The organism is Sphingomonas sp. UYP23 (genome assembly GCF_054059235.1).
Window position 1 is genome coordinate 228,808 of the sequence record NZ_JBSSBX010000002.1, and the last position, 46,488, is coordinate 275,295.

The following is a 46,488-nucleotide window of genomic DNA, read 5'->3' on the forward strand; positions in this document are numbered from 1 at the left end:
CCTTTTACCTTTATTTCCAGGATAAGGCGGACATCGTTGCAGCAGTCTGTCAAGCGGTCACGCGAGCAATGCATGACGACATGAGCAGTGCTCGACTTCTGCTGGAGGATGGCGCGGCGCGGGTCGCTTTTGGAACTCAGCAATTTATCGAAGTGGCCGCAGCCGAGCCGGTGTGGGGGCGATTGCTGGTATCCGCTTTTACCGAGTTCGAAGCCTTCAAAGAGGACGTCGCGCATTACATGCGCCTCGACGTGGCCCTGGGGATCGAGCAGGGCCGCTTCAGCGAGCCGCTTGACGAGTTCGTGATCGACGCTCACCTCGCCATCCTTCGTGCTGGCGTCATCGCCCGTTTGGACGGAGCAGGTAGTGACGTCTCGGCGCGGGCCGCGGAGTACCAGCTCAGAATTCTGGGAATGAGTGTTGCGGAGGCGCGGCGCGTGCGTTGCGCGAACGAGCGCAAGACCGACGCCGCCTCGCGCTAAGGAAGAGTGCGGCTTTTATAGTACTTATTCCATCGGCGAGCGGAGACAGGCAATGAACTTCTCGATCGCAAGGCTCCTGTCACGGCGCGCGGCGACTTGGATCGCGCGAATAGCGCTGACCTTCCCGTTTTGGAGTAGCGGTTTTGACAAGCTGATAAACTTTTCCGGCGGTATGGCGGAGATGACCCACTTTGGATTTGAGCCTGCGGTCGCCTTCAACATCGCGACCATCGTCGTCCAGATTGGAGGCTCATTGCTTATCGTTGCCAACCGGCTAGCCTGGTTGGGCGCGGGGGCTCTGGCCATCTTCACGGGTCTCACTATCCTCCTCGTGCACCGCTTCTGGGCAATTCCGATCGAGCCGTTTCGAACGATCGCATTCTACACGGCCACCGAGCACATTGGCATGGTCGGCGGTCTGCTCGCGATTGCAGTTCTGTCGACTCGGAATCGGACTGTCCCAGTACCGCAATCAATTAGGAGAACATGAATCGGGCATGTGGACCGGCGCCGAAAACGGGACCCCGCCTTGAACAACGCAACTACCTGTATTTCTTCGGAAAGTACGTGATGAAGGAGTCCCGATAGGCGCCGGTCGGGACCCTAGGTTTGCAAAACCTCGACGCATATTTAATAACTTGACGGAGCCCTGCCGGGGTCCCGTTTTCGGCGTCGATCCACACCCAAGATTGCCGATACGATCGATAGGCTGTGCTACGATGGAGCAAATCGGCAGCCAAAGTTCATTGTGCCGACGATACAAGACGCGCTTGACCTGGGTCTGCCCGTTCAAGGCCTAGCGCTGGCGTCGGCTTTGTGGTGCCGTTACTGCACGGGAACACGCGATGATGGCAGCGACATCGTACCCAATGATCCTCAGTGGGGAGCGCTGAACGAAGCCGCGCTCGCTGCCCGTTTCGAGCCGAATCGGTGGCTTGACCAACGAAGCATATACGGCAACGTCATAGGCAATACCCGATTCCAAACGGCGTTCGCCGATGCTCTCGATCGTATATACCAGCAAGGTGTAGCAGAAACTCTTAGGGCGTTTACAGAATCTTCCTGAGAAATATGTTTAACAATTTGGGGGGATCAAAAACCCCGAGCGAGTGTAAGAGACCCCTTTGGGCGGGGTACGCCGGACTTTGGTCGAACAGAAGCTTGATGGATATGAGCCGAGGTCGCGGCTTGGACGCGCTATCGTGCTCCACCAACTTCGTATCATGACTTGCTGAATCTAATATTGGCGATGGGGTCACTCTAGGTAACCCCATCGCCAGCGAGCGCGTACATTTTGGATACAGCCGCCGGGTGTCAAATATCACATGCCGTCCAGCTTGGTCATCGCCTCGTGCGGCAGCTCGATTTCGGCCGCCGCCAAGTTTTCGCCCAGGTGCTCGACCGAAGATGTGCCAGGGATCAGCAGGATGTTTGGTGACCGGCGTAGCAGCCACGCCAGCGCAACCTGTAATGGTGAAGCGTCCAGTGACGCCGCCACCTGCGAAAGGGTCTCGGATTGCAGCGGAGAAAACCCGCCGAGCGGAAAGAACGGCACGTAGGCGATGCCATCTTTCGCCAATGCGTTGATCAGCGCATCGTCGTCGCGGTGCGCCAAATTATACTGGTTCTGCACGCAGACGATTTCGGAAATGCCGCGACCTTCCTCAACCTGTGTCGGGGTCACATTGCTCAAACCGATATGCCGGACGAGGCCCTGCTGCTGAAGGTCCGTTACCACACGTAGCGGCGTCTCAAGCGATCCCTCGGCAGGCCCGTGTCCGGCACCGCCGCCCATCAGGCGAAGGTTCACCACATCGATAGCATCCAGACCAAGATTGGTAAGATTGTCTTCCACCGCACGGGTCAGATCATCGGCCGACATGGCCGGGTTCCAGGATCCATCTTCACCGCGTTTTGCACCGATCTTGGTAACTAAGGTCAGATCGTCGGCATAGGGGTGGAGCGCCTCGCGGATGATCTCGTTCGTGACATGGGGACCGTAGAAATCGCTGGTATCGATGTGATTTACACCAGCCTCAACGGCTGTGCGCAGAACGGCAATGGCTGCATCTCGGTCCTTGGGCGGTCCGAACACGCCCTTTCCGGCCAACTGCATAGCGCCATAGCCCATGCGCTTGACCATCTTACCGCCAAGGGCGAATGTCCCAGCTTTCGTGATGTCGACCATGCCAATCTCCTCGATTTGTTTTACGGTTTGCGTCCGAATGCCGCCGGCATACGGTTGCTGCGTCAAATCGATATAGGGCTGACATGCGAAGCGCGCTGTCTCCGAGACGAATTTTCCACGCGAGCAGTCCCGGCCGCTGTGGCACCAATGCGCTTTTATGCGCTGCGTATCGCCAATAATCCCACGATCATCACTCCGGAAAGGTGCGGAATGAAACCAGCGGTTACAATCAGGGCGGAGAGGCCCGATGACGGCCCACCAATTTCGGATGTGGTGCTTCGCGCCTAAGCGAAAGCATCATCGGCAAGGGTGCCGTCACGGCTTTCCACGATCAAAGATACATAGTCTGTGGTGTCGCGCGAATTGAATACGCGCCCGACCACGGTCCAGATTTCCCGACTGCGATCATCGCGCTTCTTCCCGACCGGCACGCCCGGATAGAGGTGGCTCCGCTTGTCTGAACAGGCTCGCGGTCTGGATAAGTGGACTACCGCGGGTTGATCATGCCGCTGCGAGAAGCGGCTGGTCGAAGTATACCTGGTCCGGTGTTCTGGCGCCAAGGGCTGAATGTGGCCGGACGCCGTTATAAAATGCGAGATATCGACCGATGCCGGCGCGGGCTTCGGGAACCGAGGCGTAGGCATTGAGGTACACCTCTTCGTATTTCACCGAGCGCCACAGGCGCTCAACAAACACGTTGTCCCGCCAGCACCCTTTGCCATCCATGCTTATTGCTATCTCTTCGCGGTGCAGGACGGCGGTGAAGGCCACACTGGTGAATTGCGAGCCTTGGTCGCTATTGAAAATGGAAGGCTTGCCGTACCGTGCGAGCGCTTCCTCCAACGCAGCGACGCAGAACGCGACATCCATCGAAATCGACACTCGCCAGGCCAGCACCCGTCGGGTGAACCAATCGACGATAGCCACCAGATAGACGAAACCGCGAGCCATTGGGATGTACGTGATATCCGTCGCCCAGACCTGGTTCGGCCGGATCACTGCCAGCTTGCGCAGCAGGTACGGATAGATCTTGTGCCCCGTCGCCGGTTTCGACGTGTTCGGACGGCGGTAGATCGCCTCGAGCCCCATTCGCTTCATCAGCGTCGCGACATGCCGTCGCCCGATGACCACGCCTTCCTGCCGGAGCAGATCGCGCAGCATCCGGCTGCCGGCGAACGGATAGAGCAGATGAAGCTCATCGATCCGCCGCATGATCAACAGGTCGGCCGGCGAGACAGGCCGCGGGAGATAGTAGATGCTGCCGCGGCTGATCTTGAGCTGCTGCGCTTGACGGGCCAGCGGCAGCTCATGGTCACGGTCGATCATCGCTTTGCGCTCGGCAACAGACCGGCCTTCCCGAGCGCACCGGCCAAAAAATCGTTCGCCAGCGTCAGCTCGCCAATCTTTGCGTGCAGCACCGTTATATCGACCGCTGGTTCGCTCGCTGCCGGCACCGCTCCGAACACGTCTGACGCCCCCTCCAGCAGCTTGGACCGCCACTGATTAATGAGGTTCGGGTGCACCTCATACTCCTGCGCCAGTTCGGCCAGCGTCTTCTCGCCTCCCACGGCAGCCAGCGCCACCTTGGCCTTGAATGCCGGGCTGTGGTTCCGGCGGGGTCGCTTGCTCATCTTGCCTCCTCTTCGCGGCCAGCATGGCCGCTCTCAGATCGGCAATCCACTTATCCCCGCTGTTCAGATTCCTAGAACCACCTCTGGATTGAGGATCATGTCGCCGATGCCGGGCACCTGGCCCGCGAAATCCTCGGGGCTGAAATCCACGCCTCCGTCGAACACCTTGCCGGCCATATCGGCCCCCGTACATTATTCGGACATGGATTCACGGTTGGCGGCAAGCACCTAATTTACCGGCGATAATTTCAGAAATGTTCGGTTTTGGAGGTAGCAAAGTAACGACGAAAACATGCGGCTTTCGACCTTTCATAAACCGATTGCGTAGGAAAAGCGTATGGCAACTGGTTTCTGGAAGGCTACCGAAATCTGTGTCCCCATAATGCATAGGGGCCTATTGCTTTGAGGACGCCGCTCCCCTGCTACGGCGAGCGAAGCAGGGCGTTACGCGAGAATTCGACCTCAGAGTGCTCTTGCAAATTCCAAACTTCGTTTATCACACGAGGCATTCCCCAGAGTACGAGGGATGTACACTGCAGCGGCTAGCTCAGGAGGAATGCGATATCATCCTCAGTTAGATGCGCTGGTGTCGCGGCGTCTTCGCTCCAGAGCGCTTCTGCCAATGCCGACTTTCGCTGCTGAAGCGCCAGAATTTTCTCCTCGATCGTTCCGGTCGCGATCATACGGTAGACGAAGACGGGCTTTTGCTGACCGATGCGATGCGCGCGGTCGATCGCCTGCGCCTCGAGGGCCGGGTTCCACCACGGGTCGTAGAGAATGACAGTGTCCGCCGCCGTGAGGTTGAGCCCGGTACCGCCCGCTTTGAGACTGACCAGTATCAATGGCACCTCCCCCGACTGGAAGCGAGCGACGGGCGTCTTGCGGTCCTTGGTCTTACCCGTGAGCTCGACCCACTCGTGTTGACGCCGGTCGAGTTCCGGCTTGATCAGATCAAGCATCGATGTGAACTGGCTGAACAGAATTATCCGGCGCCCTTCGGCGATCATCTCATCGACAAGGTCGAGCAGGCGTTCGAGCTTTGCGGACCCGGGCGACTTCGTTTCCTGGCCCGGGAGCAGCCGGGGATCGCAGCAGACCTGCCGCAATCGGGTCAACGCGGTAAGCACCATGATGTGAGACCGCATCAGCCCAACGCGCGCGATCTCTTCGCGGACGCGCTCCTGCATCAGGATACGCTGGCTCTCATGCAATGCCATCTGCGCTGCGCCAAGCGTGATGGAAAGCGGGACGACCGACTTTGCCGGTAAATCGGAAGCAACCTCGTCCTTTGTCCGTCGCAGCATGAACGGCCTGAGCTTACGTGCCAGCCGCACCTTGGCAGCCGTGTCGCCATGCTTCTCGATCGGATTGCGATAGTCGCGCACGAAATCGCGCTTGCTGCCGAGCAACCCCGGCACGACCAGTTCGAACAGCGCCCACGCATCCGTCAGCCGGTTCTCCACTGGCGTACCCGTGAGCGCGATCTTGCGGTCGGCAATCAACCCCTTGGCGGCTGCGTGGCTCGCGGTTTGTGAGTTCTTCAACATATGCGCTTCGTCGAAGACAACGAGACCGAAGCTTTCTTTTGCGAACATCGCGGCATCGCGCACCAGCAGGGGATAGCTGGTCAACACGATATCGTGCCCAGCAATGGTCTCATGGTGATCATGGCGATCGGGACCGTGGGAGAGAAGCGACGAAAGCACCGGCGCAAAGCGCTCGATCTCAGCCTGCCAGTTGGGCAACACCGATGTTGGCGCCACGATCAGGACCGGCTTCTCGAGTGAACCGCCTGCTCTTTGCGCTGCGATGTGCGCCAGCGTTTGCACGGTCTTGCCGAGACCCATATCGTCGGCGAGCAGACCGCCAAGCCCGGCGCGCGCGAGCGCCTCGAGCCAGTCGAGCCCGGTTTGCTGATAGGGCCATAGCGTCGCCTCGAAACCGTCCGGAAGCTGCGTCTCAGCAAGCCGAAGCTGTGTTAGTTCCCGTGCGAGGCGCCGCAGCTGGTCACCCCCAGCCCACCGCAAGTTTGGGGTCGTGGCCTCGATCTCGCCGAGCAAACCAAGGTCCAACGGGGAGAAGCCCGGCCGCCCCTTCGAAGCCCCCGATCCATCGTTAGCCGCGAGCATGAGCAAGGCACGCAGCAATGGCAGCACACGAGCTGCCTCGACCGTCACGACTTTGCCATTACCGAGAGCAACCGGAAACAGCCGGTCCATACCGGCCATTTCCTGTTCGATCGTTTCAAGATCGTTCACATCGATCGTTGTGAGCAACCGGCGGAGCGCCGGCACGAGATCGATCCGTGCTCCGTCGATTGTCGCACCGAGTTCGATGTCGAACCAGTCGATGCCCGACGGGACGACATCGACGGAAAGGCTGTCCGGCTCGGCGGCAACGATACGAAGCGGGAAATCGGGTGCAACCTCGATACGCCAGCCTTCGGTTCGCAACATCTCCGCGTCGTCGAGCAGGAACGATGTGAAGTCTTGGGCTGTCGCTGGCAATTCGGGCGCATAATCCCAATCCTGCCGAGGAGCGGGATCGAGATCATCGAACTCGACCAGCGGGATCAGGCCCGTGTGAAGCAAGCGCGCCAGCCCCGCAAACTCGGCCTCAGGATCGCGAGTGAAGCGGACAAGCCCCTGCTCGCCTCGGACCATCAGAGAGCCTTCGGCGGTCGCGGCGTCGATGATCGTTCCGGCATAGTCGAAACCGAGCCGAGCGACTGCGCACGCGACGCGCATCTTGCTCGCATAGCGATGGCGCCGGTTATAGTGATCCTCCAGCTCGACCTGGTCCATGCGTAGCGACAAAATCGGTGTCGGCGTGAGTATGCCGAGATCGCGAACCTCCGGCACTGTGGGAGCGGGTACGCTGGGCGGAGCGAATTCGTGCCAGCGTTCCGCCAGCGCCGCCACGGCGCCAGCGTCAATCGGGGGCAGCCGTAGCAATTGCTCGGCCATCGCGGGTGAGACGCTGAGGTCGAGCGGTGCGACGGCACCAGTTACGGTGTCGATGCAAACCGGCGGACTGAGCAGCACCACAGCGCAGTGCGGCAAGATGCCTTCGACCACCAGTCTGGTCCTGCCGAGATCGTCATCCGCCCAGCCAAGCTTAGCCTCTATCGGGAGCAGCCGATGGAGGGCTGGACCATGCACCGATGCCCATCGCGCGCGGCCGGTCACGAGGAGCCGGTCGAACAGGTCAGCGCCACCGACACCTGTCAGGCAACCCTCAAAATCACAGTCTCCTACGCGCATCTGCAAGCGCCGGACGAGGAGCAGATCCTCGTCGGTCATGTGCTCCGACCTGTGAGGCGTTCCGTGCCATCCTGCGGCCTGTACCTTTTTCCCGGTCCCGGCGGGTTTGCCGCCTGCGTCCACGGCGACCTCGACGGCTTCGGCGATCAAGCGCACCGGGCCTCCGGGTGGCGCCAGAGACGCGAGGGTCCGCTTCTTTGAGAGCCGCATTCCTCCAACGGCCGCCTGAGCCCGGAGGACATAGAGGATTTCCGCCGAGGGGATTGCTTGCCGACCTCCCGATCGCTCGGCCAACGGCCGCATCGCTGCCGCCCACTGCGTCAATGCCGGTGGAAGCGGCATGACGGTCGGGGACGTTCGCTCTAATATTGTTGGGAGGTGGGTCGCTGCACGACTCGGCGGCGTGTCAGCTGTCGTGCCTTTGAGGCTCTGCTTTGCGGCGAACATCGCGGCCGCCGCATGTTTGCAGCCCATTCCGACTGGGCAACTGCATGTGGTTGCGATTGCGGTTCCTGATCCGAACTGCATTTCGACCTTATACGGCGTTCGCGACGTTCCGTTCACTGTGGCCCGGATTATACCGGCCCCTTGATCCAACTCCAATCGAGTGACCATCCCCCTTTGCCAATAGTCGCGCCCCGCGCTGACCATGCGCAACGTCTGAACGGCGCGGTTGAGGACGGCATTGGTGATCTCCGGTATCATATCTTAATTGCTAGATTAAAAGACGCCCCGCTGCCATCCTCTGGGCAATCACCGTGCCGCTATCGCCACGCATTTTGCGAGAGTAAGCGCCGCAGGCCCCGGCCGTGTTCGACACAAGAACACGTTGCAGCGACCGACAGCGCGACCTTGAGTCTCAGATCCACCCCTGCATCGTCGGTAGCCATACCGTTCAAGCGAGCAATGGCGGCCACATACATCTCCATGGCCATTCTCCATCGGCCAGATTGGCCATCTGAAGAACGTTTGCCCGACTGAGAAGCGGAGGCCCTTTGACGCCTGCCGACCAAACCCGGTTCCACCACCACTGCCTGTTAAAGGCCTACTCGTACAGAAGCAGTCATTCCTTTAGCGCCTGTCATGCGGTCTGCCTCGACCCTTTGAGGGGATGCGTTTCCCCATTATATTCATTTCAGGCCCGCTAAGGCGGTACCACGCGTTGGGAAGCCGTTGTCCATTACGAATTTGAGCCCGTTCAGCACCATCTGCAAATCCGGACGGGCAAACGCCGCGTTGGAGATGTCGATCAGATGCGCCTCGCCCGCAGGATTGATTCCGAACATTCCCGGCTCGGAGAACGCCCGGTCGGTTTCCTCCGGCGAACGTGGGCTGGACACGTAAAGGCCGAGCGTGCGCATCTGGTCTGGCTGAAGGTTGTAGCCGACCGGGAACGACCAACCTTCCTCCGTCGCTTCGGCTTCCGCCTTCTCACGTGGATCAGCAGATGTCGCATAGACCTTGATGCCGGCGTCTGCGAAGTCACCAAGCATGCCGTTCAGCGTTTTCAGATATTGGCGGCAAATTGGACAATGCTTACCCCGATACACGATCAGGAGACGCCATCCCCCATCAGCCATGGGGTCGATTCGGCCTCCCCCGAGCGCGTCCCAGGACAAGGCAGGAAAAGGTGAGGCGGCAGTCAGTTTTTCGGACATGATCGTGTTTCCTCAAGCGTCAGCAAGGCGGGCGTTTTGCGGGAACATGACCTTGCGCGACTCTTCATCCATCTCTTGTTTGAATGCATATTTGGAGGCGAGCGCGGCGGCGCGTTCGGCGGCGGGACGAGCGCTGATCTCGTCGACAAGGCGCTTGACGTTGGGATAGCGGTCCCACGCTCCTTCACCAAAGATGAAAGGGATTGCCCGCGCCCAGCCCCAGACCGACATGTCGACGATCGAATAGGTGTCACCGACCATATAGCGGCCCTTGCCGAGCTGCGCCTCGATCAGGCCCCAATGGCGCTCCGCCTCGTACATATAGCGGTTGACTGCATAGTCCTTAGGCTCGGGGGCGAAGTGCTTAAAATGGACCGCTTGACCGCCATAAGGGCCGATACCGGTGGCGATCAGCATCAGCCACGACAGCATCTGCGCTTTGTCCGCCGGTGTCTTGTCGACGAGGAACTTGCCGGTCTTGTCCGCCAGATAGAGCAGGATCGCGGTCGAATCGAACAGGCTCGCGTCGCCGTCGGTCATTGCCGGCGTCTTGCCGTTTGGGTTGATCGCGAGGAAGGCAGGATCGAATTGATCGCCTTTCCGCGTGTCGATCGGCACGATCTCGTAATCTAGCCCCGCTTCCTCGAGGAAGAGCGCAACCTTCGCCGGATTGGGCGAGGGGTGGTAATAGAATTTGATCATGGTTGCGCTCCTATAATGTGGGTTCGGGTTGTCAGAATTTCTCGGTCCACGGCCGCACCTCGAGCTTGTGCGTCCATGCGCTGCGCGACTGGCCGGCAACGTGTAGATAGGTGTCCGCGATTGCGTCCGGTTCGAGATGGCTACCGGGCTTGTCGGCAGGATCGGGGTTGGACGCGCTGCGGATCGCGCCGTCGATGACGATATGCGCGACATGTACGCCGCGCGGTCCAAGCTCGCGTGCCATGCTTTTCGCCAGACCGCGCAGCGCGAATTTGCCCATCGCAAACGGCGCTGACTGGGCATAACCCTTCACACTCGCCGAGGCACCGGTGAACAGGATCACGCCCGACCCGCGCTCGACCATTGCCCGTGCCGCCTGCTGCCCAACCAGAAAGCCGCCGAAGGCGGTGACGGCTAGCGCGCGTTCGACCGCTGCCGGGTCGAGCTCGAACAGCGGGCCACGTACGCGACCGCTCGCGTTGTAGATCACCAGTTCGGGCACACCAATCGAGGAGCCGACTTCTTCGAACAGGCGCGCAACGTCAGCCGCATCGGACGCGTCGCAGGTAAATGACTTTGCGCCGGTTTCGCTCGTCAAGCCGGAGAGTTTACCGGTATCGCGCGCAGCGAGCGCGACCTGCAGCCCCGCGCCAGCCAGCTTGCGCGTCAGTGAGGCGCTTAGGCCTTCTCCCGCGCCGACGATGAGAGCCGTCTTCATCTCCTCAAGCGGCATAAACCTCTCCCACGACCGGAACGGGCGGCACGACCCTTAGTGGCTCATTCTGTAACGATCGGTCAAGCATGTTCACTGTCGTCTCATCGTGATAAGGAACCGGCATGACAGGCGTGAGGCAGTTCGACAGAGAAGATGTGCTCGACCGCGCCGCACGGCTATTCTGGCGCGACGGCTTCGAGGCGACGTCGATTCAAGACCTTGAGGCCGCCACCGGGCTCGGTCGTGGTAGTCTCTACAATGCGTTCGGCGACAAGGCGTCGTTGTTCCGCGCTGTGCTGGCGCATTATGCCGAGACGGAAGGTGCCCCGCCGCTGGGTCATCTCGCAGACGCCAATGTGTTCGCCGGCCTGTCGCGGATGCTCTACGAAATCGCCGCCCGGATGGACTTGCCGGGGCGGCCGCGAGGCTGCCTGATTACCAACACCTGCGTCAATGGCGGCGGTGGCGCACCGACCGACGCGCAGATCGAAGCGGGCGTCCGCGCGATGGAAGCCGCGTTCGAAACGGCGTTCATCCGCGCTCAAGAAAATGGTCAGCTCACTGGAGAGGCAGAGCCGCGCTGGCTGGCGCGCTTCTATTGCGCGGTCGTCCAAAGCCTAGGTGTCATGCACCGCGCAATTGGTGACCAAGCTCGGCTCGGCGATATCGTCGCGGTCGCTCTCACTGCCTGGCCGGGAGATGAGTAACATAGTGACGAAGCGTCAGCTGTTCCACTTCGCGTAGATCCAAGCCTGATAGACCGCTCTCGACCAGAGCCGGTCATTCAAATCACCTTTGGTGAACGTCCGCTGCTGACGGAAGCTGCCGATCAGGCGGCGCGGAGCGGCCGGTCGGCATTGCCCCCAGTATCGCCGCTCCCATAACGTATTTGCGGTCCAAGAAGCTGTCGTCATCAGCGGGCTCTCGATACTAACGGAGCTTCCGCTCAATCAGCTTTGGTCTCCCAGGCCATCGGTCTAAGGGTGTCACGAGGGATACGCATTTGAGAATTGCGATTGTCGATGAAAGTGCTGCGCGCGCGGCCGTGATCGAGGAAGGCCTGCGCGATGCGGGCCTGAGCGACGTCACGGTCTTTATCGATCGTCGCGGTATCGCCGTGTGGCTAGAGGCGTTGTCGCCGGATGTAGTGTTGATCAACCTCGCCAATCCGCACCGCGACGAGCTCGAAGAACTGTTCGCCCTATCTAAAGCTATGGCGCGGCCTGTCGCGATGTTCGTCGACCAGAGCGACGTCGCCGGGATCGAGGCAGCGATTGATGCGGGCGTCTCGGCCTATGTCGTGGACGGGCTCAAAAAGGAGCGGATCCGCCCCATCCTCGAACTCGCGATCCGCCGCTTTCGCGCTTACTCGCGGTTGCGGACTGAACTCGACGAAGCGCGCAGCGCGCTTGCCGAGCGCAAGGCGATCGACGAGGCCAAGGCGCTGCTGATGAAGAAGCGCGGGATCGACGAGCCCGCAGCGTACGCCGCGCTGCGCAAGGCGGCGATGGATAGCGGGCGGCGGATCGGCGACGTCGCCGATGCGATCGTCACTGCGAACCGGCTGATGGGGGACCTATGACGACCACGCCGTTCCGCATCGGCTTCCTGCCGCTGGTCGACGCCGCCTTGCCGATCCTCGCGCGCGAACTGGGCTTCGCCGAGGCCGAGGGGATTGCGCTCGATTTGGTGCGCGACATGAGCTGGGCGACGGTCAACGACCGGTTGCTCTATGGCCATAGCGATGCCGCGCATCTGCTCGCGCCGCTGGCGATCGCGACGACCCTGGGGCTCGGGCGACCGGCGACGCCACTGTCGGTGCCGTTCGTGCTCGGGCTCAACGGCAATGCTATCACGCTGCGGCCCGATCTCGCGGCGCAGGTCACGACGGTCGGCGCCCCGGGGGACATTGCGGCGATCGGCGCGCAGCTGGCCGAAGTGGCGCGCGCGGCGCGCGATGCGGGCAACCCGCTGCGCTTCGGCGTGGTGCATCGCTATTCGAGCCACAATTACATGCTGCGATACTGGCTGATCGGCTGCGGGATCGATCCCGATCGGGATGTCGCGATCGTCACCGTCGCGCCGCCTTTCGCCGCCGACGCGCTCGCCGCAGGCGAGATTGAAGGGATCTGCGTCGGCGAGCCGTGGAACAGCGTTGCGGTCGATCGCGGCGTCGGGGTAATTGTCGCGGTGACCTCGCAAATCTGGCTGCGCGGCGTCGAGAAGGTGCTGGCGATGCGCACCGCGCGGATGGACGAGGATCCCGACCTCACGCATCGCCTGCTGCGCGCGCTGTATCGTGCGGGCGTCGCTTTCGTGGATCCGGCGCGGCGAGAGGAGATTGCCACGATCCTGGCCAGCCCCGACTATCTCGACGGATCGGCCACGCTGATCGGCCACGCCATTTCGGACCGCATCGTCTTTGCGCAGGGCGCCGAGCCGATCGAGGTACCCGATTTCATGTTTCAGCATCGCGAGGCGGCCAATTTTCCGTGGGTCAGCCAGGCGGCCTGGCTCTATGCGCAAATGGGCATCGCTGGCCAGGCGACCCCGAACCCGGCCGATTATGAAGCAGCGCAACGCGTCTTCCGGCCCGACGTCTACCGCGCCGCGCTGCGACCGCTCGGCGTGCCGCTTCCGGGGGCGAGCTCGAAGCTTGAGGGCGGGATCGCCGGGTCGCTCGGCGTTGGCACCACGCAGGGGCGCTTGATCCTCGGCGCGGACCGATTCTTCGATGCGCGCAGCTTCGATCCTGCCGACCTCACGGGTTATCTGGGCGGATTCGAAGTATAATCGGCCGCCCCGCAGAAAAATTGTTGCGTTGCGGCGCGAATCGCGGCAGTTTTAGGGCATCGTCGAGTCGCTGCAACGGAGTAGCGTCTTCGGCATCACCAACAATTTGGCAAAGTCGCCGTCGCGTCTCTAATGATCGAGCGCCGCGGCGGCTTTTTTGCGTTTGCTCGAGGGGAATCGGGACGATGACGCAGCTGCAGACAGAGTTCGACGCGGGGCTGGTGGGGACCAGCGCGCGACCCAAGGCGAAGCCGAGCGCAGCGGGCGCAAAGGGATTCTGGCAGAGCGGGCATCGCCCGACGCTGATCGCCGCCTTCCTCTATTTCGATCTCGCCTTCATGGTGTGGGTGCTGCTCGGGCCGCTGGCGCCGATCATCGCGAAGGAGCTGGCGCTGTCGCCGGCCGAGAAGGGGCTGATGGTCGCCGTGCCGACGCTTGCCGGCGCGGTGCTGCGGCTCGTCAACGGTCTGCTGGTCGACAAGATCGGGCCAAAGAAGACCGGCGCGATCGGTCAGATCGTCGTCATCGCCGGTCTGTCGATCGGCTGGCTGTTCGGGGTCAACAGCTTTGCGGGCACGCTCGCGCTCGGCGTCGTGCTCGGTTTTGCGGGCGCGAGCTTCGCGGTCGCGCTGCCGCTCGCGTCGCGTTGGTATCCGGCCGAGCATCAGGGCAAGGCGATGGGGATCGCCGGCATGGGCAATTCGGGCACCGTGCTCGCCTCGCTGTTCGCGCCGATGCTCGCCAAGGCGTTCGGGTGGAACGCGGTGCTGGGGCTCGCGGTGATCCCGCTGGCGATCGTGTTCGCGCTCTACATGGCGATGGCGAAGGATTCGCCGAGCCAGCCCGCACCCAAGCCGTTCGCCGCCTATCTGTCGGTGCTCAGGGAAGCCGACACTTGGTGGTTCATGCTGTTCTACGGCGTGACCTTCGGCGGGTTCGTCGGGCTGGCCGCCAGCCTTCCGGTCTATTTCACCGACCGCTTCGCGCTGACCCCGGTGACGGCGGGCTATTGCACCGCGGCGTGCGTCTTCGCCGGGTCGCTGGTGCGGCCGATCGGCGGCGCGGTGGCGGACAGGGTCGGCGGGATCAGCACGCTGACTGCGGTCTATCTGCTGGCGGCGCTCGTCCTGGTGGCGATCAGCACCGCGCCTGCCTCGCTGGTCGTCTCGCTCGGCCTGTTCCTGCTGGTGATGGCGACGCTCGGCTTCGGCAACGGCGCGGTGTTCCAGCTCGTGCCGCAGCGCTTCCGCAGCGAGATCGGCGTGATGACGGGCCTGGTCGGCTTCGGCGGTGGGATCGGCGGCTTCTACCTTGCCTCCTCGCTCGGCTTCGCCAGGCAATGGACCGGCAGCACTTCGCCCGGCTTCCTGATCTTCGCCGGGCTCGCGGTCGTCGCCTTGCTCGGGATTCTCAAGGTCAAGCGCCACTGGCGCGGCAGCTGGACCGCGGCGAACGGAGCGCGGATCTGATGCGCGCGCTGTCGCTCCTAGCGCTGGGAGGGCTGGTGGCCACACCGGCCCTAGCCGACCCGCTCACCTTCACCCCGTTGATCGATGCGCGGCTGCGCTACGAACATGTCGAGCAGGCGCCGCTTGCGAAGGACGCCGACGCCGTCACGCTCAGGCTCCGCAGCGGGTTCGAAGCGAAGCTCAGCGATTTCAGCTTCCTCGCCGAATCCGAGGCGACGCTCGCGATCAACCCGGCGTACAATAGCGGGGTCAACGGCAAGACGGCTTACCCGATCGTCTCCGATCCGCAGAATATCGAACTCAACCGGCTGCAGCTGCAATATCGCGGGCTCAAGCAGACGGTCGTCACCGTCGGGCGGCAGGCGATCAACCTCGACGACCAGCGCTTCGTCGGCGCGGTCGCGTGGCGCGACAATGAGCAGACCTTCGATGCTGTGCGCGTCGAATGGTCGGCGATCAAGAACCTCAAGGCCGACGTCACCTATGCGAACAATGTCCGCACGATCTGGGGGATCGACGGCGGCAATCGCTTCGGTCCGGCGCGGTTGGGCGAGATCGGCGGCGACAATGTCTTCGCCAATCTCGCTTACAAGACCAGTTTCGGCACGCTGACGGGCTTCGCCTATCTGGTCGACCAGGACCAGCGGCAGGTGTTCGTCAATTCCAGCCAGAGCTATGGCGGACGCTTCGCCGGGGCCTATCCGCTCAGCAAGACGCTCAGACTGAGCTACCTTGGGACCTTCGCGTCGCAGAGCGACTATCACCGCAACCCCAACCGCTATCACGCCGACTATTATGCCGGCGAGATCGGCATCGCCGCGAAGGCGCTGATGCTGACCGGCGGGTATGAAGTGCTCGGCGCGGACCAGGGTGTCGCGGTCACCAGCTTCCAGACCCCGCTCGCTACACTTCATAAGTTTAACGGCTGGGCCGACAAGTTCCTCGTCACCCCGCCCAATGGTTTGCGCGATGCCTATGGCTCGGTCGGCTACGGCTGGAAGAAGGTGGCCGGGCTAGACGCGATCGGCCTCGTCGGGACGTATCATCGTTTCGACAGTGATCGGCTCGGCCAACATTATGGCCACGAAATCGATGCTCAGGCGAGCGTAAAGAAGGGCCAATACACCGCGGCGCTCAAATATGCCGATTACCGCGCCGACGGATTCGCCACCGACACCAAGAAAATCTGGCTCTCGCTCGATTGGGCTCTCTCATGACCAAGCCACATCTCATCGTCATCGGCAACGGCATGGCCGGCTGCCGCGCAGTCGAGGAAATCCTCGCGCGCGATGCGGACCGTTATCGCATCACGATCTTCGGCGCCGAACCGCATGTGAACTACAACCGCATCATGCTCTCGCCGCTGCTCGCCGGCGACAAGGCGTTCGACGACATCGTGATCAACGATCTCGCTTGGTATGCCGACAATGCGATCGAACTGGTGGCGAGCGACCCCGTCGTTGCGATCGACCGCAAGATCCAGACCGTTACGGCGCGCTCGGGCCGCGTCGAGAATTATGACAAGCTGATCCTCGCGACGGGCTCGGACCCTTTCATCATCCCGGTGCCAGGCCACGATTTGCAGGGGGTCGTGACCTTCCGCGACATGGACGATGTCGGCGCGATGCTGCGCGCGGCCGACGCCGGCGGGGACGCGGTGGTGATCGGCGGTGGGCTGCTCGGGCTCGAGGCGGCGCATGGCCTTTCGCTGCGCGGCATGAAAGTGACCGTGCTCCACATCATGCCGACGCTGATGGAGCGTCAACTCGACGAGGCGGCGGGCTGGTTGCTCAAGGAAGCGCTCGAGGCGCGCGGCCAGACGATCCTGACCGGCGCCGACACTGCCGAAATCTACGGTCAGGGCAAGGTCGAGGGCGTCCGCCTAAAGAGCGGGCACGAAATCCCGGCGTCGCTGGTGGTGATGGCGGTCGGCATCCGCCCCAACGTCAAGCTCGCGCGCGCCGCTGGCTTGGCAATCGGTCGCGGTATCCATGTCGACGACCATCTCGTGACGTCGGACGCGAACATTCTCGCGGTCGGCGAATGCGTCGAGCATAACGGCCTGGTCTATGGCCTCGTCGCGCCGCTGTGGGACATGTGCCGCAGCCTTGCCGACGGCCTCGTCGCGACGCCCTCGGGTTACACCGGATCGTTCACCTCGACCAAGCTGAAGGTCTCGGGGATCGACGTCTTCTCCGCAGGCGATTTCTCGGGCGGCGAAGGCTGCGAGGACATCGTCATGCGTGATGCGGCGCGCGGCATCTACAAGCGCGTCGTGGTCAAGGATGACCGCGTCATCGGCGCGGTCCTTTACGGCGATACACAGGACGGAAACTGGTATTTTGACCTGCTCAAGAAGCAGCAGGACGTCACCGAAATCCGCGATGCGCTGATCTTCGGCCAGGCGTTTGCGGCCGGAGGAGTGGCATCGGCAAACCCTAATGCGGCAGTCGAGGCCTTGGCGGACGACGCCGAGATCTGCGGCTGCAACGGCGTCAACAAGGGCAGGGTGGTCGGCGCCATCGCAGGCGGCGCGTGCACGCTCGACGCGGTACGCGCTTGCACCAAGGCGTCGGCCTCGTGCGGGTCGTGCACCCCGCTGGTCGAGGGATTGCTCGCGATTACGCTGGGCGAGGCGTTCGACGGCGAGCGCAGTGCGCCGACGGCGTGCAAATGCACCAGCTTCACGCATGAGGACGTCCGTCGGCTGATACTCGAAAAGGATCTCAAGGCGATTCCGCAGGTGATGCAGGCGCTGCACTGGACCACGCCCGACGGCTGTTCGTCGTGCCGCCCAGCGCTCAATTATTATCTGCTGTGCGCGTGGCCGGGGGAGTTCGTCGACGACAACCAGTCGCGCTTCGTCAACGAGCGGATGCACGCCAACATCCAGAAGGACGGCACCTATTCGGTCGTGCCGCGGATGTGGGGCGGCGTCACCAATCCCAAGGAACTTCGTGCGATCGCCGATGTCGCGGAGAAGTACGAAGCACGCATGGTCAAGGTGACCGGTGGCCAGCGGCTCGACATTTTCGGGATCAAGAAGGAGGATCTGCCCGCGGTATGGGCCGATCTCAATGCAGCCGGCATGGTCAGCGGCCATGCCTATGCCAAGGCACTGCGCACGGTGAAGACGTGCGTCGGCTCGGAATGGTGTCGCTTCGGCACGCAGGATTCGACGGGCTTGGGCATCCAGACCGAGCAGATGACCTGGGGCAGCTTCATGCCACACAAATTCAAGATCGCGGTGTCGGGCTGCCCGCGCAATTGCGCCGAGGCGACGATCAAGGATTTCGGCGTGATCTGCGTCGACAGCGGGTACGAACTGTCGATCGGCGGCAATGGCGGGATCAAGCTGCGCGGCACCGATTTTCTGTGCAAGGTCGCCACCGAGCAGGAGGCGCTCGATCATTGCGCGGCGTTCATTCAGCTCTATCGCGAGGAAGCACGCTATCTGGACCGCACCGCGCCGTGGGTCGAGCGGGTCGGGCTCGACTATATCAAGCAGCGGATCGTCGAGGATGCGGAAGGCCGCGTGGCACTGACTGCACGCTTCCATTTTTCGCAGCGCTTCATGCAGGACGATCCGTGGGCGAAGCGCGCGGCGGGGGAGGATTATAAGCTCCACCAACACCTCGCCGAAATCCGCCCTCTCGCGACGCCTTCGCTGGTGGCCTCGTGAGCGCGGTCGGCGAATGGCTGGACATCGGTCCGGTCGACCAGCTTCCCGCGCTCGGTGCGCGGACGTTGCCGGTGCGGGGTGGGCGCGAGATCGTGATCTTCCACACCGCCAATGGCGAGGTCTACGCGCTCGCCAACCAATGCCCGCACAAGCAGGGACCGCTCAGCCAGGGGATCGTGCACGACACGACGGTGACGTGCCCGCTGCACAATTGGCGGATCTCGCTGGTGACGGGCGAGGCGCTGGGCGAAGACAAGGGGTGCGTGCCGGTGATCCCGGTCAAGATCGATGGCGGTCGCATCCTGATCGGCCGCGCGGCGGCGCTGGAAGGCGTGGCTTGACCACGGTCAAGACCACTTGCGCCTATTGCGGCGTCGGTTGCGGCGTGCTCGCCACGCCTACCGGCGCACGCACTGCGACGATCGCGGGCGACCCGGCCCATCCGGCGAATTTCGGCAAGCTGTGCTCCAAAGGCACGCATCTCGGCGAGACGATCGGCCTCGAAGGCCGCTTGCTCCACCCGATGATCGGCACCCGCGAGGCCAGCTGGGACGATGCGATGGACCACGTCGCGCAGCGCTTCGCGGCGACGATCGCCGAATATGGCCCCGATAGCGTCGCGTTCTACGCCTCTGGCCAGATGCTGACCGAGGATTATTACGTCGCCAACAAGCTGATGAAGGGCTTCATCGGTACCGCCAATATCGACACCAATTCGCGCCTGTGCATGGCGAGCGCGGTGGCGGCGCATGTCCGTGCGTTCGGCGAGGATGTCGTGCCGTGCAGCTATGACGATCTCGATGCCGCCGACCTGATCGTGCTGGTCGGATCGAACACCGCCTGGTGCCATCCGGTGATTTGGCAGCGGATCGAGGCGGCGCGGGCGGCGCGCGGCACCAAACTCGTGGTGATCGACCCGCGCCGCACCGAGACCGCCGAGCGCGCCGACCTCCATCTCGCGATCGCGCCCGACAGCGACGTCGCACTGTTCACCGGACTGCTCGCGCATATGCGGTCGAGCTGGCGGCTCGACGGCGAGGCGCTGGCCGAGCGGGTCAGTGTCCCAGACGGCTTCTGGAAGTCCTTGCCGAACCCGGATGTCGCGCGGGTCTGCGACATCGCGTCCGCCGACCTGCAGGCATTCTACGATCTGTTCGCGGATCACCCGCGCACGATCACGTTGTTCAGCCAAGGCGTGAACCAGTCGACCAGCGGCACCGATAAGGCGAACGCGATCATCAACCTCCACCTTGTCACCGGCAGGATCGCTAAGCCCGGGGCGGGGCCGTTCAGCATCACCGGCCAGCCCAATGCAATGGGCGGTCGCGAGGTCGGCGGGCTCGCTTCGACGCTCGCCGCGCATATGGGGTTCTCGGATGCCGAGCGTGACTGCGTGCAGCGCTTCTGGCAGTCGCCGAGGATCTGTCCGGGGCCGGGGCTCAAGGCGGTCGACATGTTCGACGCAATGGCCAGGGGCAAGATCAAGGCGGTGTGGATCATGGCGACCAACCCCGCCGTCTCGATGCCCGATGCGCGGATGGCGCGCGTTGCGCTCGCCAACTGCCCATTCGTCGTAGTGTCCGACTGCATCGCCGAGACCGATACGCTGCGTCTTGCGCAGGTGAAGCTGCCCGCGCTCGGCTGGGGCGAGAAGGACGGCACGGTCACCAACTCCGAACGTCGCGTGTCGCGCCAGCGCGGGTTCCTGCCCGCTCCGAGCGAAGCGCGCGCCGACTGGCGGCAGATCGCCGAGGTCGCGCGGCGCATGGGCTTTGCTGGCTTCGACTTTCCGACTGCCGCGAGCATCTTTCGCGAATTCGCCGCGCAGACCGGCTTCGAGAATGCCGGTATGCGCCTGCTCGATATCTCCGATCGCGCGACGATTACCGATGACGCCTATGCGTCGATGGAGCCATTCCAATGGGGCGGCGCCTCGCCTTTCGCCGATCGCGCCTTCCCGACGCCTGACGGCAAGGCGCGGCTCGTTCCCGTCCGTCACGTGCCGCGCGACGACGCCAGCCGCGCCCACCCGCTGCGGCTTAACACCGGCCGCTACCGCGATCAGTGGCACACGATGACGCGAACCGGCCTGTCGCCCAAGCTGTCGCAGCACCGCCGCGAACCTTTGGTCGAGGTTCATCCTGACACCGCACAGCGCCTTGGCCTCGTCGATGGCGGCCTCGCGCGGGTCGAGACCCCGCACGGTTCGAGCATTTTTCGCGTTTCCGTCACCCCCGACCAGCGCCGCCGTGACCTGTTCGTGCCGATCCACTGGAGCGACCAGACTAGCGCGGGCGGCCGCGCGGGGCTGTTGCCGGGGCAGGATCGTGATCCGATCTCGGGCCAGCCCGGCTTCAAGAACACCCCCGCGCGCGCCGGATCATACAAGCCCGATTGGACCGGCTTCCTCGTCGCGCGCGCGCGGCCGGGCATCCCGGATTGCGCCTATTGGACACGAATCCGCACCGCGCATGGCTGGCTGGTCGAACTGGCTGGCGAAGGCGATCCCGCGGCGATGACCGCGCTGATGCCCAAGGGCGAGCGCGCCGAGATGATCGACGCACGCCGCGGCGTAGTGCGCTCGGCAATACTGGCAGAGGGGCAGTTGCAGGCGGCGTTGTTCGTCTCCCGCAGCGCCGGCCTGCCGCCGCGTGACTGGCTGATCGGGCAGCTCGGCACGGAAGAAGCCTCGTCGTTCGAGGTGCTTGCCGGGCGCTCGGCTACTCCTGCCCCTGATCGCGGCGCGATCGTTTGCGTCTGCTTCGACGTCGGCCTCAATACCCTGTTAGCCGCGATCACCGACCAGCGGCTCGTCACAGTGGAGGCGATCGGCGCCGCGCTCAACGCCGGTACGAATTGCGGCTCGTGCCGCCCCGCCATTGCCAAACTGCTGCCCGTCCAGGAGAGTGTCCATGTCTGAGCTGATCGCACCGGGCGAGGTCTGGCTGGTCGGCGCCGGGCCGGGCGACCCCGATCTGCTCACGCGCAAGGCCGAGCGGCTGATCGGCGCGGCCAGCATTGTCTTCTACGATGCGTTGGTTGGCCCTGGCGTACTCGATTTGATCCCCGCGCATGTCACGCGCGTCTCGGTCGGCAAGCGCTCGGGACGCCATTCCAAGACGCAGGGCGTGATCGACGCGCTGTTGGTCGAGGCTGCGCTCGCCGGGGAGCGGGTGGTGCGGCTGAAGGGCGGTGATCCCTCGATTTTCGGCCGCTCGACCGAGGAAATCGACGCGCTTGCCCGCCACGGCCTTCGCGTGCGGATCTGCCCGGGCATCACCGCGGCGAGCGCCGCAGCGGCCAGTGCTGGCGTGTCGCTGACTCAGCGCGGATCGGCGCGTCAATTGCGTTTCGTAACTGCCCACGCGCGCGCTGGCGAGCCGCTGGATCTTGACTGGGCGGCGCTTTCAGATCCCTCGGCGACCCTCGCCTTTTACATGGGGCGCGGCGCGGCGGTTGATATTGCCAGCCAGCTTATCGCAAATGGCCTAGCACCCGTTACCCCGGTGCTGATCGCGAGCGATGTCAGCCTTCCGTCGGAACGTCTCGTCTATACCCGACTCGATTTGCTGGCGCTGGTGATCGATCGCGCCTCGGGTGCTGGCCCATCGTTGATCTTGGTTGGAGAGGCAATGCGTGTCCAACACGGGCCGAAACTTGACTGCGTTGCGTCCGTGGCGATTGGCAGCGGCACTCTCGCCGTCGGCATGCTCGCAATTCCGTGAGGAACGGTTGCATCGCCTTCCGGCTCGCGGCGAGTCATTTTCATGCCGTGGGTTCCATGCAGCTTTGATGTCCGGTGTTGTTTAAAGCTGCCGTTCGCAGGGCAAGCAGCGAATGGCGGCAAAGTCCCAAGAGGCGCCGGCGGCTCTCGACCACTTCCCGTCGCTCCCGGGGAGCGATGAGGACGTCCGCTTCTGACAGGAGCGGTCATTCGCGGGCATCAGAGCGGACGATTGGGAATCCGCCCATTTCCGACGTTGCAGAAAGGGTGTTTTTAGAAAAAACCAGTTCAGCGAAACGTAGCCATCCGGCGGAGGCCGCCTTGCTGATTGTGGGCTGGAGCTAGAGGACGTCCTTACAGTCGCACGTAAGGACGTCGGTTTCGATCATGGCGCAGGTAACGATACTGGCGGGACCGGAGCGTCGCCGTCGCTGGAGCGATGAGCAGCGCGAGCAGATTGTCGCAGAGGCGTTTCAGTCGGGCGCGCGGGTCTGCGACGTGGCGCGGCGCCATGACGTTGCCCGCAGCCAGATCTACGAGTGGCGGCAAGTGATGCGGCGCCAGGCGGACCCGGCCTTCGTGCCGGCGGTGCTGGTGGATGAGCGACCCCAGCAAGTGTGCGAGCCCGTTGTCGCTGCCGTTTTCGATCTGCCCGATGGCGGGCGGCTGAAGATCTTTGCTTCAGCGTCACCGGCTCTGGCGGCGGCGGCCTTGAAGGCGATGCGATGATCCCGTCGGATGCACGGGTGTGGATCGCGATGGGCCACACCGATATGCGCAAGGGGATGCAGGGTCTGGCGCTGCTCGTGCAGCAAGGTCTGGGCCGCGATCCGCATGGCGGCGACCTGTACGTGTTCCGAGGCCGTGCCGGATCGTTGGTGAAGATCATCTGGCACGACGGGATCGGCGCATCGCTCTACTCCAAGCGGATCGAGCGCGGCCGCTTCATCTGGCCCTCGGCGAAGGATGGCGTGGTGTCCTTGACGCGCTCGCAGCTGGCCTGCCTGCTCGACGGGATAGACTGGCGTAATCCGCAGCATAGCTGGCGCCCGGCGAGCGCGGGATAGCGCATTTTGCGGCTTGCATGAGGGCGTGGAGGATGATTCACTCTCCGTCGTGGAAGCCGTCATTTCGCCTCTTCCGGATGATATCGCAGCGCTCAAGGCGCTGCTTGCTGCAACGATCCAGCGCGCCGACGAGGCCGAGGCGCGCCTTGCCACCGCCGCGGCGCGCGAGAGCGCGACCCAGGCGATGATCGCGCACCTCAAGCTGCAGATCGCCAGGCTCAGGCGTGAACAGTACGGCCCAAGCGCCGAGCGCAGCCGCCGTCTGCTCGAGCAGATGGAGCTGCAACTCGAGGACCTTGAAGCGGACGCCGGCACGGACGGCCTCGTCGCCGAAGTCGCCGCCGCCAAGGCGACCAGCGTCGCCTCGTTCGAGCGCAAGCGACCGGCGCGCCAGCCATTCCCCTCCCATCTGCCGCGCGAGCGCGTGGTCATCGCAGCGCCGTGCGCGTGCGCGGCCTGCGGTGGCACGCGCCTGTCGAAGCTCGGCGAAGATGTGACCGAGACGCTCGAGGTGATCCCGCGCGCGTGGAAGGTCATTCAGACCGTGCGCGAGAAGGTCGCCTGTCGGGACTGTGAGAAGATCACCCAACCGCCGGCACCGTTCCATGTCGTGCCGCGCGGGTGGGCCGGACCCAGCTTTCTCGCGATGCTCTTGTTCGAGAAGTACGGGCAGCACCAGCCGCTGAACCGCCAGGCCGAACGGTTCGCCCGCGAAGGCGTGCCGCTCAGCGTCTCCACGCTCGCCGATCAGGTCGGCGCGGCCGCCTTTGCGCTCACGCCGCTTTACAAGCGGATCGAGGCGCATGTCCTCGCCGCCGAGCGGCTGCACGGCGACGATACGACCGTGCCGGTCATGGCCAAGGTCAAGACCGATGTCGGTCGATTGTGGGTGTACGTCCGCGATGATCGGCCGTTCGCCGGTGCCGATCCGCCGGCAGCACTGTTCCATTACTCACGCGACCGACGCGGCGAACATCCCCAGGCGCATCTCGCGACCTGGTCCGGGATCCTGCAAGCCGACGCTTATGGTGGCTATGGTGCGCTGTATCGAGACGGGCGCTTGCCCGGTTCAGTGCGCGAGGCTGGTTGCTTCGCGCACGCCCGGCGCAAGTTCTTCGAGCTCGCCGATGTCGCGGGTGCCGCTCGCAAGAAGAGCCGCGGCGAACACGCCGGCATGATCTACCCGATCGCGCTTGAGGCGGTGCGACGGCTCGATACCCTGTTCGACATCGAGCGTGAGATCAACGGCAAGCCTCCCGCCGATCGCCTGGCCGCGCGGCAGCAGCGCAGCGCGCCGGTAATGAACGAGCTTCAGGCCTGGCTCACCGCCCAACACGCGACGTTGTCGCGCAACCACGACCTCGCCAAGGCGATCAACTACATGCTGCGGCGCTGGGGTGCGTTCACCCGGTTCCTCGACGATGGCCGGGTCTGCCTCTCCAACAACGCTGCCGAGCGTGCGCTTCGCTGCATCCCGCTCGGCCGCAAGGCGTGGCTGTTCTGCGGTTCCGATCGTGGCGGGCAGCGTGCCGCGATCCTCTACACCCTCATCCAGACCGCGCGGCTCAGCAACGTCGATCCGCAGGCCTGGCTTGCTGACGTCCTCGCCCGTATCGCCGATCATCCCGCCGCCCGGCTCGACGAACTCCTTCCCTGGAACTGGTCACCCTCGAACCAGGTCGCAAAAGCCGCCTGATGGCCGCCCCGTCCATGGTGTTCACCAGTCGCTACGCCGCACTCCGACTCTGTGTTGATCTCGATCTCATTGAGGAACTGGCCGAACAAATGTCACCCGAGGACGGCTGCCTCAGCATCATCGACAGCCTCGACGAAACAGCCGAGTCCGTCACCGCGTTCACTCGTTGGGGCCTCGATCGCCTCAACGAAATGCTCGATGAACGACGCTCGCAGCTTATGTAAGATAGCTTGGCTGCGCGGCCTTCGCCGGATGGATACAGCGAAACGGCGAATGCCGGCGCGCAGCTTGTAGTGCCGGCTGGCTGACGGATAGATATCCCGAAGCCGTACAGCCGCATTCGCAAATCGCTGGAGAGCTTTATCGGTGATGTGGGGCTTTTGTCTGCCCGCCCTTGAAGGGGATCATATCAGTAGTTCGGTGGGGCGACGTGGCCCCACCTAATAGGAACAACGCCATCAATGGGTCGAACACGTGAAGCAAGCTGCCGAATTAACATCCCCTTTTCCTGCATAGCGCGGCCAAGTCGGATACTCACAGAGAGGACGAGTACGCCCAGGAACACCTGAAATATCAGCCGCCACCGGGTTCAAGGGTGGTTGACCGATCTCTACCCATTTTTCCAGCGCGGTAAGTGAATCCCAACTTGCATTAAAGACCGTACTAACAACGTGCGCATACCCCGGAACTTCGTAGTAGCGTAGGAAACTGCGCGTACGTTCGTCTCCCATCTTTTTACGGACCCCGTCAACATAGCTTTCAGTTGCGCGCGGGCTGACCAGCTGATCGGCTGTTCCGTGAACGATCAGAATCTTTCCGCCGTGTTTCTGAAAAACCGATAGATCGGTAGCGGTCAGATCCTGTTCTTTCTTCAGTATGGCAACGCGACGACCGTAAATGCCTGGATTCGATGGATCAAAGGACAGCGAGTCGAACTTGGAATCGCGCGTCACAAAGTATTTTACCCATTGATCCCAAAAACCGGCTGAGTAGGGCACGCCGCCACCTGCGAACGTCGGCGTCCCGATCGGAGCGACAGGCGCTTTCGTTCCGAGGCCCAGGAAAGTAACCAAATGCTCAAGCCCCGCGCCTGAATTCCCGAAATCGGCTCCCCAAGCATTGAAACCCGGATAACCGCTTTCAGTACCGGCGATGCGGTGGGGGAATGAGATCGCCGAATTGATAACGCGCATGGACGCGATTTGCGGATCCGAAAGACAATCCTCTCCAGTGTCTGCTCCTCCCGGACACCGCAGAGGCTTGTGTCCCACCAGTGCGACGCCGGGATCGAACTGCGCGTTACAGGCACGCTGGTTGCTGATCACACCGTCCTCAACACCGTCAAGCCTGTCGCAGGTTTCCAGGGCGGCTTTGAATAGCGCTTGGCGCTTGGTTGGCGTAAGATAGCCGTTTGGGGCTGCAAGCGCGCGCGTTATGCGGCCGAACGCCAGATCGAGGCTCGCCGCTGCGCTGGCAGGGTAATACACGATCAGACCATCGAAATCGGTAGGCCATCGCTGCGCGAAAGCCAGGGCCTCGCGGCCACCCGACGACCCCCCCGCCATATATGCCTTGTCAGGCTTACGGGCATAGCGTGCCTTTATATAAAATAACGCTGCGTCATGTACCTTTTTGAGCGCCTCGAACGAGAAGTTGCGCCGTGCCTCGTCATTCAGGGCGAATGCTCCGGGCTCGTCCGGATTGCTACTAAGTTGATGCCCTGAGTCACTTGCGAACATAGCGTAACCACGACCAAGCGGAGTTGGTTTGTCTAGGGTTCCCGCTGGCACGTCTGCCGTAGTGTCAGGGATCGTACCGTCAAAGCCCCCACCACCAAACATCATAGCCTTGCCGTTCCAAGCCGCGGGCAGGTCCAGTTCCATTTTAATGGAAGGCGCTTTCTGATCTATCGGCAAGATATCGGCTTCTAGCTTACAATATGGTCCAAACGACTTGGATCCTTTTCCCCCCGCGGCAACGTTGGTTATTCTCGTTACTATCCCTCCTCGAGTTCGGAGCCCTATCACGTTCGCTGGTACTTTCATCCCAAGCAGTTCCTTACAATCGAAAGGTGCAGCCGTAGCTTGACCGGCTAGGATACCTGAGAAGGAAATAGCCCCTAAGGTGATTATTTTAAGGCCGGATAACCCATTCTGCACAGTGAACATTAGTTGGAGTGAGCGAATAACCATTGGCCAATCCTTGGTACGTAGGTGAGGGGTTTGACGTTCATTTTATAATTATGTGAATCTGAGGTATTAGACGAGTCCCGTAAGATAATAGGCTCCGATGACTACAAAGACCGCGATTGTCTTGATGCCCGTGACCGCTAAGATGTCGCGATAGGACTGCTTGTGGGTCAGTCCAGTGACCGCCAACAACGTAATAACCGCACCGTTATGCGGCAGGGTGTCCATCCCGCCGCTCGCCATTGCGGCGACACGATGTAAGACTTGTGGAGAGATGTGGGCCGCATTTGCTGCTGCGAGAAACCGTTCGGACATCGCGCCTAGTGCGATGCTCAGTCCTCCAGATGCGGAGCCGGTGACGCCAGCAAGTGCTGAGACCGTGATCGCCTCATTTATCAGTGGATCCGGAATTGCTTCCAGGCTCGTTCGGATAATTGCAAAGCCGGGCAACGCGGCGATCACCGCGCCAAAGCCATATTCGGAAGCGGTATTCAGCGACGCCAGCAATGCGCCTGACACGGCGGCTTTCGACTGATTTGTAAAAGCGGGCGCGATCTTGGCGAACGCCAGTGCCACGGCGACCAGAATGCCAACGATTAGTGCACCCTCGACTGCCCAAACCGCTGTCACTGCGCTGAGCTTGGTAACGAGCGGCTGCTTGAGACCTGCGAGATTAGTTTCAACGACGGCCGGAAAGATAAGGGGGATGGCGCGCGTCAGCAGAAAGTTGACGATGGCGACGGCAAGGAGAGGCATGATCGCCACCAGCGGATGGACCAACGTCGTTGCGGCTACTGCGGCAGGCTCGTTTATATGGCCTTCGCCGTATCCTTCTCCTGCGACTACTGCACGGCGACGTGCCCATTCTAAATACGCCAGTCCGGTTATCAGAATGAACGTGCCACCTATCAGCCCCAAAACGGGCGCTGCCCACGTAGTCGTCCCGAAAAACGTGGTTGGAATTATATTTTGAATTTGTGGGGTGCCCGGCAGGCTGTCCATCGTAAACGTAAATGCGCCGAGCGCGATCGTACCAGGGATTAGCCGCTTGGGGATGTCAGCGCGACGGAACATCTCCGCCGCGAACGGGTAAGCCGCGAAAACGACCACGAACAGAGATACGCCGCCGTAGGTCAACAATGCACAGACCAGGACGATGGCAGGCATAGCTCGCTTCGGCCCCATCACCCGCATCACCGAGGCAACTAGAGCCGATGAAAATCCCGAAGCCTCGATCACTTTTCCAAAAAGTGCGCCCAGCAGAAAAACAGGAAAGTACAACTTTAGAAAATCGGCCATCTTTTCCATGAATAAACCGGAAAAGGCAGGGGGAACCGCTGATGCGTCGGTCAGCAGTAAAGCCAAGATCGCTGCGATGGGAGCGAACAGAATGACGCTATAGCCACGGTAAGCTGCGGTAATAAGGAATATCAGCGCGCCCAGCGCAATGATTACATTTAACACGGCTTACCCCCAGTCGACAACCTACCCCGCCGAAACATCGGCGACTCGAGCCGTGTGCATCGGTGATGCGATCTGGCTGAGTTCGATCGTTCTCATTTCAGGCCCTCACCACCCGCATCAGACAGGTAGAAGGGGCTCGAACCACCTAAGGCAAAAGCCTCCAAGCGCAGACGATGCGCAGGGTTTCAAGATCCTCTTCCCGCCGTTATTCGGCGTATGCCGTATTTCATGAAGGGTAGCCGGGGGTCAACCGAAACATTTTTTCCGAATGTGCTGAATTTCCTGTTGGACGGTTCCGCTAGTGGACCATTAATGAAGTCCATGGCAGATAATTTCAAACCGGCGTCGTCTCTCGACGAGAATCAATCCAAGCGTCCCCGAGGCCGACCGCGCAAGAGCGTGCAAGTGGGGAACGCATCGGATGATCTTCTTAGAGCCGCAGAAACACTGTTCGCTGAACGCGGTTTTTACGGTGTCACTACGCGACAGGTGGCAGCGGCGGCAGGAGCGGACGATGCGCTGATCTACTACCATTTCGGCAGCAAAAGAGAGTTGTTCGATGCCGTCTTTGCACGTCGTGCAGGAACATTGAATGAAGTGAGGCGAAGTTCCCTACAAGCTTATGTCAACTCTTCGGGCAAAATGACCGTGGAAGGGGCGATCGCGGCCTTCATTAATCCGATGATCGATTTGTCACAGTCGGCCGATATCGGTTGGAAGTCCTATTTCACGCTCGTCGCGCAGATCGACAACACTCCGTGGGGCGGTGAAACCATCCACCGCTTTTTCGACCCCGTCGTCCATGACCTGATCGACGTGCTGAAAACCATTCTTCCTGAATGCGAAGCCACAGAGATATTCTGGGCCTATAATTTCCTTGCCGGCTCCATGATGCTCGCATTGTCGGAAACGGAGCGCGTGGATCGTCTTTCCGATGGGTTATGCCATGCTCGCGATCTGGATGCCGTGCGGCATCGTTTGGTTCGGTATTGCGCCGGGGGCGTGTTGGCGATGCTGGGATCAACGGCTGACGGTGCTCGACAGGCGGCTTGACAGCACCCAAGGGCATTGGATATTCAGCCACAGCCGAATAAATAAGAAAGCAGGCGGTTTGTATGAAAGAGGATGGGAGCAACCGTTATGGAGCAGGACGTCTCTTCATCACGGCAATCACCGTGGCGCTAGGTGCCATCCCTGCAACTGCGCAACAAACCGATGAAGCAAAAACCTTTGTGAGCAAGGACGCTGAGCGGCTGGGCTTTAAGCCCGAGGCATTGGCTGCGATCGGTCAAGCTTACGAGGCAGGCGTAATGTCCCACGAGATTCCCGGTGCCGTGGTCATGATCGCGCGGGATAACAAGCTCGTCTATTCGATGACCGCTGGCTACCGGAACGCCTCCGCCAAAAAGCGGATGGCGGCCGACACCCGATTCTACCTCGCCTCTATGACAAAGCCCATCACAAGCGTAGCCGCGATGATTCTTGTCGAGCGTTGCAAGCTGCAACTTGATGATCCCGTAAGCAAGTACATCCCGGAATTCGCAAACCTTCGGGTGGGCCGTGAAATAACGGATTCCCACAGCAAGTTGAGCCTAGCGCTTGACCCGGCTGACCACCCGGCCACTGTCCGCGACTTATTTCGTCATACGGCTGGGTTCACATACGGACCATTCGGATCGTCACTGGTGCAGCAGGCGTATATGCACGCTAATCTTGCAGACTTCGGACAAACCAACGCCGAACTCATGACCAAACTGGCTGCGTTGCCCTTGGCTTATCAGCCAGGCGAGGTGTTCGAATACAGTATGGCGACAGATGTGCTAGGCCGGGTTATCGAAATCGTATCGAAGCAGTCGCTGGCTGATTTCGTTCAGAAGGAAATCACCGGCCCATTGGGTATGAAAGATACGAGCTTTGGCGTTCCGGATGCTGAACGTGTGGCCGTACCCCTTAGCATGCCCGTATCCTACCCCGCTGGAGTGCCGCGATGGTTTTCAGGCGGCGGTGGTCTCATAAGTACTGCTGCCGATTATCTGAAGTTTGCGCAGATGTTATTGAATGGCGGCGAATACAACGGCGTCAAGATACTCTCGCCCCAAACGATCATGAAAATGACGCGCAATGAACTTCCGGTCAATATCACTTACAGTCCGCTCGACCTAGGAATATTGGAGCCGTCTCCGGCCAATGGGCAAGGTTTTGGTTACGGGTTCGCTGTTCGCGTTAGTGACAAAGGCAACAAGGCACCGGGCACTATCGGCGATTACCATTGGGCAGGTATCAGTGGTACGTATTTTTGGATCGATCCCAAAAAGAAGATGGTTGTTGTCGCGATGATTGCAGCTCCCGAGGCCCGAGATGGTTACAGAATCAAAGCACGTAACTTAGTATATAGCGCTATTAGTAAGTAATAAAATTGAAAAGTAACGCTTTTCCAAAATACGCGCTCAGGTCCAGTGTGTTAAATACTTGCCGACCTTCGCGCGTGTTCTGCAGTGCTGCCTTAAAACATCGTTACGAATACGCTTTAATCCGATTCGGGTATCCGCATTATGCCCAGAAATGCGCAGTTGTCTTAGCCACAATATGTTCGGTGGTGACGCCCGGCGCGAGTTCGAGCAACTGGAATGGAGATTGGTGGTTGGGCCGTCGGAACACGGCCAGATCGGTGACGATCATGTCAACGACGTTTTTTCCGGTCAGCGGCAGTGTGCAGGACGGGATGAACTTGGGGGTGCCGTCCTTGGCATTGTGATCCATCACCACGATGATTTGCTTGACCCCCGCAACGAGGTCCATTGCGCCGCCCATCCCCTTTATCATTTTGCCGGGGATCATCCAGTTGGCGATGTCGCCGCCCTCGCTGACCTCCATTGCGCCTAACACCGTCAGGTCGATATGGCCGCCACGGATCATCGCAAAGCTTTGGTCGCTGCCGAAATAGGCGCTTTGCGGAAGCTCGCTGATCGTCTGCTTTCCGGCGTTGATCAGGTCCGGATCCTCCTCACCGGCATAAGGGAATGGGCCGATCCCGAGCATGCCGTTTTCGGACTGGAGCGTAACCGTCATGCCCACCGGGATGTTGTTGGCGACCAGGGTCGGAATGCCGATCCCCAGATTGACGTAATAGCCGTCACGAAGCTCCTGCGCTGCCCGCGCGGCCATCTGGTTGCGGTCCCACGCCATCAGGCTACCTCCCTTTCACGCACCGTGCGGAACTCGATCTTCTTGTCGTAAGGCGCACCCAGAATTAGGCGATTGATGTATATGCCCGGCAAATGGATCATGTCGGGATCCAGCGAGCCTACTGGAACGATCTCCTCGACCTCGGCGACGCACACGCGGCCGGCGGTCGCCATTGGCTGGTTGAAGTTCCGTGCGGTTTTGCGGAAGATGAGATTGCCGCTTTCGTCGGCTTTCCAGCCTTTGATGATAGCCAAGTCGGCGCGGATGCCCCGTTCGAGGATATACTCCTCGCCATCGAACTCCTTTAGCTCCTTGCCCTCGGCAACCTGGGTGCCGACACCAGTCTTGGTGTAAAAGCCGGGTATTCCCGCCCCGCCTGCCCGGCAGCGTTCGGCTAGCGTCCCCTGTGGGCAGAACTCCACCTCCAGCTCGCCTGACAGATATTGCCGCTCGAACTCCTTGTTCTCCCCGACATAGCTGGAGATCATCTTCTTTACCTGATGGCTGCGGAGAAGCTTGCCGAGCCCCTCATTGTCGATCCCCGCGTTGTTGCTGGCGATAGTGAGGTCGCGCGTGCCTGCCGCCTGGATCGCATCGATCAATCGTTCAGGAATGCCGCAAAGCCCGAAACCGCCTGCGCAAATCGTCATCCCCTCTCGGAGAACACCGTTTAAAGCCGAGGCGGCATCTGGGTAAACCTTGTTCATTATAATCCGCCCCGTTGGCTAAATACTGGTCTGAGAGGCCTGATCTCGAATTGCGAAAATTCGGTCCGACCTACGTGGTGCTCGATTGACGAGCGGATATCGCCAGAATGGCCTTAAGTCGGGTGTCGCGATCCGCTGCCAAAGCTTCTGGTGTCCGACCATTGGAGCCGTCGCGCACGGCTGCGATCATCGAGCGCTTGAGTTCTTCCGTTACCACGGGACGTTGGGCGTCATCCCAAAGCGCCTCGAAGGGTGCACCGAGATGTTCTAGAAAATGGGCTAACCCGCCGGCTCCACCTCCCAGGTTGAAGGTGGCAAATGGCCCTAGTAGCGCCCAGCGCGGGCCGAGCGCCAAGGTGACTGCGGCGTCAACGTCTTCGACTGTGGCTTGGCCGCTCGCCACCGCATCGACGGCCTCACGCCACAAGGCTGCTTGCAGCCTGTTGGCAAGGTGTCCTGGCCGTTCGCGATGGAGACGGATCGGACGCTTGCCGAGACTGAGATAGAATTCCATTGCCGCGTCGACCGCCCATTCGGCTGTGAGCGATCCTGCGACAACCTCGACAAGAGGTACGATGTGGGGCGGATTGAACGGATGGCCGATCAGCAGACGATCGGCGAATGTCAGATTTGCTTGAAGGGCTGAGGGTTGAAGGGTCGATGTCGAAGAGGCAACTACGGTGTGCGGGCCGACAGCTTCACTGATCTGATCAAAAAGCTTTTGTTTCGCTGCTACGTCCTCAGGACCGTTCTCCTGGACAAAGCCGGCACCCGATACGGCAGCCTCCGGCGTTGGGGCGACAACGATCGAGTCCCCATGCCGCTTGAGGGCGGCTGAAAGCGCACTTGGAGATGGATCCCAAACACTTACCTCCAACCCGCCGGCCAAGAAAGCTTCTATCCAGCTCGACCCTATAACGCCGCATCCTAAGACCGCTGCACGCACCACACTACTCCGTTTTTCTAAATCGCGAACAGTCGACGTGTCCACGGGCCAACTTCCGTCAACAGGGTACACTGCGGCCTCGACCAAATCTTGCGGGATCAATATCTGAACTTAGCGACGATACCGATCGTGCGGGGTTGTACGAGAAGGACAGGAACCGGCGACGCCGGGTTGTAGAGCAAGGGCACAGTGTATGCACCGACACGGCCATACGAATTGTTCAGGTTGCGCGCATAGAGATCCAGCTCGATGTTGTGTGGCGTAAGGAGTGCCAGATTAAGATCGACGATATCGTATCGTGGCAAATCGAAATTTTTGCTCTGAGCTGTGCCGAAGCCCGCAAACCGCTCACCCTGATATCGGTTTGTGGCAGTAAGTACGGCGGAATAGCCGTTACTCAAATCGGCTCGATAGGAGGCAGTCAAGGCCCCACTGAACTTAGCGGAAAACGGCAGACGCGCGCCGCCCGATGTAATGCCAAGTGCCGGGGCGGCGGTTGTCAATTTGGCGTCGGTGTAAGTCGCGGACCCGCCCAAGGTCAAAGCGGGCACCGGCCTGAAGCTAAACGCCCCTTCCGCGCCCCGAACGCGCGCGTCCCCGCCATTTACGAGCTGATTTACCCCGCCAACGTTGACGGTGAGCTGGATCGAGGACCACTCAATATCGAACACGTCAAAATTAAGGGTCGCCTTCCGGTCCAGGAACGTCGTTTTCACACCGACTTCATAGTTCCAGAGCTTGTCCGGATTGAAGCTGGTGTTGCCAAGGCCAGGACTCAACTGGAAATTCGGACCGCCTGGACGAAAGCCGCTAGCCGCACGTGCGTACAGCAATACGTCTGGCGTAACTTGGAAACGCGGATTGATCGAGTATGTGGTGACGCTCTGGTTCGTGATCGCAACCGGGGACGTCGAAGGGATCGCGTTGCCGGTTGCGAGCAACCCGGAAATCGTCTGGAAATAGGTTTGATGCTGATGGCTGTAACGGATGCCCAGGCCTAAGCTGAGACGTGACGTAAAGTTAAACGTTCCGTTGGCATAGCCGGCGATCTCTTTGTACGTGCTCGGCAGTGTGTCAAGGAACGGGGGTATTCCAAAAAATAGGCCACTTGCGTTCTTGCGGTCGTACAAGTTTACCACTTCGTGCGTCTGTTCGGAATCGAAGTAGACTCCTGCAATATAGTCAAAGAATCCGCCGCTGTTGGAGGCGAGCCGTACTTCCTGATTGAACTTGTTCGTTCGGCTTTTGACGTAAAGATCCCAAGGATCTGCCCCGCCGCCGAATTTAGCTAGGACAGCTTGGTAAACGAGGCTCTGATCCGTGTCGCTCCGACCGTAGATCGACTGATATGAAGTTATCGAAGACAGTTTGGCGAACGAGAGTTGAAGGTCGACCACCGCAGAACCCAGCGCGAGCGAACTCACGGCCGGCTGAGCGAGCGGATAAGACTGGTCGTACTTACCCTGAAGCGGCTTGCCAGAAACGGGATCGAGAAAAGCGCTCGCGGTGCCTTGGCTGGGAACACGCTGCCAAAAGCCCTCAAGCCGGATGTCTAGGTTATTGGTCGGCTTAAGAAGCAACGATCCGCGCAAGCTGTGCGTTCGAAACCATCCCTGATTACTGCGATTATGGCTTGGGTCGTCGACATAGCCAGAGGTATATTCCTCCAGGCCAGTCAGGCGGAACGCCGCCCAGCTCGCGAGCGGTGCATTGATCATGGCACGAAAGCCGTAGTTTGTTCCGCCGTGATCAGTCGTCGATAGCTCGGTTTCACCCGCTGCGTGAAACCCGCTGAGGTCGGGAGCGGCAGTGATGTATCGCAAGGTGCCGCCGAGCGAGTTGGCCCCGAAAAGCGTACCCTGAGGCCCGTTCAGTACCTCAACGCGGTCGAGATCGAACACGTTGGTGTTGAAACTGAACCCGCCGAGCCCAAACGGCGTGCTAGCGCCGATAGGAACTTCGTCGACGTACAACCCCACCGTGCTGCTAAGTTGAGAGCCGGTAGTGACGCCCCGGATAGCGATGAGGCTTGTCGGGCCGCTGGAAACCGTAGAAAGTCCCGGCACGAACCCGGCAAAGTCGCCGAGCGTGTGGGCATTGATCTGACCCAAATCTTTGCCGGTCAGTGCGGTCACCTGTTGCGGTACTTTTTGAATTGATTGGGCGCGCCGGGTCGCCGTGACCACGATGTCTCCCACGCCTGTTTCCGGCGCAGCGGTTTGGCTGCTCGCTACCGGAACGCTCGTGGCGTCCTGTTGCGGGCTCGTCGCTTCGCTCGGGCTCTGTTGCGGAGCTGACGGCGACGTTTGAGCTGAAGCCGAGTGGGCGCAGAAAAGAAGGCTACAGCCGCTCAGCAGCACGTACTTGCTCAGAAAACGCATGGTAATCCTCTCCCCAACGGCACCATTCCGGTGCTCGATTATTGATCCTGATAGCTCTGACGAATCAGATAATCCGGCGTATGCCGAATTAAATGTTCTGATCGTCGTTGCATGTCAATAGATCAATTCGTCCAAGGGCCGGGACGATCCGCTTCTAAGCTCGGCTTTGTACGATTAGGTGGCGAAGCATAGTGCGTTTGCCATGCGGACGAGGCGCGACGGGGGGATTATCTGTGGTTCTCGGTGCGGCGGGGAATGCGAATTAATGTCGCCGACCCAGAGCTGAAGCCGGACAGCACCAAGGGCGTCGCTGAATGTGAGGCTGCTTTTTCGATACCACGCGGCGGCGTAAGGCGCGCTCGTGCTGGTGAGAAGATCACAAGCCCACAGCGATATGAGGCTATAGAATCCAAGAAGTGCCGGCGTGGTTCGAGCGATAGCCTTGTCGGTCCATTGGCGCTGGGTCTCGACGCCCAGATGCGCGCGCGTTTCCGCGAACGTGACCTCGATCTGCCATCGACGGACGTACAGGGCGATGATGTCGGCGGGCTCGATGGCGATGTCGGTACTGAAGAAGGCTTGCGGATCGCGCTTCGCTTCGGGGTCGCGAACCAGCACCCACCGGACCGGCAACACCGGGGTGCCCGGCCTGTACCACAAGGCGATTCCGGATGTGATCTCGAGCGCCATGCCGCCGACATGGCCATACCAGGCGGAGACGAGGACCCTTGTCCAACGTGTCGCCCGGTTGGACAGCAGGGTCTTGAGCTTCGGCAGTGGCGCGCCTTTTTGCGCCGGCCGCCCGAGCGAAGAGGCGGTTCTTTCCGGGGGCGATGCGAACAGGTTCGCGTCCAGCCTCAGGCGGCTGATGAGTGTTGCCCGTCGTACAATGGCGTGGGCCAGTTCATGGACGGCGAAGCTGCTGTCGCCGATGAAGATGATCTGACGACCTGGCAGCCAACGAGACAGCTGCAGTGCGCCTTGCCGCGCCCAGTCCGTCAGCAATTTGTGACGACAGCCGCGCCCTCGGTTCGATCGCTCAGAAGGCGCGAGCAGCGTCAGGACCGGCAACGCCTTGATCAGGCTGGTCCATGACACCGGAGTGAGCACCATGAAGCTCAGCCAGCGCAGTCCGCTGGCTTTGACGAAATGGCCATGGCTGGAGCGTACCGGGTCCCGATATATTCCGCGTGCGCTGATGCGGCGTCCCCATCGGCGCTCAATAGTGTCGTCCATGCCGATGACCACAGGGCCGTCCGGCACAAGGCGATCGACCACAATGCCCAGCAGTTGTCTGGCAACCGCACGCGAGCTCCAGCGGGAGAGGTTGAGGACCTAATGATAGCTTGCAAAGTTGGAGGCCCCAGCCCGGCCAGTCACGCGCAGGCAGGAAATAACGGTCCGCTTGCCCGTTGCCAGCACGGCACCCATCACCAGAACGAGCACATGCTCCCAGCTGGGAGCCGTGAAGCAGGGGCGCCAAGTCTGCAACCAATGGCGCAGTATCAGGGGAACGGGGTCGCCAATAATGGCCTTGTCAGGATCCAGCATCCCATGCTTCGAATCCCGACTGACGCTGGTTGCAACGCCATCGCTGTTGCCATGCGGCGAGCTGAATCGGATACGCTCTGACCCGAAGGCCGCCAAGGTTACGTGATGAAAGACGACGAAATCGCACTGCGGATCGAAGCGTTCGACGCAGCCAATGGCGGCGGTGTGGGCTGGTACGAGGACAAAGGTGCCTACCACCTCTACCTGCTCGAGACCGAGGCGCCGATCGCTCGTCTCAAGCCCGCCGGCACGAGTGGCGAAGTCAGCCTCGGCTACTGGTCACATCGTCGGAGATGGGAAGATATCGACGACATGGGCGGATGCGTCTTGCCCCTCGATCAAGCCCTCGACCACATCGCAAACAACAGCATCTTCTGGACTTGGACCTGACGCAAAACGTACAAAGCCGAGCTAAGGACTTTTCCCATTTCGTGATCCGTTCGTAAAAACGGCGTCGCCGCTCCGGACGACAGATAGTGTGATCAAATCTCCGCCACATACCGTGCGCGTTTACAGACCTGTCAGCGCGCAAGATCGACTTCCGCTCGCTAACGGATGGGTTCGACACGTCCACCGCCTCGGGGCGTCTGCTGTTCATATCCTCGCCTCGGTTGCGGAAATGGAACGTGAATTAGTGAAGGAGCGGACGATCGCTGGGCTGGCGGCAGCACGCGCGAAGGGTGGCACGCAGGCTCGCAATGACGCCTGACAAGATCGACACGGCACGCAAACTGCTCGCCGCGGGCGACAAGCCAACACGGGTGGCGAAGCTGCTGGGTGTCGGCCTCTCGACCTTCTACCGGCAATTTCCGGCGAACGAACGTGCTGCTGCTACGGACGCCAAAGCCTGATTTCCGTTGAAAAGCACGTGTCAAAACCGACCGGTTGTGACACCAACGCAGCCACGCTTTACGGCTGCTCTGACCTGATGACTACAAGGCGGTGTAGCCCCCATCGGCCATAACAAGGGTGCCGGTGATGAAGCTCGACGCAGGCGCGGCAAGAAACGCGATCACCTCCGCAATTTCACGAGGCTGCGCGACACGACCGATCGGGTGGGCATCTCCGTAGCTCGCCAGCGTCGCGCGGCTGTCATCAACGATACCTTCGAGAATATCCGTTTCGACCACGCCCACTCCAACAGCATTGGCGCGAATATTGTCTCGTCCGTGCTCAACTGCGATCACCTTGGTGAGCTGTGCGATGGCACCCTTGGATGAGGCGTAGGCCGTCATCTCCTTCATCGCGATCGTCGCCACGACCGACGCGACGTTGACGATCGCCCCGCCACCGCGGACCATCATCGCCCGAACCGCCTCGCGTGCGTGGAGAAAGTCGCCGCGCGCGTTCACCGCCATGATCGCGTTCCAGTCGTCGACGCTGGTGTCGAGCAGCGCCTTGTTGAGCGTGCGGCCCGCATTGTTGACGAGAATGTCGAGACCGCCGAACCGCTCAACTGCCAACGCTACCGTGCGCTTGGCCGTATCCTCGACCGATACGTCGCCGGTCAGCGTCGCGATGCGGTCGCCAGCAAGTTCGTGGACGGCTTCGCTTAAATCGGTCGCAACGATGATCGCGCCGCGCTCGGCAAGCAGGAGGGCGGTCGCGTGCCCGATGCCGCGCGCGGCTCCGGTCACGATGGCGACCTTTCCCGCCAGACTCCACGAAACAGGCATGTTCGTTTCCATGTTAGGCTCGGTCGGGAAAGTCGGTGCCGAGCGTGACTGCTTCCCAATCGTCTATCTCGCGCGCGACGGTCGTCAGCTTCTCACGGGTGCGGCGAAGTGCATCCGACCCAAGCAAAAGGTGAAGCGGTGGTTGGTCCGCATCGACAGCTGCGATGATCGCAGCGGCACCGCGGGCGGGGTCGCCGATCTGATGGCCCGCGATCTCGCCTAAGTGCGCAAGCGCCGCGCCTACCGTTTCGGCGTAGGCGTCGGACGAATCCCCGCTGCTGCGCCGGATCGAATGATCGGACAGAAAGTCAGTGCGGAATCCGCCGGGCGCGACGGCCGTCACCTTGATCCCGAATGGCGCGACCTCCTGCGCCAGGCTCTGCGACAGGCCCTCCATTGCCGATTTGGCGGCGGCATAGACGCCGGACGACGCAATCGGCGCGCGCCCCGCAATCGAAGTGATATTGATGATATGCCCGGATGCCTGCGCCCGAAGGTGCGGCAACGCCGCCTGAATCAGCCGGAGCGGCCCGAACACGTTCACGTCAAACAGGTGTGCGGTGTCATTCTCCGTCGCGTCCTCGATCGCTCCAAGCAAGCCGTAGCCCGCATTGGTGACCAGCACGTCGATAGGGCCGTGCTTGGCAAAGGCTTCGTCGATCGCGGCCTTCACGGCTACGGCGTCGGTGATCTCAAGTGGGATGACGTGAAACGTCCCGCCGTCTGTAGCAAGGGCAGGCGTGCCTTCGCGAACGGTGCCGAGCACGGTATCGCCGCGTGCGAGGGCTGCTTCCGCAAGCGCCTTGCCTAGTCCTCGCGATACTCCGGTGATGAACCATGTCTTCATGAGCCTTCTCCTTGGCGTCCGATATGGGTAGTGAGCCAGCCAAGGATAATCGGCTCTCTCCTTCGCGGGCTTGTAAGCCGGGCTAATCAATGCAGGATGGGAATGTGGTTTCCGTTTCCGATCTCGCCAGCCTTCGTGCTTTCGTCGTCGTCGCCGATGCACTGAGCTTCAGCCGCGCGGCCAAAACGCTCGGCGTCTCGTCGTCGGCGCTAAGTCAGGCAATCCGGGGGCTGGAAGAGCGAACGGGTGCGCGCCTGCTCAATCGGACTACCCGGAGCGTATCGCTGACCGACGCGGGCGCGGCGCTGCTCGCCGGGGTCGGCCCGGCGTTCGGCGAAATCGGTGTTGCGTTGGATCGGGCGCGAAGCGCCGGGGAACAGCCTACCGGCAGGGTTCGCGTCCATGCTTTCCGCATCGCTGCCGAACTGTTTATCCACCCGCTGCTGGCGCGATTCCAACGCGAGCATCCTGGCATCATCCTCGATCTCACGATCGACGACGCCGTGGTCGATATGGTCGCAAGCGGTTTCGACGCGGCTATCCGGGTCGGAGAAGTGATCGAACGCGACCTGGTGGCGGTGCGGCTCGGCGGGGAGCTGCGACAGATGGCGGTGGCCTCTCCCGACTATCTGGCACGCCGTGGGATGCCGGACACGCCAGCGGACCTGCTCGTCCATGATTGCCTGTGCTGGCGCTGGCCGGGTCACGCCGCTCCTTACCGATGGGAGTTCTGCGAGGAAGGGCGCTGGTTCGAGGTCGCGGTCACCGGGCCGCTCATCGCGACCGATCGCGCCACATGCGTTCGCGCCGCATTGGACGGTGCTGGTATAGCATTCGCTGTCGAGCAGGCGGTCGCGCCGCTGGTTGATACCGGTAGGCTCGTGCCTCTGTTGGAACGCTGGTCGGCACCGTTCCCCGGTTTCTTTCTCTGCTACCCGCAACAGAGGCAAATGGCTCCCGCGCTTCGCGCCTTCATCAACACCATTCGGGAAACTGTGAATTAAACGAAGGTTGCCCGCCGGTGTCAGAACCGAGCGAGACTGTTGAAAAAGTAAGGGCTCGCAATTTCGTTGCGCAGCTAGTGGTTATCGCCTGACAGTTGAGTCCGATTAGGGATTCCCGTCGCCGTTTTGCCGTGCGAGTCATCGGGGATGCGAAGTGGTATAATCATCGACCTTGCGTCGGCGGACCGAGAGCGTCTCGAGCGGATCTGCAAGGATCGTAACGCGCCCCAAAAGCACGTCTGGCGCGCCAAGATCGTGCTTTTGAGCGCCGAGGGGATCGGCACCAGCGAGATCATGCGGCGGACGGCCACATCGAAGACATGCGTGTGGCGCTGGCAGGAGCGGTTCATGCAGGAAGGGGTGGAGGGGCTGCTGCGCGACAAGACCCGTCCGTCGCGCATCCCTCCCCTAACCGCGGAGGTTGTCGCATGGGTAGCGAGCCGGACGCATGAGGCGCCGCCGGGTGAGACGACCCATTGGACAGCCTCGCTGATGGCCCGCGAAGCCGACATCAGCGCCAGTTCGGTTCACCGGATCTGGCGCGCCCACGGCCTCCAGCCTCACCGCGTTCGGCAGTTCAAGCTGTCCAATGATCCCGAGTTTATCGACAAGCTTCGCGATGTCGTGGGCCTTTATGTCGCGCCGCCCGCCCACGCGATCGTCCTGTCGTTCGACGAGAAGAGCCAGATCCAGGCCCTCGACCGATCCCAGCCCGGCCTGCCGCTGAAAAAGGGGCGGGCCGGCACCATGACCCATGATTACAAGCGCAACGGCACCACTACGCTCTTTGCCGCGCTCAACATCCTCGACGGGACCGTGATCGGCCGCAACATGCAACGGCACCGCCACCAGGAATTCATCCGCTTTCTCAATCTGATCGAAGCGCGCGTGCCCGCCGGCAAGGCGATCCATGTGATCCTCGACAATTACGCCGCTCACAAGCACCCCAAGGTTCGCGAGTGGCTCGACCGCCACCCGCGCTTCACCTTCCACTTTACGCCTACGTCCTGTTCCTGGCTCAATGCCGTCGAGGGCTTCTTCGCCAGGCTGACCAACCGTCGACTCAAACGCGGCGTGTTTCATTCGCTCGTCGACCTTCAGGCCGCCATCAACCGCTTCCTGGTCGAGCACAACGAAAGCTCAAAGCCCTTCGTCTGGACCGCCGACCCCGATAAAATCATCGCCGCCGTCAGACGCGGGCACCAAGTGTTAGATTCGGACCACTAGGGAGCTTAAGAATCAACCCTGATCGCTGGTTGAATCGATATTTCGTCGATCGAGCGGTGTGGGTACGAATGTTTCCTACGGTTTCGGCACGCCGACTTTTTCAACAGTCTCGAACGGTTTTGACACCGGTAAAGGGGTCTCTCCCTACCCAGGCTGGCCCGAAACCCGACGGTCAGCAATCGGCTAGCCCTGCTGAGTCGCGGCCACCGTACCGGCGATCAGCGGATGGACTGCTCTTGTCGAAAGCTGTCTTTCGCCCTCACCATCGGGAATGGCAGCAAAGTCCCACCTCTCGACATTCTGCGCGGCGAGTGACCTGCTTGGATGTCTTGCGGTTGCCAGTTCAATAATCTGCGGAATTCCTTTATTCTTGGATAAGACCGCGTCGGCGCCCGACGCTGACAGCTTCCATTCGGCTGATCACATCAAGCTTCGTAAACATGCTGCTCAGATGAGATTTTACGGTCGCTTCGCTGATGTTCAGTACTTCGCCTATCGCTTTATTCCGATCACCGCGAGCGAGAAGGGAAAGGACTTCCCGTTCGCGCTGCGTGAGCGCTTCCCCGCTGAGGTTCTGGGCGAGCTTGGCGACCAATGCGGGAGGAATACTGGTCTCGCCCGCATGTACTTTGCGGATGCTGGCCAGCAGATCTTCCAATGGAGCGTCCTTGAGGAGATATCCTCTGGCGCCTGCTTTTACCGCACGTGTGACGTCTACATCGGTATCGAACGTTGTCAGGATGATAATGCGTGCCGACGCATCTTCTCGCCGGATCTGATCGATCGCTTCAACGCCGTCGAGTTGCGGCATCCGCAAGTCGAGAAGGATCACATCCGCATCGACTTCGCGCCACAGGGTGACGACCTCTTCGCCGTTGGTCGCCTGACCGACGATCGTCATGTCTCCTTGGCGGTCGATCATTGCCGACAAACCTTCACGAACGGTGACATGGTCATCGGCAATGAGCACCCGGATACAGTCTTGCTCTTTTGCGTTGACTCGATCCGTCATCGCGGGAGATCCGTCTCGCCGATTGGCAGCAACTTGATGCGAAGCGTGGTGCCCTGTCCAACGGTGCTGCGCAGGGTCAGGCGACCACCCATGGCCTCCACGCGCTCGGTCATGCCGAGCAGACCAAAGCCGTCGTTTCGCGTCCGCGTGTCGAAACCGCAGCCATTGTCGTTCAACTGCAAATCGAGACCTTCTTTGCAAAAGCTGATGTGCGCCTCGAACGAAGTCGCCTGCGCGTGGCGTAGAACATTGGTCAGCGCCTCTTGCACGACGCGCAGGAGATTGTCTTCCCAAGCGGCAGGCAAATGCTCGGCCGCCCCTGATACGATCAGCTCGGCCCGAACGCCTGTCCCGGTGGTCATCGTCTCGAACAGCCCGGCGAGGGCCGAACGCAGGTCGGTTCCGTCGAGTGCTTGCGGGCGCAAGGCCCGAACCGATCGGCGCGCCTCCTGCAAGCCGTAACGCGCGCTATCTGCAGCGCGGACGAGATGGGCATCGGCTTCGGCAGTCAGGCCATGCTTGCGGGCATCATCTGCCGCCTGCAATTGCACGATCACGCCGGTAAAGCCCTGCGCTAGAGTGTCGTGGATCTCGCGAGCGAGGCGGTTGCGCTCGGCGATAACCGCCGCCTCTCGCGTCTGCGCCGACAAGCGCGTCGCCTCTTCGGCATCCTTGCGTTCGGTAATGTCCATGACGATGCCGAGCATGCGGGTCGCCCGGCCGGCAACCGTGGAATAGATGCTCCCGCGCGCTGCCAGCCAATGAAGGCTGCCGTCAGGCCAGATGATCCGAAACTCCGCGCCCCAATCGCTTAGCCTGATCTATTCACCGGCAGCGTTTCTCAGCCGATGGGTTAGCGCAGGCGTCGTATAGCCGCAGGCAGGGCGCATGGGTCCGAAGCGCCTGTCTCATCGCGGTTTCACAGGTTGGGGCGGAGTTGATGGGCGGGGTTCGTTAGGCGGCCACTGCCGCATCGATCATGGGCCCGCGGTGCGCAGATTGAGCGCGATGGATCGGAACAGTGCGGCATCGGGGTATGCGCTGGCGAAGGCGATGCGGATGCGGCTGGCGGTTTCGACGACGCGCGCGGCGACCTTGAGCAGCCGCAGGCGGATGGTCGCGAACTCGGCGGTGCGGAGCGTGGCGGTTGCGGGCATAGCGTGCCGCACGGCCCACATCAGCCAGTAGGCGGCGGTGTGAAGGATGAGCCGCATCTGATTGGCGTTGGCCGAGCAGCAGGAGGTTCGGTCGCTCTTCAGCTGCGTTTTATGCAGCTTGATCAGGTTTTCCGCCTGGCCGCGAGCGCAGTAGAGCGTGTCATAGATCCGTTCAGCGCTGCCCTCGGCAAGCGAGGTGACAACGAGGCGGATGTCGAGGCCGAGGCTGCTCGCCTCGATGCGAGCAACGACGCGACGTTCGGTATTCCCCCAGGTTTTCGCAGCGTAGCGCGTCTCTGCGTAACGCCGTAGTTCGACCAGTCCCTGCAATGCCCGGTCGGTCGCGCAGGCATCGCCTTCCCGGACGATGACGGGATCGGCGTGGAGCGTGCGGTTGCCGGGCAGCCCGAAGATGTAGTCGATGCCGTTCGCCTCGCACCAGGCCATCGGCTCTGGCCGACCGTAATGACCATCGCCGCGCAGCGTGATCCGGGTATCGGGCCAGTGGCGACGGATACGTCGCACGAGCCGGCGAACATGGCCGGCGACTTCCTTGCCCGACGGCGTTTTGCCGGTGCGCAGCAGCATCGCAACCGGCCGCCCGGTAGCGGTGTCGTAGACATGGATCGGCAGGAAGCAACGCTCGCCGTAGTGCCCGTTCCAGAAGGAGAGCTGCTGCGCGCCGTGTACGACGTCGACGGTATCGTCGATGTCGAGCGTCACCGCCGCAGGCGGCACGGGGTAGCTCGCGCAATAGAGGTCGACCAGCGTGCCGGTCAGACGGATCAACTCGCGCGTAGTCGGCGCGTTCTCCCACCGGCTCATCGTCGGCTGGCTGGCCAGCCCGAACGGATCACCCGGCAGTTTGCCGAGCGCCAGCTTGAACCCTGGATCATGCCGCAGGGTGTCGAGATCGTCGGCGTCTTCATACCCACACGAGATCGCCAGCATGCGGGCGCGCAAGATGTCGGCGACCCGGTGGATCACCCGACCCTGATCGCGCGGATCAGCGATGCAGGCGGCGAGCCGATCCGCGATCCCCAACCGCCGCTCGGCCTGTGCGAGCAGTAGCACGCCGCCGTCCGACGTCAGCCGACCGCCGTCGAACGCGGCGGTGATTTTTCGACCACGAATGGCTGGGAAGGTAAAGGAGAACCCGCTATCGTCAGCCATGGCGGTCGTGGCACTTTCTGTCTGGAGCAGAGGGATGGCGTAAGCACCCTTTCTCTACTCCAAACCAGAGACTTAGACCACGATCGCCACCACCGATTTGGGCTCCCGATGAATAATCCGGGTTAGTGCGGCGATCGCTTCGCCCATGCTCGTTTCGACGCGATGTCGATCATCTGGGTGGATATGCCGGATGAACGCGTCGATCCCCCAAGTGGCGTCATCGACAGCCTCGGTATAACCAAAGCACTGGTCGTGGCGGAGTGACCGACGCGAGCGATTCAGCTCCAGATCGAGATCCCAGTCACCGACCTCGGTCGATTGCAGCGCGAAATCGAGCGCTGCCTTGGTTGCGCGGAGTGCTTCCTCGGTGCGCCGGCGATCGGTGACGTCCATCACAATGCCGAGCATGCGGGCATCATCGCCGGCATCGCGGTACATCCTGCCTCGCGCGATGAGCCAATGCACGCTTTCGTTCGGCCAGATCACCCGGAACTCACTATGCCAGTCGGATTCATCAGCGACGGCCTGCGTCATTCCCATTTCGACGGCTGGGCGGTCCTGAGGATGAACGTGCTGAAGGAATTGCGCCTTGCCCCAAGCCTTTTCGGGGATCGGATCATCATAGCCAAAGCATTGATCATGGCGCAGCGACCGGCGCGACGTGTCGGCGAGCAGATCGAGATCCCAGTCGCCGACCTGTCCGGACTCCAGCGAGAACTCCAGTGCCGCTTTGGCCTGTTCGGTTACGACACGATCTGTGACGTCGAGAAGCATGGTTCGCATTGATGTACCGCCCGGCGTTGGCCGAGAGAGCCATTGAACCCAGAGCGGCCCGCCACCGTCCCGGCGCTGGAGTTCAAGCACCGCAGAGGCTTCGCGTCCGTTTAAAAGGGAGGCG

41 protein-coding genes and 1 pseudogene (1 of these 42 only partly in view) are annotated in these 46,488 nt (G+C 61.6%); 23 read left to right on the top strand and 19 right to left on the bottom strand.

Annotated elements, in window-relative coordinates; genetic code table 11:
- The 3 genes from ACVWYO_RS24070 to ACVWYO_RS24080 all read left to right on the top strand — a co-directional run.
- A protein-coding gene (locus ACVWYO_RS24070) for a TetR/AcrR family transcriptional regulator (RefSeq protein ID WP_457355518.1) crosses the window boundary here: on the top strand, window positions 1-482 show its 3' portion. The gene continues 157 nt to the left of window position 1, outside the view; the window shows 482 of its 639 coding nt (coding positions 158-639); the start codon falls outside the window, past its left edge; the stop codon is at window positions 480-482.
- A 52-nt stretch (window positions 483-534) separates the two neighbouring features.
- Entirely contained in the window at window positions 535-972 is a 438-nt protein-coding gene (locus tag ACVWYO_RS24075) for a DoxX family protein (protein ID WP_457355520.1), read from the top strand.
- A 159-nt stretch (window positions 973-1,131) separates the two neighbouring features.
- The gene (locus ACVWYO_RS24080) at window positions 1,132-1,548 is read left to right on the top strand and encodes a mannitol dehydrogenase family protein (RefSeq protein WP_457355595.1); all 417 of its coding nucleotides are present in this window, start codon (window positions 1,132-1,134) and stop codon (window positions 1,546-1,548) included.
- 255 nt (window positions 1,549-1,803) lie between these two features.
- Here ACVWYO_RS24080 and ACVWYO_RS24085 read toward each other — a convergent pair whose 3' ends face one another.
- From ACVWYO_RS24085 to ACVWYO_RS24110, 6 genes are all read right to left on the bottom strand, one after another.
- Window positions 1,804-2,670 carry an aldo/keto reductase family oxidoreductase gene (locus ACVWYO_RS24085; protein WP_457355522.1) on the bottom strand — a complete coding sequence of 289 codons (867 nt, stop codon included), beginning with the start codon at window positions 2,668-2,670 and terminating at the stop codon, window positions 1,804-1,806.
- Between the two features lie 501 nt (window positions 2,671-3,171).
- Window positions 3,172-4,301, bottom strand: a protein-coding gene (locus tag ACVWYO_RS24090; RefSeq protein ID WP_457349017.1) for an IS3 family transposase whose coding sequence is annotated in 2 segments (ribosomal slippage) — window positions 3,172-4,040 and window positions 4,040-4,301 — 1,131 coding nt in all. Because the reading frame shifts where the segments join, the coding sequence is not laid out codon by codon here.
- A gap of 542 nt (window positions 4,302-4,843) precedes the next feature.
- Complete coding sequence (locus ACVWYO_RS24095; RefSeq protein ID WP_457355524.1) at window positions 4,844-7,603, bottom strand: DEAD/DEAH box helicase; 2,760 nt, start codon at window positions 7,601-7,603, stop codon at window positions 4,844-4,846.
- A gap of 1,091 nt (window positions 7,604-8,694) precedes the next feature.
- Window positions 8,695-9,222, bottom strand: coding sequence for a redoxin domain-containing protein (locus tag ACVWYO_RS24100; protein ID WP_457355526.1), 528 nt, complete (start codon window positions 9,220-9,222; stop codon window positions 8,695-8,697).
- 12 nt (window positions 9,223-9,234) lie between these two features.
- On the bottom strand, window positions 9,235-9,924 hold the full coding sequence (locus tag ACVWYO_RS24105; RefSeq protein ID WP_457355528.1) for a glutathione S-transferase family protein: 690 nt from the start codon (window positions 9,922-9,924) through the stop codon (window positions 9,235-9,237).
- Between the two features lie 31 nt (window positions 9,925-9,955).
- Complete coding sequence (locus tag ACVWYO_RS24110) at window positions 9,956-10,642, bottom strand: SDR family NAD(P)-dependent oxidoreductase (RefSeq protein ID WP_457355530.1); 687 nt, start codon at window positions 10,640-10,642, stop codon at window positions 9,956-9,958.
- A 119-nt stretch (window positions 10,643-10,761) separates the two neighbouring features.
- Between ACVWYO_RS24110 and ACVWYO_RS24115 the strand changes: the two genes are divergently transcribed.
- The 13 genes from ACVWYO_RS24115 (at window position 10,762) to ACVWYO_RS24175 (ending at window position 25,294) form a co-directional block, all read left to right on the top strand.
- Window positions 10,762-11,346, top strand: a complete 585-nt coding sequence (locus ACVWYO_RS24115; protein WP_457355532.1) for a TetR/AcrR family transcriptional regulator — start codon at window positions 10,762-10,764, stop codon at window positions 11,344-11,346.
- 296 nt (window positions 11,347-11,642) lie between these two features.
- A complete protein-coding gene (locus ACVWYO_RS24120) occupies window positions 11,643-12,221 on the top strand; it encodes an ANTAR domain-containing response regulator (protein WP_457355534.1) in 579 nt (192 codons plus the stop codon).
- Window positions 12,218-13,432, top strand: a complete 1,215-nt coding sequence (locus tag ACVWYO_RS24125) for a CmpA/NrtA family ABC transporter substrate-binding protein (RefSeq protein ID WP_457355536.1) — start codon at window positions 12,218-12,220, stop codon at window positions 13,430-13,432. The genes ACVWYO_RS24120 and ACVWYO_RS24125 overlap by 4 nt, the downstream gene beginning before the upstream one ends.
- A 185-nt stretch (window positions 13,433-13,617) precedes the next feature.
- A complete protein-coding gene (locus ACVWYO_RS24130) occupies window positions 13,618-14,901 on the top strand; it encodes a nitrate/nitrite transporter (protein ID WP_457349043.1) in 1,284 nt (427 codons plus the stop codon).
- Entirely contained in the window at window positions 14,901-16,118 is a 1,218-nt protein-coding gene (locus ACVWYO_RS24135; protein ID WP_457355538.1) for an alginate export family protein, read from the top strand. Before ACVWYO_RS24130 ends, ACVWYO_RS24135 begins: the two co-directional genes overlap by 1 nt.
- A complete protein-coding gene (gene nirB / locus ACVWYO_RS24140; protein WP_457355540.1) occupies window positions 16,115-18,583 on the top strand; it encodes a nitrite reductase large subunit NirB in 2,469 nt (822 codons plus the stop codon). Before ACVWYO_RS24135 ends, nirB begins: the two co-directional genes overlap by 4 nt.
- The gene (gene nirD, locus ACVWYO_RS24145; RefSeq protein ID WP_457355542.1) at window positions 18,580-18,924 is read left to right on the top strand and encodes a nitrite reductase small subunit NirD; all 345 of its coding nucleotides are present in this window, start codon (window positions 18,580-18,582) and stop codon (window positions 18,922-18,924) included. The genes nirB and nirD overlap by 4 nt, the downstream gene beginning before the upstream one ends.
- Entirely contained in the window at window positions 18,921-21,503 is a 2,583-nt protein-coding gene (locus tag ACVWYO_RS24150; protein ID WP_457355544.1) for a molybdopterin-dependent oxidoreductase, read from the top strand. The genes nirD and ACVWYO_RS24150 overlap by 4 nt, the downstream gene beginning before the upstream one ends.
- Window positions 21,496-22,308: a uroporphyrinogen-III C-methyltransferase gene (gene cobA, locus ACVWYO_RS24155; RefSeq protein WP_457355546.1), complete on the top strand. Its 813-nt coding sequence runs from the start codon at window positions 21,496-21,498 to the stop codon at window positions 22,306-22,308. Before ACVWYO_RS24150 ends, cobA begins: the two co-directional genes overlap by 8 nt.
- Window positions 22,309-22,694: 386 nt before the next feature.
- Entirely contained in the window at window positions 22,695-23,036 is a 342-nt protein-coding gene (gene tnpA / locus ACVWYO_RS24160) for an IS66-like element accessory protein TnpA (protein WP_457349021.1), read from the top strand.
- Window positions 23,033-23,374 (top strand): IS66 family insertion sequence element accessory protein TnpB, encoded by a 342-nt coding sequence (tnpB, locus tag ACVWYO_RS24165; RefSeq protein WP_457349022.1) that lies wholly within the window; start codon window positions 23,033-23,035, stop codon window positions 23,372-23,374. Before tnpA ends, tnpB begins: the two co-directional genes overlap by 4 nt.
- Window positions 23,375-23,423: 49 nt before the next feature.
- Window positions 23,424-25,070 carry an IS66 family transposase gene (gene tnpC / locus ACVWYO_RS24170; protein WP_457355587.1) on the top strand — a complete coding sequence of 549 codons (1,647 nt, stop codon included), beginning with the start codon at window positions 23,424-23,426 and terminating at the stop codon, window positions 25,068-25,070.
- The gene (locus tag ACVWYO_RS24175; protein ID WP_457349023.1) at window positions 25,070-25,294 is read left to right on the top strand and encodes a hypothetical protein; all 225 of its coding nucleotides are present in this window, start codon (window positions 25,070-25,072) and stop codon (window positions 25,292-25,294) included. The genes tnpC and ACVWYO_RS24175 overlap by 1 nt, the downstream gene beginning before the upstream one ends.
- Window positions 25,295-25,528: 234 nt before the next feature.
- Here the strand turns inward: ACVWYO_RS24175 and ACVWYO_RS24180 are convergent, their stop codons facing one another.
- Complete coding sequence (locus ACVWYO_RS24180; RefSeq protein ID WP_457355548.1) at window positions 25,529-26,986, bottom strand: tannase/feruloyl esterase family alpha/beta hydrolase; 1,458 nt, start codon at window positions 26,984-26,986, stop codon at window positions 25,529-25,531.
- 342 nt (window positions 26,987-27,328) lie between these two features.
- A complete protein-coding gene (locus ACVWYO_RS24185) occupies window positions 27,329-28,723 on the bottom strand; it encodes a GntP family permease (protein ID WP_457355550.1) in 1,395 nt (464 codons plus the stop codon).
- A gap of 321 nt (window positions 28,724-29,044) precedes the next feature.
- Here ACVWYO_RS24185 and ACVWYO_RS24190 point away from each other — a divergent pair, with 321 nt between their 5' ends.
- Together ACVWYO_RS24190 and ACVWYO_RS24195 are read left to right on the top strand one after the other, a co-directional pair.
- Window positions 29,045-29,776 carry a TetR/AcrR family transcriptional regulator gene (locus tag ACVWYO_RS24190; protein ID WP_457355552.1) on the top strand — a complete coding sequence of 244 codons (732 nt, stop codon included), beginning with the start codon at window positions 29,045-29,047 and terminating at the stop codon, window positions 29,774-29,776.
- Window positions 29,777-29,838: 62 nt separating this feature from the next.
- Window positions 29,839-31,134 (top strand): serine hydrolase domain-containing protein, encoded by a 1,296-nt coding sequence (locus ACVWYO_RS24195; protein WP_457355554.1) that lies wholly within the window; start codon window positions 29,839-29,841, stop codon window positions 31,132-31,134.
- Between the two features lie 139 nt (window positions 31,135-31,273).
- On the opposite strand, the gene ACVWYO_RS24200 is transcribed toward ACVWYO_RS24195, so the two are convergent.
- The 5 genes and pseudogenes from ACVWYO_RS24200 to ACVWYO_RS24220 form a co-directional block, all read right to left on the bottom strand.
- Window positions 31,274-31,909, bottom strand: coding sequence for a CoA transferase subunit B (locus ACVWYO_RS24200; RefSeq protein ID WP_457355556.1), 636 nt, complete (start codon window positions 31,907-31,909; stop codon window positions 31,274-31,276).
- Complete coding sequence (locus ACVWYO_RS24205) at window positions 31,909-32,616, bottom strand: CoA transferase subunit A (RefSeq protein WP_457355558.1); 708 nt, start codon at window positions 32,614-32,616, stop codon at window positions 31,909-31,911. The genes ACVWYO_RS24200 and ACVWYO_RS24205 overlap by 1 nt, the downstream gene beginning before the upstream one ends.
- 70 nt (window positions 32,617-32,686) lie before the next feature.
- Window positions 32,687-33,634, bottom strand: a complete 948-nt coding sequence (locus ACVWYO_RS24210) for a 3-hydroxyacyl-CoA dehydrogenase NAD-binding domain-containing protein (protein WP_457355597.1) — start codon at window positions 33,632-33,634, stop codon at window positions 32,687-32,689.
- A 26-nt stretch (window positions 33,635-33,660) separates the two neighbouring features.
- On the bottom strand, window positions 33,661-35,943 hold the full coding sequence (locus ACVWYO_RS24215; protein WP_457355560.1) for a TonB-dependent receptor: 2,283 nt from the start codon (window positions 35,941-35,943) through the stop codon (window positions 33,661-33,663).
- A 174-nt stretch (window positions 35,944-36,117) separates the two neighbouring features.
- Window positions 36,118-37,263 (bottom strand): annotated as a pseudogene (locus ACVWYO_RS24220) (IS701 family transposase); the annotation flags it as partial.
- Between the two features lie 336 nt (window positions 37,264-37,599).
- Between ACVWYO_RS24220 and ACVWYO_RS24225 the strand changes: the two are divergent.
- The 3 genes from ACVWYO_RS24225 (at window position 37,600) to ACVWYO_RS24235 (ending at window position 38,345) form a co-directional block, all read left to right on the top strand.
- Window positions 37,600-37,884 carry a hypothetical protein gene (locus ACVWYO_RS24225; RefSeq protein ID WP_457355562.1) on the top strand — a complete coding sequence of 95 codons (285 nt, stop codon included), beginning with the start codon at window positions 37,600-37,602 and terminating at the stop codon, window positions 37,882-37,884.
- A 229-nt stretch (window positions 37,885-38,113) separates the two neighbouring features.
- On the top strand, window positions 38,114-38,203 hold the full coding sequence (locus tag ACVWYO_RS24230) for a hypothetical protein (RefSeq protein ID WP_457355564.1): 90 nt from the start codon (window positions 38,114-38,116) through the stop codon (window positions 38,201-38,203).
- Window positions 38,193-38,345: a helix-turn-helix domain-containing protein gene (locus ACVWYO_RS24235; protein ID WP_457355566.1), complete on the top strand. Its 153-nt coding sequence runs from the start codon at window positions 38,193-38,195 to the stop codon at window positions 38,343-38,345. Before ACVWYO_RS24230 ends, ACVWYO_RS24235 begins: the two co-directional genes overlap by 11 nt.
- An 81-nt stretch (window positions 38,346-38,426) precedes the next feature.
- Here ACVWYO_RS24235 and ACVWYO_RS24240 read toward each other — a convergent pair whose 3' ends face one another.
- Both ACVWYO_RS24240 and ACVWYO_RS24245 read right to left on the bottom strand, forming a co-directional pair.
- On the bottom strand, window positions 38,427-39,170 hold the full coding sequence (locus tag ACVWYO_RS24240) for an SDR family NAD(P)-dependent oxidoreductase (protein WP_457355568.1): 744 nt from the start codon (window positions 39,168-39,170) through the stop codon (window positions 38,427-38,429).
- Window positions 39,171-39,183: 13 nt separating this feature from the next.
- The gene (locus ACVWYO_RS24245) at window positions 39,184-40,017 is read right to left on the bottom strand and encodes an oxidoreductase (RefSeq protein ID WP_457355570.1); all 834 of its coding nucleotides are present in this window, start codon (window positions 40,015-40,017) and stop codon (window positions 39,184-39,186) included.
- A gap of 104 nt (window positions 40,018-40,121) precedes the next feature.
- On the opposite strand from ACVWYO_RS24245, the gene ACVWYO_RS24250 reads away from it, so the two are divergent.
- Both ACVWYO_RS24250 and ACVWYO_RS24255 read left to right on the top strand, forming a co-directional pair.
- Window positions 40,122-41,021 (top strand): LysR family transcriptional regulator, encoded by a 900-nt coding sequence (locus ACVWYO_RS24250; RefSeq protein WP_457355571.1) that lies wholly within the window; start codon window positions 40,122-40,124, stop codon window positions 41,019-41,021.
- 147 nt (window positions 41,022-41,168) lie between these two features.
- Window positions 41,169-42,248 (top strand): IS630 family transposase, encoded by a 1,080-nt coding sequence (locus ACVWYO_RS24255; protein ID WP_457354733.1) that lies wholly within the window; start codon window positions 41,169-41,171, stop codon window positions 42,246-42,248.
- 364 nt (window positions 42,249-42,612) lie between these two features.
- On the opposite strand, the gene ACVWYO_RS24260 is transcribed toward ACVWYO_RS24255, so the two are convergent.
- The 4 genes from ACVWYO_RS24260 to ACVWYO_RS24275 form a co-directional block, all read right to left on the bottom strand.
- Complete coding sequence (locus tag ACVWYO_RS24260; protein ID WP_457355573.1) at window positions 42,613-43,260, bottom strand: response regulator; 648 nt, start codon at window positions 43,258-43,260, stop codon at window positions 42,613-42,615.
- Window positions 43,257-44,081 (bottom strand): sensor histidine kinase, encoded by an 825-nt coding sequence (locus ACVWYO_RS24265; RefSeq protein WP_457355599.1) that lies wholly within the window; start codon window positions 44,079-44,081, stop codon window positions 43,257-43,259. The genes ACVWYO_RS24260 and ACVWYO_RS24265 overlap by 4 nt, the downstream gene beginning before the upstream one ends.
- 156 nt (window positions 44,082-44,237) lie before the next feature.
- The gene (locus tag ACVWYO_RS24270; protein ID WP_457348490.1) at window positions 44,238-45,590 is read right to left on the bottom strand and encodes an IS1380 family transposase; all 1,353 of its coding nucleotides are present in this window, start codon (window positions 45,588-45,590) and stop codon (window positions 44,238-44,240) included.
- A gap of 72 nt (window positions 45,591-45,662) precedes the next feature.
- On the bottom strand, window positions 45,663-46,488 hold an 826-nt coding region (locus ACVWYO_RS24275; RefSeq protein ID WP_457355574.1), incomplete at its 5' end, for a PAS domain-containing protein.

Coding starts and splice junctions, on each gene's coding strand:
- ACVWYO_RS24075 (WP_457355520.1), top strand. CDS start 535: ATGAACTTCTCGATCGCAAGGCTCCTGTCACGGCGCGCGGCGACTTGG.
- ACVWYO_RS24085 (WP_457355522.1), bottom strand. CDS start 2,670: ATGGTCGACATCACGAAAGCTGGGACATTCGCCCTTGGCGGTAAGATG.
- ACVWYO_RS24095 (WP_457355524.1), bottom strand. CDS start 7,603: ATGACCGACGAGGATCTGCTCCTCGTCCGGCGCTTGCAGATGCGCGTA.
- ACVWYO_RS24100 (WP_457355526.1), bottom strand. CDS start 9,222: ATGTCCGAAAAACTGACTGCCGCCTCACCTTTTCCTGCCTTGTCCTGG.
- ACVWYO_RS24105 (WP_457355528.1), bottom strand. CDS start 9,924: ATGATCAAATTCTATTACCACCCCTCGCCCAATCCGGCGAAGGTTGCG.
- ACVWYO_RS24110 (WP_457355530.1), bottom strand. CDS start 10,642: ATGAAGACGGCTCTCATCGTCGGCGCGGGAGAAGGCCTAAGCGCCTCA.
- ACVWYO_RS24115 (WP_457355532.1), top strand. CDS start 10,762: ATGACAGGCGTGAGGCAGTTCGACAGAGAAGATGTGCTCGACCGCGCC.
- ACVWYO_RS24125 (WP_457355536.1), top strand. CDS start 12,218: ATGACGACCACGCCGTTCCGCATCGGCTTCCTGCCGCTGGTCGACGCC.
- ACVWYO_RS24130 (WP_457349043.1), top strand. CDS start 13,618: ATGACGCAGCTGCAGACAGAGTTCGACGCGGGGCTGGTGGGGACCAGC.
- ACVWYO_RS24135 (WP_457355538.1), top strand. CDS start 14,901: ATGCGCGCGCTGTCGCTCCTAGCGCTGGGAGGGCTGGTGGCCACACCG.
- nirB (WP_457355540.1), top strand. CDS start 16,115: ATGACCAAGCCACATCTCATCGTCATCGGCAACGGCATGGCCGGCTGC.
- cobA (WP_457355546.1), top strand. CDS start 21,496: ATGTCTGAGCTGATCGCACCGGGCGAGGTCTGGCTGGTCGGCGCCGGG.
- tnpA (WP_457349021.1), top strand. CDS start 22,695: ATGGCGCAGGTAACGATACTGGCGGGACCGGAGCGTCGCCGTCGCTGG.
- tnpB (WP_457349022.1), top strand. CDS start 23,033: ATGATCCCGTCGGATGCACGGGTGTGGATCGCGATGGGCCACACCGAT.
- ACVWYO_RS24175 (WP_457349023.1), top strand. CDS start 25,070: ATGGCCGCCCCGTCCATGGTGTTCACCAGTCGCTACGCCGCACTCCGA.
- ACVWYO_RS24190 (WP_457355552.1), top strand. CDS start 29,045: ATGGCAGATAATTTCAAACCGGCGTCGTCTCTCGACGAGAATCAATCC.
- ACVWYO_RS24195 (WP_457355554.1), top strand. CDS start 29,839: ATGAAAGAGGATGGGAGCAACCGTTATGGAGCAGGACGTCTCTTCATC.
- ACVWYO_RS24200 (WP_457355556.1), bottom strand. CDS start 31,909: ATGGCGTGGGACCGCAACCAGATGGCCGCGCGGGCAGCGCAGGAGCTT.
- ACVWYO_RS24205 (WP_457355558.1), bottom strand. CDS start 32,616: ATGAACAAGGTTTACCCAGATGCCGCCTCGGCTTTAAACGGTGTTCTC.
- ACVWYO_RS24215 (WP_457355560.1), bottom strand. CDS start 35,943: ATGCGTTTTCTGAGCAAGTACGTGCTGCTGAGCGGCTGTAGCCTTCTT.
- ACVWYO_RS24225 (WP_457355562.1), top strand. CDS start 37,600: ATGAAAGACGACGAAATCGCACTGCGGATCGAAGCGTTCGACGCAGCC.
- ACVWYO_RS24230 (WP_457355564.1), top strand. CDS start 38,114: ATGGAACGTGAATTAGTGAAGGAGCGGACGATCGCTGGGCTGGCGGCA.
- ACVWYO_RS24235 (WP_457355566.1), top strand. CDS start 38,193: ATGACGCCTGACAAGATCGACACGGCACGCAAACTGCTCGCCGCGGGC.
- ACVWYO_RS24240 (WP_457355568.1), bottom strand. CDS start 39,170: ATGCCTGTTTCGTGGAGTCTGGCGGGAAAGGTCGCCATCGTGACCGGA.
- ACVWYO_RS24245 (WP_457355570.1), bottom strand. CDS start 40,017: ATGAAGACATGGTTCATCACCGGAGTATCGCGAGGACTAGGCAAGGCG.
- ACVWYO_RS24255 (WP_457354733.1), top strand. CDS start 41,169: ATGCGAAGTGGTATAATCATCGACCTTGCGTCGGCGGACCGAGAGCGT.
- ACVWYO_RS24260 (WP_457355573.1), bottom strand. CDS start 43,260: ATGACGGATCGAGTCAACGCAAAAGAGCAAGACTGTATCCGGGTGCTC.
- ACVWYO_RS24270 (WP_457348490.1), bottom strand. CDS start 45,590: ATGGCTGACGATAGCGGGTTCTCCTTTACCTTCCCAGCCATTCGTGGT.